Origin of the sequence: Corynebacterium sp. LK2590 (genome assembly GCF_040946105.1) — a bacterium.
Classification (GTDB): domain Bacteria; phylum Actinomycetota; class Actinomycetes; order Mycobacteriales; family Mycobacteriaceae; genus Corynebacterium.
On the sequence record NZ_JAYWMH010000005.1, the window covers coordinates 171,012 to 228,444 of the forward strand.

A 57,433-nucleotide genomic window follows, 5' to 3' on the forward strand; every position below is an offset into this window, starting at 1 on the left:
TTCGGACGCCAGCGGACCTCGTAGTCGTTGACCCAGTGGAACGCGCCCTCGACCGCCGGGGAGGTCTCCACCGTCAGGGCCTCCTCGGCCTTCTTGCGGTCCGGCACGGGCACGCCGAAGCGGAAGTTCACGGTCTGCCCGACACCGACCTCGGCGCCGTCCAGCGGGGCCATGGCCACGTCCACGGTGCCGTTGGCCTCCGGGGTGGTGAACTGGACGGTCTTTTCCTTGCCGTTCTCGTCCTTGGCGTAGATGGTGTAGGTCCGGTTGTAGCCCAGCGTCTCGTCGCTCGACCAGGTCTTGCCGTCCTCCGAGAGCTTCTCTGCCACGACGTAGCCCTGCTCGTTGGTCATGGTGACGGTTTCCAGCCCCTTGCCCAGGGACTTCACGGTCACGGGTGTGAAGGGATCGACGTCTTCGGCCCCGTCCTTGACCGAGAATTCCGGAGCCTTCTTCTCCTTCTTGGCCACGCTGGTGGCACCGGCTTCCGATGCCTCACTGACCTCCGGCGCCCCCGCGTCCTGGCCTTCGGGATCACCAATCGTGCACGCGGCCAGCGAGACCGCCGTAACCGACGCAATCACCGTCACTGCGCCACGGCGCAGCAGCGAAATCGTCCTAGTCAAAACTCAAAACCCTTATCTAGCCTGGTTCTTTCAACCTGCAAGTCAACCTGCGAGTCAGCCGCCGAGCCGCCTTCGTCGCGGACTCGTCACCCAATCTCACTAACCATATCGACAAAATGGCCCCAAGTTGTACACAAAATTGACGCTCCGAGCACTTTGATACCTAATCGTTGCATTCCGAATGAAGCGCGCAATAACGTTGCGTTAATAGCCCGTAAAAACCTGGGATGACCAGCCGATTTTACTATTTTCTTTGAAGGGGTTAAAGTTATTTTCCGTTGCAAGGACAGCGGCCGAGAGATTGGCTCAAGTTTTTGAAACAATGCGCCATTAGCTCAATTGGCAGAGCAACTGACTCTTAATCAGTGGGTTCGGGGTTCAAGTCCCTGATGGCGCACCACCTCCCCCGCGGGCCGTGATTTCACTGGCCAGCGGGGGCTTTTTGGTTTTGCACCACCCAGATTTCCTCGCCGGCCAGATTTCCTCGCCGGCTAGATTTCCTCGCCGGCGATCTCGTAATCCTCGGCGTCGTGGACGGGAACCTCGGTGCCGTCGGACATCTTCAGGTCGGTCATCCGGTTGTCCGGATCCACCACGCCGATGTCGTGGCCGGACTCGCGCAGGCGGCGCAGGCCCTCCTTCAGCATGCGCCGGCCCATGCGGTTCGACCCGGTCACGCCGGACATGTCCAGCACCACGGCCTCGTTGTCGAAGTCCTGGTCGGCCAGCTCGTAGAGGATGGTCTCCGCGGCGTTGAAGTTGATTTGCCCCTGCAGGCGGAAGACGTAGGTGTCTTCTTCCTCGTGGATATCGCGGATGGGCGCGATACCGTAGCGCTCCTCCGTCGACATCAGGTGCAGGCCCATGTCGCGGGAGACCAGTTTGAAGGCCTCTACGCCACGCACGCTGTTGCCTTCCTTATTCAGCCGCGGCGAGAACGTCGCGATGCCCAACTGGCCCGGCAGCGTACCGATGAGCCCGCCGGCCACGCCCGATTTGGCGGGGATGCCGACCTCGGCCATCCAGCGGCCGGCGCCGTCGTACATGCCGGCCGAGCTCATCACCGACAGCGTCAGGCGGCACACGTCCGCGTCCAGGATCTTCTCCCCGGTGACCGGCTGGCGGCCGCCGTTGGCCAGCGTGGCCGACATCACGGCGAGGTCGCGTACGTCGACCAAGAGGGAGCACTGGCGGATATAGGTGGTCACGGCATCGGGGGCCTCGTCCTCGATGATGCCGTAGTTGCGCAGCATGTGCGCCAGGGACAAGTTGCGGTCGGAGTGCTCCAGCTCGGAGCCGCACACGCGCTCGTCCATGCCGAGCTCCCGGCCGGCCAGGCGCGACATATAGGAGCGGATGCGCTCGACGCGCTCGTCGACGGTCGAATCCACGCCGTTAATCAACTGCGTGACGGCGATGGCGCCCGCGTTGATCATCGGGTTGACCGGCCGGTGGTCCTCGGCGTTCAGCGACAGCTCGTTGAAGGCCTCGCCGGAGGGCTCCATGCCGACGATTTCGCGCACCGCTTCCAGGCCCAGCTCCTGCAGCGCCAGCGCGTAGACGAAGGGCTTGGAGATGGACTGGATGGTAAAGCGCTCCTCCCTATCGCCGGCGCTGTAGACGTTGCCCGTGGTCGTGCACATGGCCGCGGCCAGGTAGGAGGGGTTGGCGTCGGCCAGCTCGGGGATATAGTCCGCGACGGCGCCGCCGTCGGAATAGCGCACTTTGTCGAGGATCTCTTCGAGGTAAAAAGGAATCGGAGTTTTCACCCTGACCAGCCTACCGACAGTTAAACTAGTCCTCATGACTACGCACGCCGATGCCCTCCTCGTCGTCGACGTCCAGCACGACTTCTGCCCCGGCGGCGCGCTCGGCACTGAGCGCGGCAACCTGGTGGCAGACGGCATCGCTGGCGTTATTGCCGACTATCCCGCGGTGGTGGCCACCCTGGACTGGCACATCGACCCGGCCGGGCACTTCTCCGACAACCCCGATTTCGTCGACACCTGGCCGGTGCACTGCCTGGCCGACAGCGAGGGCGCCCGCCTGCACCCGGCGCTGCCGCAGGACCAGATCGACGAATTCTTCTACAAGGGCGCCTACACCGCCGCCTATTCCGGCTTCGAGGGCGCCAGCCAAGCGGGCACGTCGCTGGCGGACTACCTGCGGGGCCGGGGGATCAAGCGCGTGGACATCGTGGGTATTGCCACCGATCACTGCGTGCGCGCCACGGCCCTCGATGCCCTCCGCGAAGGCTTCGCCGTCACCGTGCGCCAGGACCTGTGCTCGCCGGTGAGCGAGGAGGCCGCGCAGGCCACCTTCGCCGAGCTACGCGCCGCCGGGGCCGAGCTGGCCTAAGACCTGTGGATAACCCCGCGTTGTATTCCGTGTAATACAAATTCGGCGAGTTATCCACAGCTTCGACCGCCTGGCTGTTGAGTCAGGGCGGCGGGCTTTCTAGCGTGAGGGTCATGCACGCACTCGAAGCCTCCATCCGAAGCCGCGCCGACGGCATCACGTACTTGTCCCTTGCCCGCGACCTCGACTACGACACCCTCCTAAGCTGGGGCGAAGACCCCAGGCCGCCCGCACGCTGCTAGGCCTGCGCGACCTATTCTTCAGCACCGCCTCTTTTTCCGCCCAGCGCGCCGCGGCCCGCGATGCCGCCGCCGAGACCGGCCACAGCTACGCCGCGCTGCTGGCCATCTACAGCCAGGTCAAGCGCCTCAAGCGGCAGTCCGATGCCATCTCCCTGCTCCTCGAGCTCGCCCGCACCCCGGGCGATGCCAAGAAGCTGCGCTCGCTGGGGCGCAAGCGCGTCAACGACATCCAGCCGCGGCCGCCGCGCAGCCCCGGAGTCAACGTCACCCGGCGCAGCGACGGGACGGCGACGCTGTCCATCACGGCCTCCTCGCTGGACATCGCGGACCTGCACGCTCATATCAAGACCGTCGAGGACGCGCGCGCCGTCTTCGAGCGCGGGGCCGAGCGCCCGCAGATCACCACCAACGTCGTCATCCAGCTGGACGAGTTCGTGCAGCTGCTCGATGGCTCTGGCCAGGACGTCGAGCTGCAGCTAACCAACGGCGGCCGGCTGACCGGGGCGGAGCTGGTCGGGCGCATCCTGAGCGATTACGGATACGTCGGGCTCTTCCACCCGGTGCACGGCCCGCTGAACCTGTACCGCAGCAAGCGGCTAGCCACCTGGAAGCAGCGCCACCTGGCCATGCTGGAAAACCCCACCTGCGCCTGGCCCGACTGCCGCGCGCCCGCCGAGGATTGCCAGGTCCACCACCTGCAGGCCTGGGCCGCGGGCGGGAACACCAACGCCGACAACCTCGTCACGTTGTGCCGCTACCACAACTCCGTCAACGACGACTCCCCCGCCCGCTCCCGCCGCGGGCGGCTCGTCCGCCGCCACGGGCGCGTGGTCTGGACCCCGCCCCGCCGCGGATGAACCGCCCCGGATGAACCACCGAGCATGAAAAAGACCCCCGCCTGGCAAAGAGGCGAAGGTCGGATTCGGAAGGATTTGGACTAAGGGGGAAATTACTTGCGCTGCGCGAGCAGGCGCTGCAGTTCCTTGATGTCGCTGGAACGGCGACGGGAACGGAAGACCGCGAAGGCGATCCCGCCAACAACGACGGCGGCGACGCCGGCCAGGGCGATCTGAACGTTCTTGTCCTGGAGCTTGTCCTGGGCGGCAGACTTGGCATCGTTAGCCAGGTTCTGCGGGCGGCTGCGGTCGGCCAGCTCGTCCAAGGTGCCGGCCAGTTGGCGACGGGTGCGCTCGATGTCGCGCTGGATGTCCTCAATACTGCGTGCCACGTTCTACTCCTGGTATTTCGCTTAAAGATTATCGGGTACGCGGACATTCTATCGCGTTTGCCGCCAGCGTGACGTATTGACCCAAACTCAGCCACCTGCCGGGCCGGGTATGGTGGATAGCATGACTGACCAACAGCGTTTAGAAGTAGGCGACACCGCCCCCGCATTCTCCTTGAGCGACGATAAAGGTAACACCGTCAGCTTGAGTGATTTCGCCGGCCAGCAGGTCCTGGTTTATTTCTACCCGCGGGCCAATACCCCGGGCTGCACCAAGGAGGCCTGCGATTTCCGCGACTCCCTGGAAGAACTCAACGACCGGCGTATCGCCGTCGTGGGCATTTCCCCGGACACCCCGGAGAAGCTGGCGAAGTTCCGCGCCGATCACGATCTCAACTTCCCGCTGCTGTCCGATCCGGACAAGGAGGTCATGACGGCCTACGGTGCCTTCGGCGAGAAGAAGAACTACGGCAAGGTCGTCCAGGGCGTTATCCGCTCCACGTTCTTGGTGGACGCCGAGGGCAAGATCGCCCTGGCTAAGTACAACGTCAAGGCCACCGGTCACGTGGCCCGCATCAGCAAAGAACTAGACGCCTAAATTATCCCTCGATGAGCACACCCTCCACCGACAACCCCGGAACTGACGCGAGCGAACAGGCCGGCACGGCCGAGATCCTTCTCCCGCGCCGGCGGCCGGCGCAGGCCCGCAGCCGCGAGCGGTTCAACCGGATTCTGCAGGCCGCGCGCAGCGTGCTCGTGGACTTAGGCTTTGAGTCTTTTACCTTCGACGAGGTCGCGCGCCGCGCCGAGGTGCCGATTGGCACTTTGTACCAGTTCTTCGCGAACAAATACGTCCTCGTCTGCGAGCTCGACCGCCAGGACACCGCCGAGAACCTAGCGGAGATCCAGCGCTTTTCCGAGCACGTTCCGGCGCTGCAGTGGCCGGACATTTTGGACGAATTTATCGATCACCTGGCCTCGATGTGGCGCAAGGACCCGTCCCGGCGGGCCGTCTGGCACGCCGTCCAGTCCACGCCGGCCACCCGCGCGACCGCCGCGGCCACCGAGCGCGAGATCTTGGAGCCGCTCGCCGACATCCTCGCCCCGCTGGCTACCGGCATGGACTACGAGGAGCGCATCGAGCTGGCCGGATTCCTGGTCCACACGGTCGTCTCCCTGCTCAACTACGCCATCCGCACCGAGGACGCCGATAGCTTCGCCTCCGTCGTCGGCGAGGTCAAGCGCATGCTGGTGGCCTACCTCTTCTCGGTGGCCACGACCTAGTGGCCACGACCTAAGCGCCGCACGCGCTAGCAGGAAATAATCACCGTCGCGACCGCGTAGTCGCCGTCGTGGGAGATGCTGAGGCTGGCCTGCCAGCCGGGGAGGGAGGCATCGATAGCCGTGCGGACCTGGCCGCTCACCTGCAGTCCGACCCTCCCCCACGCGTCCGGCTGGACGCTGATTTCGGCCCAGTCGACCTCGTGTTCCGCCAGCCGCGGCGGGCGCCCGTAGAGCGCCTGGGACCACGCCTTGATGAAGGCCTCCTTGGCCGCCCAGCGCCCCGCCAGGTGCTCGTCCCGGCGCGGCTTGGTCGCGGCCACCCGCTGCTCGAGGGCGGAAAAGACCCGCTCGAAGGTGGTGCCTTCCCGCCCCAGCTGCTCGGCTAAGCCCGGGATGTGGACGATGTCGGTGCCAACGGCGAACATCTAGCGCAGCTCCCCTCCCCGCAGGCGGGCCTGCGGATCCAGCAGTACCTGTGCTTCCCGCGCGGTGCCGCGCCCGCCCAGGTTGCGCCCCTTCGGCCGGGTATAGAGCGCTCCCTGGCCGTGCATGGCTCCGTCGCGGCGCTCCCACCCCGCGCGCTCGCGGCGGGCGGCCTGGGTGCGCCACTCGTTGAGCGCGAACTCACCCTTGGCCTGGCGCAGCGCCTGGGCGAACGCGCCCGGGTGCACCACGGCGATAAGCGCCGAGACGTGCCCGAAGCCCAGGGAGGTCACCAGGCCCGCCTTGATTTCCGCCGGCAGCGGGCTGCGCGGCCAGACCAGGTCCGGATACCGGCGCAGCTTGGGGTCGACGCAGTCCAGGGCCCGGTTCGGCGGGATGATACCGCGCCGCATGACCTGCATCAGCCCGATGAGCTGGAAGGCCGCCGCCCCACCCTTGGCGTGCCCGGTCAGGTGCTTTTGCGAGATCACGTACAGCGGGTTGCCCGGGGTGCGCCCGCTGGCCCGCGCCAGGCGCTGGTGCAGGTCGGATTCGTTCGGGTCGTTGGCCTCCGTCGAGGTGTCGTGCTTGCTGATAACGCGCACGTCATCCGCGTCCAGCCCGTACGGGGCGAGCGCGGCGGCCAGCCGGTTGTCCCGGGCGGCCGACAGCGCCCCCAGCCCAGGCGCGGGGATGGAGGTGTGCGCCCCGTCGGCGAAAGACTCCGCAAACGCCACCACGCCGAGCACCGGCAGGCCGAGCTCGGCCGCCACGTCGCCGCGGGTCAGCAGCAGCGCGCCGCCGCCGGCGGATTCCACGAAGCCGGCGCGCCGCCGGTCGTTGGGCCGGCTGAAATAGCGCTCCGCGATGCCCGCCGCCGCCAACGCCGCAGAATCCGCCGTGGCGGCCATCGCGCCGAAGCCGGTCACGGATTCCACGCTCATATCGTCGACGCCGCCGGCCACCACGAAGTCGGCCTTGCCCAGCCGCAGCTTGTCGGCGGCTTCCTCGACGGAGACCGCCGCGGTCGCGCACGCGGCCACCGGGTGGACCATCTGCCCGTAGCCGCCCACGTAGTCCTGCATGACATGCGCGGCGATGACGTTCGGCAGCGCCTCCTGCAGCACGTCGTTGTTGCGCGGCTGGCCCAGCAGGCGGTCGACGTAGAGGCCGCGCAGGGAGGCCACCCCGCCCATCCCGGTGCCCTGGGTGTTGCTGACCCGCGCCGGGTGGACGTGGGCGAGCAGCTCGGCGGGACTAAACCCGGCGGAGGTAAACGCCTCGACGGTGCAGATGAGGTTCCACACGGCCAGGCGGTCCAGGTTCTCCAGCATGTCGGCGGGGATGCCGTAGGCGGCCGGGTCGAAGCCGTCGGGCAGCTGCCCGCCCACAAACCGGGTCATCACGGTGCGCCGCGGCACGCGGATTTCGCTGCCCTTGGGGCGGGTGACCTGCCAGGCGTCGCCGACGGGACGTACCCGGGCGCCGGCGGCGGCGAAGGCGCGCGCACTGTCGGCATCCGCGGTGCTAAAGGTCAGGTCGCGGTCCAGGTAGACCGTGGTCAGCTCGCCGGCGAGGTTGTTCTGGATGCCGGCATCGTCGCGCAGGCGGCGCACGCCGACGCTGGCCTTGACCTCGTCGTGGAAGCGGGCGTAGATGTCAGCCTCGGCCACGGGCTCGCCGGCGGCGTCGACCCAGCCGTCCTCCCAGCGGATAAGCCCCATCGACCAGGCCAGCTCCACCACGCCGGCGGCGCTGAGATCGCCGCCGAGCTCCGCCTCGAAGCGGGTGCGCGCGCTGCCCCAGGGGCCGAGCTCGCCGGCGCCGACGACGACCACCATCTCCTCCAGGCCGGCCGCGACCTCGCCGAAGTCCGGCTCTGGGGCCGCGCCCTCGGCCAGGTTGGGCAGCGCCGGCACGACGCGCGCGCCCGGCTCCGCCTCGGTTTCTGCCGCGGCTGCCGATGCCTCCTGCCGCAGCGCCGCCAAATCCAGTTCGGCGGCCGCCAGTCCCCCGGTCAGGTCCAGGGCGACCGGCTCCTCGCGCGCGGCCCGGCGCGCGGCCGGGTTGGCGCCTTCGGCCAGCAGCTCGGCGGCCAGTTCGCGGGTATCCCAGGTGCGCACGCCGCGGGCCTCAGCGGCGGCGACCAGCGGATCGTTGGCCCCCATCAGGCCGGTGCCGCGCACCCAACCGATCTGGGCGTGCACCAGGCCCACGCGGTTGGCCCAGGCGGGTTCGCGGCGCCAGCGGTTCTCGATGGCATCAAGCGCCGCCTTGGCCTCGCCATAGGCGCCGTCGCCACCGAAGCGCCCGCGGTTGGGGCTGCCCGGCAGGACGACGTGGACGTGCTCCGAGATTCCAGCGGTGGCGGCGATGAGCCGCTCGACCGACCACAGCAGCAGGCGCATCTGGCGCTCGCTGCCCGCGCCCGCCTCGGCCAGGGTGCCGGCCACGCGCGGCGCGGCGAACGGGAAGAGCAGGGTCGGCGTCAGCGCCGGCTTCACTAGGCGCACCTCGGCGCCGACGGTGCGGGTGCGCTCGGTGCCGACCCAGTCGGCTAAGGCGTCGACGTCGGCAAACGATGCCACGTTGCACGGCACGACCCACAGCGCCGCCTGGCCCCGGGCGTGGTCGCGGTAGAGGCGGGTGAAAAAGTCCAGGCGCGCCTGGTCCAGTCGGGAGCTGGTCGCCACGACGGTGGCCCCGCCCCGCAGCAGCTCGGCGGTGATAGCCGCGGCGATGGAGCCCGGCGCGGCGCCGGTGACCAGCGCGCAGTCGGCGGCGTAGTCGAGGCCCGCCGGGTCCTTCCGGGCCGCGGCGGCGAGATCCGGGTGGCCGGAATACTCGGCGATGCGGGCGACCTCCTCGCCCGTTGCGGTCACGTCGCCGCGTCCCCGGGCGGCGTCCTCGCGCGCCGAGGCCCAGCGGTCGTCGAGCAGGACCGCCCGCGCCGGTTCGAAGGCCGGCCGCACGAACTCGGCCCAGCCCGCACCCAGCTCACGGTCGACGGCGGCGGCGAGCTCGCGCGCGCTATCGCCGTCCTCGTCGGCACCATCATCCTGGCCATCCGTGCCGGCGGCCTCCGGATCCAGCCGCTCGACCAAGTCGCGGGCGTTGGCGGTTAAGGCATCGGTGAGCTCGCCCAGGGCGGCCGGGTCAGCGGTGGCGGTCGCGGCCGCGGCCGGCTCCGGCAGCGGGGTGGTGATTCCGGCGGCGGCGACGGCAGCATCGATAGCCGCGTCGAGGCCTTCGGGCAGGCTGGCTAGCTCGCCGCCGCGCAGGGAGGCCCCAGTACGGGTGCCGTCGACCAGGTGGGCGAGCACGCGGTCCAGCCAGCCGGGGCCCAAGCCCCAGCGGCCGCGCACGCGTTCGGAAACGTAGGAGGTCGGCTGCGCGGCCGGGCCGGTCAGATCGCGCAGGCAGGTCTCCACCTGGGGCTGGAGCACCGGCCCGAAGGCCTGGTAGCCGCGGGCCTGCCGGTCGACTAGCTCGCCCAGGCTGGTCAGGTCGAGGTCGGCGGCGCCATCGATGGCGGCGATCCCCAGCTCGGTCGAGATATCCAGCAGCAGCTGGTTGCGCCGGGAGGACTGGCCCTCCACCAGGGACTCGATGGTGTCTTCCGGGCGCAGCTGGTCAAGGCGCACCTTGGTCCAGGCTGCCACCAGCAGCCGGAGGGCATCGCTGGGCAGCAGCGGCCGGTCCGCGGGGGTGTCTCCGGGGGCCGGTTGCTCGGGTGCGGTTGCTGGCGCTGGCTGCGGCGCGGCTTCCGACTCCGGATCGGGCTCGGCTACTGGTTCGGGCGCGGGTGCGGGGTCGGCATCGGTGGCGAAGACGACGGCCTCGTCGCGCTCGGCGTTGAGGATCTCCACGCGCGCCGCCCCCGGGTGCTGGCGCAGCATGTTCGCCAGGGTGGGCGCGCTGGCCACGCCGATTTCGACGAAGCGCTGCACGCCCAGCTGCCCCAGGGCGAGATCCTGGGTCTCGATCCAGCGCACCGGCGAGGCGAACTGCCAGGCCAAAAGCTCCACCAGCAGGGTGCGGCCGCGCTGCTGGGCCGGCTGCGTGCGCGCGGCGTCCAGCCACGGCGAGTCCACGACCTCCTCCATGGCCTGGATGAATTCCTCCCCCAGGTCAAACGGGCGGGCCACCAGGTTGGGAATGTAGCGGCCAATCAGCCGGTCCAGGTCGATATCGGCCGTGATGAGCTGGTCGAGGTGCCGGCGGAAGTCGTCCACCCCGTCGCGCAGGCGGGAGGAATGGAAGGGCACGTCCACGCCGGGGATGAGGACGAAGGCGCGCTCGCCGCGGGAGGCGGCATCGGCTTCGAGGGCGCGCAGCCCGGCGCGCGTTCCGGCGACAGCGTACTGCTTGCCCTTGACGTTGTAGTTGACGATCTCCAGGAATTCGCCCGTAATCGCCGACAGCTGGCTGACGTAGTCGAAAACGTCCGCGTCCGACATTCCCATCTTGTGCGGGCGCAGCGCGGCCAGCCCGTAGTTGGAGTTGCCGTCGCCGTCCCGCGGGACCAGGCGGTGCATGGTCAGCCCACGCTGGTAGACGATCTCGATGACCGCCTCCACCGAGAGCACGTCCGCAAAGGCGGCCAGCGCGTTGTACTCGCCCACCGAGTGCCCCGCGAAGAAGGCGTGCTCTTCCAGCACCCCGGCCTCGCGCAGCTGGGCGACCTGCGCGCAGCCCAGCGTGGCCATGGCCACCTGGGTGAACTGGGTCAGGTACAGCACGCCGTCGGGGTGGGAAAAGCTTTCGCCGGCCACCTGCACCTCGGGCGGGTTGCGGCGCACGATGTCCAGGATGGAAAAGCCCAGCGCCTGCCGGGTGTGGGCGTCGGCGCGGTCCCAGACGGCGCGCGCGGCTGGGGAGGCGGCGTAGGCTGCCATCCCCATGCCGGGCGACTGGATGCCCTGACCGGGGAAGGCGTACCACGTCACCGGCGCGGCCAGCTGGGCGGTCGCCTCCAGCACGGGGACGCCGCCCACCGTGGCGGTCACGGTGCGCACTTCCCCGCCGGCGGCCTGCCCGGTCCGCGCGGTGGAAAACTCGACGGTCTGCCCCGGCAGGACCGGGGCCAGCAGGCGCGCGTGCCAGCCCACGATGTTCTCGCCGGCGGCCAGCTGCGCCAGCGCGGAGGTCCACATGCCGTGGACTATCGGGCCCTGGGCCAGGCCGGTCGCCCGCGCCAGGTCCTCGTCGGTGTGGATGGGGTTGAAGTCGCCGGTGACCTGGGCGAAAGGCCGCATGCTATCCGGCGCGACCACCTGGGCCTGGCCGCGGCTAAGCCGCGGGGTCGGGCGCGCGGCCGGGTCCGTGACGTCCAGTGCCGGCAGCGTTTCGGCTCCGGCCGCACCGGAGATCAGAAAGCGCTCGGTCAGCGTTGCCAGGTGCTGGTGCCCGCTCACGATGCCGACTTCCACCTCCAGCACCCGCCCCCGCGCGGTGGCAAAATCATGCGCAAGGTGGGCCTTCACGCTGACCGAGGCGCCGTGCTGCGGCAGCTCGGAGCGCAGGCGCACCGCGTGCTCCAGGTGGACCAGACGGAGCAGGCCCTCGACGGCGTCGGTGTCCGCGATGACCGCGAAGATGGCCGGCCAGGCCGGCCCCACCAGCGCGTCGGCGGCCAGGCCGGACGCGCCCGCCAGGTAGCCCGCGGTGACGGTCTGGTAGTCCGCGCAGTTCAGCGTCGTCGACCACGCCGCCGCCCCGCCAACGACCTCCGGCAGCTGCCCGCCGGCGGCCCGGCACGCCAGCTCCCGCATGGCCTGGTACGCCGAATCCGCGCCCACGACGGGCACGGTCGCCGCCTGAGGCAGCGCCACCGTCACGCCCAGGCCGGGCACGCGGTATGCCCCATCCGCGTCTTCTTCCAGGCCCAGCCGGCGCGCCGGGTTGGGAACCGGGTGGCCGGCCCATTCCCAGGCCGGCGCGGACAGGATCCGCTCGCGATCGCTCGCCGCGGGCCCGGTGGACTCCGCGCGGGCGGCCGCGGCGGCCACGAACCGGCCCAGCAGCTCGGCGACGGGCTCGTCGACGCGATCAATCCCGGCCACGGAGCGCGGCGAGGGGATGATGGAGACGGCGTCGGCCGGGTAGCGGGCATCGTGGGCCTGCCAGAGCGAGTCCGTGCGCCACCACCAGCGCACGTCCTCGTCGATGACCGGCACGAAGTTGGCGGGCTTGCCGGGGCCTTTGAGGAGATCGATGAACCAGGCGGCATCGGTGGCGCACAGGTGCTGGGTGCCGGCCTGCGGGTAGCTGGCCAGCAGGTCGGCCAGGTTTCCCGCGTCCAGCTCGCCGGCGGGCAGCTGGGAGGCGAACTCGCCGTGGTCAGCGGGGTGCAGGCGGGCCTCGGCGCGCAGGAGCATCTGCGCGAACCGGGCGCGCCAGGAGTCATCGACCCACCCGCCGCAGTGGGACAGCTCGAGGTAGCGCTCCAGCCAGCGCCGGTAGGTCAGGCTGGTCAGGTCGCCGAAATATGGCTTGCAGGTGGCATCCAGGGCGCTGATGATTTCGGCGCGGCGGGCGCGCACGGCATCGGCGTCGCCGGCCACGGCGTCCAGCAGCCGGCCGGCCTGGGCGAAGGAATTATCCACCTCGTGGATGTCGGCGCCCAGCTGCGAGCGGCCCGAGGACATGCCGGCGCGGGCGGTGCCGGCCGCGATGAAGCCGTCTGTGCCGGAGGCGGCGACGAGGGCGCGCTTGACGGCCGGGGAGGTGGTCGCCTCCCGCGTGGCCATGGCGGCGGTGCCGACCAGGATGGCATCGACGGGCATGTCCGGGCGGCCGTAGGCGCGCGCCCAGGCGCCGGTCAGGTACTCCGCGCCGCGCTCCGGCGTGCCGATGCCGCCGCCGACGGCCAGGTAGACGTTCTCCGCGGCGCGGATGCGCGCGTAGGTGGCCAGTAGCAGCTCGTCCAGGTCCTCCCAGGAGTGGTGCCCGCCGGCCAGGCCGCCCTCCAGCTGCATGATGACGGGGGCGGGTGCCACCTCGCGCGCGATCTCCAGCACCTTATCGACGTGGTGCACCGCGCCGGGCTTGAAAGCCACCCAGGGGATATTGCCCACCCGCAGGCTCCGGTAGATCTCCACCGCCTCGTCCAGCGGCGGGATGCCGGCCGAGCACACGATGCCGTTGATCGGCGCCCCGTTCGCCCGCGCGGCGGGTACCTGCCGCTGGCCGGCCACCTGGCGACGCCACTGGCGGGGGTTGAGGTAGAGCGCGTTGAACTGCGCGTTCACGCCCGGGGCGAGGTGCTCGCGCAGGTAGTCGAGGTTGTCTTCGAGCAGCTGGTCCGTGGCCTGCCCGCCGCCGGCGAGCTCGGCCCAGTACCCGGCGTTGGCCGCGGCCGCCACGATGGCCGGGTCCACCGTGGTGGGCGTCATGCCGGCCAGTAGCACGGCCTGGTAGCCGGTCAGGCTGGTAAAGCGGGTCACCAGCTCGCCGTCGGCCGTGGTGCGCGGGGCAAAATCGCTGTACGGGCGGGGCGGGGCCAGCTGGTGGCCGGGATCAATAAGCCGGGCCTGCCCGGTCGCGGTGCCGACCGCGAGCACCCCGATGCCGCGGCCCTCCACGATCTTCTCGGTCAGGGGTCGCACGCCTTCTTCCGGGCCGACCTCCAGGATCCACCGCGCGCCGGCGGCGGCGAGGCGGTCGACCTGCGCCGGCCAGTCGATGACGTCGGTGAGCACCGCGCGGGCGGCCCGCTCCGCGACGGCCGCGTCTAGGCCCACCTGCTGGGCCCAGTCCACGACCTGGTCGACGGCCTCGCCCATGCGCGGGTGGTGGAAGGCCGCGGCCACCTTGAGCGGCTGCGCCTCCACCCCCAGGGCGCGGGCGACGGCAAGGTTGTCGGCGGGCGGGCCGGACAGGACGGCATCCTGGGCGCTGTTGTGCAGGCCGATGACCGTGTCCGCGCCGGTGTCCCGGATGGCCGCGGCGATGTCCTGCGGGTCTGCGGCGACGGCGACCATGGGGGCGGCGTCGTTATCGCGGACCAGCCCGTAGCGCCGCGCCGTGTGCGTCATCGCCGCGCCGATGAGCTGGGCAATCGCCAGCATCTCCGCGCGGCCAGCCTCCCCGTCGAGCACGAATTCGGCCAGCCGGCCTTGGGAGTGGCCGGCGGCGGCGACGGCATCGCTAGCCACTAGCCCCTGGGCGGCCAGGGCGTCGAGCAGGTTCAGCTGGGCCAGGAAGATGCCGGGCACGGATACCTCGGGGGCGCTGAGATCCCAGGCCGGCGGCTGTTGCGCCCAGTCGAAGGGGCGGAAGCCGCGGGGGCGCCGGCCGGCCAGCTCGGCGGCAAGCGGCTCCAACAGCTGCGCGGCCTTGTCCACCGTGGCGTGCAGTTCACGGTCGGCGCCGCGCAGCGAGTCGGCCCAAGAAAAACCCTGTCCCGAAAAGGACAGGGCGAAAGGTTCACGAGGATTCACGGTGAGCTGCTCCTTGTCCAGGTTGGTGCTCACCTAAGGCTAGTGGAGATTCCGGCGCGCCGGAAAAACAAACTCACTAGTCGTTGTTGCACCACTCCCCGTGCTTGTCGCGCAGGGCCTGGAAGGCGTCGCGGGCGGAATGGATGCCGTTCTCGTTGGCCCAGTCGGCGGCCTGGCCGCGCACGTCGCTAGCGCTCGGCAGGCTGGGGTTGGCGGCCGGGCTGGCGGGGCTGGAGCTGGAGCTGCTGGAGCCGGTCTCCCGCTCCGGGTTGCTGCGGGTGCGCGGGCGCTGGCTGGACGAGGACTTAGAGGACTTGTCCAGGCTGTCCAGGGCGTGGTTGCTCATCAGCACGTCGCGCATGCCCTCGAAGAGATCCCCCATGCCGGACGGGTTGGACGGCATGTAGAGCACGGAGGCGTTGCCGTTGGAGGAAACGTCCACCATGGCGTCCAGGTACTGGGAGACCAGCATGAGGGCCTCGGGGGATTCCTCGACGCCGGCCTTGCGCAGCATCTCGTACTGGGCGGCGATGCCCTCCACGATCTCCTTGCGCTGGTCGGCGACGCCGCGGCCCTGCAGCTTGCGGGCCTCGGCCGCGCCCTCGGCCTCCTTGACCACTCGGATCTTTTCGGCCTCGGCCTGGGCCACGGCGGCCTCCCGCTCGCGCTGGGCGGCGTTGATGGAGTTCATGGATTCGCGCACGCGCTCGTCCGGGCGGATGTCGGTGACCAGGGTGTTGACGAAGTGCCAGCCGTAGGCCGCCATGTTGTCGCGCAGGGACTCGGCCACGTTCTGGGCGATGGTGTCCTTGGAGGAGAAGGAGTCATCCAGGTTCATGTTCGCCACGGAGGAACGAACGTTGTCCTGGACGTAGGCCACGATCTGCTGGTCGGGGCTGGACAGGGTGTAGTAGGCCTCGCGCTCGCGGCCCTGGACGACCTGGTACTGGACCGCCACGGGGATCTGGACGAAGACGTTGTCCTTGGTCTTGGTCTCCACCATCACGTCGAGCTGGCGGACCTGCAGGTTAATCTTTTCGCGCACCCGGTCGACGAAGGGGATCTTGAAGTGCAGCCCCGCGTGGGCCACTCCCTGGTACTTGCCCAGCCGCTCCATGATGGCGGCCTCCTTGGTGCGGACAATGAAGTATCCGTCGAACAACGTCAAAATGACGATGAGGACGATGATGCCAATGACGAGAAGCGTACTCACGCGCGGCCTTTCTGTTTTCGGGGAATTCTATTGCACCGGTCAGCTCTTAGTCTGACACATTCGCCGCCGATGCGCGAGGGTCCCACCCAGCCCGAACTGCGGGCACGGCCCCGGAACCCCGGATGTGGGATCGTGACCGGCCTTAGGCCCCGCCCTCCCCGTATGGGGGTACGCCCGCACAACTTTCCGGAGGATTTTTTCTCATTTTTGCCCCGCTCGTTTCTCACGCCCGCTATTGTCGACGTCACAGTTAGTAATCCACACCACATTCGGACGAACTTCGATACTGGATCACTCAACCCAAGTACGTTCCCACACCCAAGGAAACCGCGATGGTCAAATACATCATCAAAAAGACCGCCAGTTGGTTAATCGTGATCTTCCTGGCCACCAACATCGCCTACCTGTTGGCGTCAGTCTTTTTGGATCCGCGCTCCAACTACGCCGGGCGGCGCCCACCACTGAGCCAAGAACAAATCAGCCACATCCTGCAGCCGCTCAACCTGGACCCAGAGACCCCGCTGCTGGAGCGCTGGTGGACCTGGCTCACTGGCGTGGTGCTGCGCTGGGACTGGGGCGCTTCCCCGCTCGGGGTGGAAGTCACCGAGGAAGTCTCCCGGCGCGCGCTGGTCTCCGCCCAGCTGTTGCTGCTGGCCACCATCATCTCCATCGTCCTCGGCGTGGGCTTGGGTGTTTACACCGCCTCCCGCCAGTACAAGTTCGCCGACCGCTTCTGGCAGGGCATGTCGATTGTCACCATGAACGTCCACGTGGTCGTCGCCTCCCTGGTCGTCGTCTCCGTCGGCCTGTGGCTCAACCGGGTGACCGGGCAGCGCATCGTCTACGTCAGCGGCGCCGGCTCGCCCGGGGTGGAAGGGTTTTTCCCCAAGCTCATCGACACCGCCCAGCACTTGGTCCTACCTACCATTTCGCTGGTCATTATCAGCTACGCCGGCTATCACATGATGCAGCGCACGCTGCTGCTGGATAACCTGTCCGCCGACTACGTGCGCACCGCCCGGGCGAAGGGGCTGACCCGCACCCAGGCCATCCGCAAGCACGCGCTGCGGACCTCCATCATCCCCGTCGCTACGTCGGTGGCCTTCTCCGTGCCGGGCATTTTTACCGGCGCCATCATGACGGAGACCATCTTCGCCTGGAACGGCATGGGCCAGTACTTCATCCAGACCATCTCCCGCAACGACATCCACGGCACCACGGCGGTGGCCGCCTTCGGCGCCGTCATGATTGCGGTCTCGGCCATCCTGGCCGATCTCATCGTCGTCATCCTCGATCCCCGGGTAAGGGTGAGCTAAATGTCTAAGAGCAACAAATCCACCCAGCCGCGCGCGACCGCCCGGCGCGCCACGCCCCACCTCCGCAACGACCTGGCCATCGACTCGGCCGCGGACAACCTGGGCATCCGCCCGCACACCGCGACCGCCGACTTCAGCATGGCCACCGAGCCCAGCGCCCTGTCCGCCACCGCGGCCGGCGTCGACGCCGACGAGTCGCAGCGCAAGCTCTACACCGCCGACGAGACCACCATCCGCGGCACGAACAAGCTCAAGCTGTACACCCGCCGGTTCTTCCGCAACAAGATGGCCACCGTCGGCTTCATCATCTTCCTGGGGCTTATCGCCGTCTCCCTCTTCGGCAGCTATCTGACGCCGTGGGCCTTCGACGAGCCGGACTTTTTGGCCCTGTCCGCCCCGCCGTCGCCGGAGCACTGGTTCGGCACCACCAACTCCGGCAACGATCTTTTCGCGCAGGTCGTCCACGGCCTGGGCCGATCGCTGGTCATCGCGCTGACCGTCTCGATCGCCACCTCCATCCTGTCGGCGATCATCGGCGCCGGCGCGGCCATCTACGGCGGCTGGACCGAAAAGATCATCCTGGCGGTTATCCACTTCCTGCTGGCCATCCCGACCTTCCTGCTCATCGCCCTTGTCGTCTCCGACTCCGGCGGCGACTGGAAGATGCTCATCATCGTGCTCATCGCCTTCGGCTGGATGTACGCCGCGCGCGTCATCTGGGCCATGGCGCTGAGCGTGCGGGAAAACGACTACGTGCGCGCCGCCGGCTACATGGGGGTCTCGCGCCCGAAGATCATCGTCCGCCACATCGTGCCGAATATCGGCTCGCTGCTCATCATCCAGCTGGTGCTGGGCGTGGTCTCCACCGTCGTCTCCGAGACCGCGCTGTCCTTCCTGGGGCTGGGCGTGAAACTGCCGGACGTCTCCCTCGGCACGCTGCTGGCGGTGGGTACCAACGCCGTCGAGGCCGCGCCCTGGCAGTTCTACTTCCCCGCCGCCACCCTGACCCTGCTCACCGTCTCCATGGCCTTTATCGCCGACGGCCTGCGAGACGCCATCGACCCCAACTCGAATTCCGGAGGACGCGCATGACCGCCCTGTTAGAGGTCGAAGACCTCAACGTCAGTTTCCCTTCCGAGGCCGGCACCGTCCACGCCGTGCGCGGGACCAGCTTTAGCCTCGAGGCCGGGCGCACCCTGGCCATCGTCGGCGAGTCCGGCTCCGGCAAGTCCGTGACCTCCATGGCCGTGATGGGACTGCTGCCCGACTACGCCAAGGTCACCGGCTCCGTCCGCTTCCAGGGCGAGGAGCTGCTGGGCAAGACCGACAAGCAGATGTCGGCCATCCGCGGCAAGGGCATCGGGATGATCTTCCAGGATCCGCTGTCGGCCCTCACCCCGGTCTTTAGCATCGGCGACCAGCTGGTCGAAGCAATCACCGCCCACCGCTCCATCGGGCGCGCGGCCGCGCAGAAGGAGGCCGCCGAGCTGCTCGACCTGGTGGGGATCCCGGAACCGGTCAAGCGCCTGCGCTCGTTCCCGCACGAGTTTTCCGGCGGCATGCGCCAGCGCGTGGTCATCGCCATCGCCATTGCCAACAACCCGCAGCTCATCATCGCCGACGAGCCCACCACCGCCCTGGACGTAACCATCCAGGCGCAGATCCTGGACGTGCTCAAGGTCGCGCAGCGGGAAACCGGCGCGGCGACCATCATGATCACCCACGACATGGGCGTGGTGGCCGGCACCGCCGACGACGTCGCCGTGATGTACGCCGGCCGCCCGGTCGAATACGCCGACGTCGACACGCTCTTTAACAGCCCGAAGATGCCGTACACCATCGGCCTGCTGGGTTCTACCCCGCGCGCGGATACCGCCCAGTCGGAGCCGCTGACCCCGGTGGCCGGCACCCCGCCGCAGCTCATTGAGCTCAAGAACGAGTGCCCCTTCGCGGACCGCTGCCCCGTGGCTATCGATGCCTGCCGCGCCAGCGAGCCGGAGCTCCTCGGCATGACCTCCAGTCTGGACCCGGCGGTCAGCCACCACCGCGCCGCCTGCCACCGCGCGGACGAGATCATCGACTCGCGGATTGGTGGCCAGCGCCTGTTCCCCCTGCCGACCTTTGCCGAGGACGTGCTGGGCGATACCCCCTTCGAGCAGCGCCGCACGACCCTCGAGGTCGAGAACCTCAGCAAGGAATTCCCGCTGATCAAGGGCTCCATTCTCAAGCACCGCGTGGGCACGGTGCACGCGGTCAACCAGGTCAGCTTCACCGTCCACGAGGGCGAGTGCCTGGCCATCGTAGGCGAGTCCGGCTCCGGCAAGACCACCACCCTGCTGGAGGTCATGGAGCTCAAGCCCGCCGACGGGGCGCGCGTGGTGGTCGGCGGCGTCGACGCCTCCCAGCTGGGTGACCGCCAACGCCGCGAGCTGCGCAAGGACATCCAGATGGTCTTCCAGGACCCGATGAGCTCGCTGAACCCGCGCATGACCATCCGGGAGGTCATCGCCGAGCCGCTGCAGTCACTGGGCTACGACGGCGACGTCGACGCCCGCATCTCCGAGCTGCTCGAGCTGGTGGGCCTGTCCTCACACCACATCGACCGCTTCCCCGGGCATTTCTCGGGTGGGCAGCGCCAGCGCATCGGCCTGGCCCGGGCGCTGGCCACCAACCCGTCGGTGGTGATCCTGGACGAGCCGGTCTCCGCGCTGGACGTGTCCATCCAGGCCGGCATCATCAACCTCTTGCACGACCTGAAGCGGCGGCTGGGTATCTCGTTTGTCTTCGTCGCCCACGACCTCTCCGTGGTCCGGCACTTATCGGACAAGGTGGCCGTGATGTACAAGGGCGATTTCGTAGAAACCGGCCCCATCGACGAGGTCTTCGACCACCCGCAGCACCCCTATACCCAGGCGCTCATCTCGGCCATCCCCGTGCCTGACCCGGCGGTCGAGCGCACCCGGAAAAGGACGGTCTACGAGCCGATAGAGCCCTAAGAATTTCCCCAGGTTTGCTGCCCGGCGCAGCAGAAATAACTCCATAGCACTCCCCTAAGCTTTTCCACCCCCTGCCAGAAAGGTATCTCTGACCATGTCTTCTAAAAACCGCTACACCACGCTGTTAGCACTCGCGGCCTCGGCGGTGCTTCTTTCTTCCTGCGCGGGCGGCTCGGACGGCTCCTCGAGCGCCATCGACGTCGACCTGCAGCTGGAAGGCTCCTACAACCTGCAGGACCGCGAGAACCTGCAGGAAGGCGACGACCTGACCCTGGGCATCAGTGAGTTCTCGGAGCAGCAAAACGCCTTCAATGCAGACATGACCGCCTACACTCGGACCTTCTGGGAGTACTACAACCCGCAGCTGTCCACCTACACCGGCGAGGGCGAATTCGTCCCGAACGCCGACTACCTGACCGACGTGAAAGAAGAGGTCGTCGACGGCAAGACGCAGGTGACCTACACCATCAACCCGGACGCCAAGTACAACGACGGCACGGAGATTGACTGGAAGGTCTTCGAGCACACCTGGAAGTTCAACAACGGCGAGATGGACGAGCTCAACATCCACTCCACGGAGGGCTACGACAAGATCGAGTCCGTCACCCCGGGCGAGAACGACAAGCAGGTCGTCGTGAAGTTCAAGCAGGCCTACCCGTGGTGGCAGGACACGTTCTCCTCCCTGCTGCCTCCGCAGGTCGATACCGCTGAGAAGTTCAACGAGGCCTACGTCAACCAGCTCCACCCGGAGTGGGGCGCGGGACCGTACACCGTCGACAGCGTCGACTTCGGCGCCGGCACCGTCACCTTCACCGAAAACGACAAGTGGTGGGGCGACAAGCCCTTCATCAAGAAGATCACCTACCGCCAGATGGAATCGCAGGCCTCCATCAACGCTTTCAAGGCCGGCGAGATCGACGCGACCAGCGTGGCCTCCAAGGAGCGCCTGGCCACCATCCAGGACATGGATGACATCGAGATCCGCGCCGCCATGCGCCCGGCCAACGTACTCTTAGTGCTGAACTCCGACGCCCCGGGCCTGGACGACATCAAGGTGCGCGAGGCCTTCATGACCGCCATCGACCGCGACCAGCTGGCCTCCATCCGCTTCAACGGCCTGGACTACGAGGAGGACCTGCCGGGCTCGTTCACCCTGTACCAGACCCAGGAGGGCTACCAGGATTCCTTCGGCGAGCTCATCTCCTTCGATCCGGAAAAGGCCAAGCAGCTGCTCGACGATGCCGGCTGGGCCCCGGGTGCCGACGGCACCCGCGAGAAGGACGGCCAGCCGCTGGCCCTGCGCTACGTGCTCACCGGCGACGATCCGGGAATTAAGGCGGAGGCTTCCGCCACCCAGAAGATGCTGGCGGACGTCGGCATCAAGCTGGACATCGAGGAGCGCCCGTCGGCGGACTTCTCCAAGATCGTCACCAAGCACGACTTCGACATCTTCCCGATGGCTTTCGCGTCCTCCTCCCCGCTGGGCGTGGCCAGCTTCAACCAGATCTACGCCTCGGATTCGGAGCTGAACAAGTCCGGCACCGGCACCCCGGAGATGGACAAGAAGATCGAGGAGCTGGGCCAGATCGCGGACGCGAATGAGCAGACCCAGAAGGCCAACGAGCTGGAGAAGGAGGCGCTGTCGAGCTTCGGCATCATGCCGCTGATGAACGGCCCGGAGATGGTGGCCACCAACCCGAAGCTGGCCAACTTCGGCGCCAAGTCCCTGGGCAGCGTCGAGGTCGAAAACGTCGGCTACGTCAAGGAATAGCCGCCTAGGGCCCGGAAAACGCCGAACACCCGCCCGCTGCCTCCTAGGAACTAGGAGAGCTAGCGAGCGGGTGTTTGTGGGTTATAAGGGAATTAGTAGACCGTGAAGCCTTTGGCTCGGAAGACGTCGCGGATAGCTTCGACGTCCTCTGCAGCCGGGGGCTTAGTGTCTTCCAGTGTGTAGGGATAACCCAGCTCACGCCACTTGTCGGCGCCCATGTTATGGAACGGAAGGACCTCAACGCGTTCCACGTTGTTGGGCCACCGTGCCACGATATTGGCGACGTTTTGGACGTTTTCCGGGCTATCCGTCAGGTCGGGGACGACCACAAAGCGGATCCACACCGGCTTGTTTGCCGCCGCGAGCCGGTCACCGAAGTCGATGGTCGGCTGCAGCTCACGCCGCGTGACTTCTTTGTAAGTCTTCTCATCGCCTGCCTTGACATCCAGCAGAACCAGGTCGATGTTGTCCAGGTCCTCGTCACGCACGCGCGCCCCGAGGAAACCGGAGGTATCGATGGTGGTGTGGATGCCGGCATCGTGCACTTCCTTGAGCACCCGGCGGGTGAACGCCGTCTGGAACAGCGCCTCCCCGCCCGAGATGGTCAACCCGCCATTGGAAGCGTCGAAGATGGGCTTGTAGCGCTTGACGCGCTTGACCACGTCTTCGACCTTCTCCAGGGAGCCGGTCTTCATCTCGAAGGTGTCAGGATTGTGGCAGTACTGGCAGCGGAGCGGGCAACCGGACATGAACATCGTCATGCGGGTACCCGGCCCGTCGACCGAGGTCACCAGTTCCCACGAGTGCACCAAGCCGACGTCGCCAGTGCGGCGGGCTTCCATGAGCTCGGGGCGGGTGATTTGGTCGAGTTCGTTGTCCCCACCCAGGCCCGCGGCGACGCCGCGTACCTTTTCGCCTTCTTCTGGTTGGAGGGTAACAACACCAGTAACGCCATCAGCCATGGTTTTTACGAACCCTGGTGGAAGGTACGGGAGATGACGTCCAGCTGCTGTTCCTTGGTCAGCTTGACGAAGTTGACGGCGTAGCCGGAGACGCGAACGGTCAGGTTCGGGTACTTCTCCGGGTGCTCAACTGCGTCCTCCAGAGTGGACTTGTCCAGGACGTTGATGTTGGCGTGGTACAGGCCGGAGTCCATGTTGTGCTCTGCACGACGGGACTTCATTGCCTCGAGACGCTGGTCGAAAGTCGGGGTTGCCATGATGATTTCTCCTTCTACGAGATTGGGTTTTGGGTGGTCTTACTTGTCCATGATGAAGCCGGCGTCCAGGACGCCCACCAGGTTGGTGATGCGCTCATCCGGGGTACGGCCCAGGCCAGACGGCGTGATGGTGTTGGTCAGCGAGATGCCGTCCAACGCATCCTTGTAGTCCAGCTTACCGACGGACAGCATGGAAGCGACCATGCCGTGGCTGTCGGCGCCGTTCTCCGGGTTTGCGCCCGGCGCGAACGGGGTGCCGGCCTCGTGGCCTGACGGGAAGGCGCCAGTGGCCTTGCCGTAGACCACGTTCGAGGTGATGGTCAGCACCGACTGGGTCGGGATGGCGTTGCGGTACATCGGGATGGCCTTAATCTTTTCCATCACGGTGTGGACGATGGTTGCGGCGATGTCGTCGGCGCGGTCGTCGTCGTTGCCGTAGACCGGGAAATCGCCCTCGGTCTTGTAGTCCACAATCAGGCCGGTCTCATCCCGAACCGGGGTGACCTTGGCGTACTTGATGGCGGACAGGGAGTCGGCCACAATCGACAGGCCGGCGATACCGCAGCCCATCGAGCGCACGATATCGGAGTCGTGCAGAGCCATCTCAATGGACTCGTAGGCGTACTTGTCGTGGCTGTAGTGGATGATGTTCAGGGCCTCGACGTAGGTGCCGACGACCCAGTCGAGCATCTCCTCGTACTTCTGCCAGACCTCATCGAAGTCCAGCGGCTCGTCGCCCTGGATGGCGTCGTAGCCTTCCACGACCTGCTTGCCGCTGACCTCGTCGCGGCCGCCGTTGATGGCGTACAGCAGAGCCTTGGCAGCGTTGACGCGGGCGCCGAAGAACTGCATCTGCTTGCCGACGCGCATCGGGGACACGCAGCACGCGATGGCGGCGTCGTCGCCCCACTGCTCACGAATCTGGCGGTCGGACTCGTACTGGATGGACGAGGTCTCAATCGAGATGTGGGCGCAGAACTTCTTGTAGCCTTCCGGCAGCTTCGGGTCCCAGAAGATGGTGATGTTCGGCTCCGGGGACGGCCCCAGGTTAATCAGGGTCTGGAGCAGGCGGAAGGAGGTCTTGGTGACCAGCGGGCGACCGTCGTCGCCGAAGCCGGCGTCGGACCAGGTGGCCCAGTACGGGTCGCCGGAGAAGATCTGGTCGTAGTCCTCGGTGCGCAGGAAGCGGACGATGCGCAGCTTCATGACCAGCGCGTCGATGATTTCCTGGGCGTCTTCCTCGGTGATGGTGCCGTTGGCCAGGTCGCGCTCGAAGTAGCAGTCGAAGAACGCGGACAGGCGGCCGATGGACATGGCGGCGCCGTCCTGGGACTTGATGGAGCCCAGGTAGCCGAAGTAGGTCCACTGGACAGCTTCCTGCGCGGTGGTAGCCGGGCCGGAGATGTCGAAGCCGTACTGCTCGGCCATGACCTTCAGCTTCTTCAGAGCCTTGATCTGCTCGGAGTGCTCCTCACGGAAGCGAGCCCAGTGCTCGGAGAAGCCGGCGTCGGCGACGGAGTCTCGGGAAGCCTGCTTTTCCTCGATGAGGTAGTCGACACCGTAGAGGGCCACGCGGCGGTAGTCGCCGATGATGCGGCCGCGGCCGTAGGCGTCCGGCAGGCCCGTAATGATGTGGGAGGAACGGGCAGCGCGGATGCGCGGGGTGTAGATGTCGAAGACGCCGTCGTTGTGGGTCTTGCGGTAGCGGGTGAAGATCTTCTCGACCTCCGGGTCCACTTCCTTGCCCGCTTCCTTGATGGCCTGCTTGACCATGCGCCAGCCGCCGAACGGCATCATGGCGCGCTTCAGCGGGGTATCGGTCTGCAGACCGACGATGACGTTGTCATCCTCGGAGATGTAGCCGGCCGGGAAGGCGTCGATGTCGGACGGGGTGTGGGTGTCGACGTCGAAGACGCGCTGCTTGCGCTCGACGGACAGGTAGTTGTCTTCCAGGTGCTGGAAGGTGCGCTTGGTCTTTTCGGTCGGGCCGACCAGGAAGGACGAATCCCCTTCGTAGGGGGTGTAGTTGCGCTGGATGAAGTCGCGCACGTCGATGCCCTCAGTCCATGGGCCGGTCTCAAAACCCTTCCAGGCATCAAACTTGAGGTCTTGGGTTGCGGTGGTCACTATCGGTGACTCCCTTCTGTATCTATAAGTTCCCTTATACCGTGGGGCGCGCTCGCCATTCGCAATTCCCAATCCACCTTGTAACCTGTATTTTTCTCGGGTTTCGATGGTCTTGAGCTTCTCTAGCGGCAAGCCCCGTTGAGTCCCAGTGTAGGGGCTTGTTAGGTGGTTACTCCAACCCAGAAAGTGTGCAATAGACCACACGTCTGATGTCTGACTCTAGTGCGCTGCTCAGGCATTTTAAGTAAAACGTCCGTCCGGTTTAAGCTCCGGGCGGGAGCCAGCTTTCTGGTCATAACCGGAACGTTTTGCTGCGGTTTTCCCGAAATCTGCGCCGCCCTTCTACGCTTAGAGAGTACGAATTCAACCGTTTTTTGCTTCGCCCCACCCTGGAGGACTTCGTGGCTGCCCAAACTAGCACCCAGCCCAAGCGCACACACCCCGTCGACCAAGTTCCAGCCCCCGGCAAACTCGCCGCCCTAGGCCTGCAACACGTACTCGCCTTCTACGCCGGGGCGGTCATCGTCCCGCTGCTGATCGCGGGTTCCCTCAACCTGGATACCGCCACCACCATCCACCTCATCAACGCGGATCTACTCACCTGCGGTATCGCTACCATCATCCAGTCGGTGGGCATCGGCAAGCACGTGGGCGTGCGGCTGCCCATCGTCCAGGGCGTGACCACCACGGCCGTCGCGCCGATCATCGCCATCGGGCTGGGCGCCACCGACGGGCAGGGCGGGGTGGCCTCCCTGCCGGTCATCTACGGCTCCATCATCGTCGCGGGCCTGTTCACCTTCTTCATGGCGCCGCTGTTCGGCCGCTTCCTCCGCTACTTCCCGCCGGTGGTCACCGGCACCGTCCTGCTCGTGATGGGCACCTCCCTGCTGGCTGTGTCCGCCAACGACTTCACCAACTACGCCGAGGGGCAGCCCGCAGCCCGCGACCTCTGGTACGGCTTCGGCACCCTGGCCGTCATCGTCCTAGTCCAGCGTTTCTTCCGCGGCTTCCTGGGCACCCTGTCGGTGCTGCTGGGCCTGGTGCTGGGCACGGGCGTGGCTCTGCTGGCCGGCGACGCGAGCTTCTCGGAAGTAGGCGAGGCCGACGCCTTCGGCATCACGACGCCGTTTTATTTCGGCCTGCCGCAGTTCGACCTGGTCGCCATCTTCTCCTTGCTGATCGTCATGGTCATCACCATGGTGGAGACCACCGGCGACGTCTTCGCCACGGGCGAGATCGTTAAAAAGCGCATCCGCCGCGCCGACGTCCAGGCCGCGCTGCGCGCCGACGGCGTGTCCACCGTCATCGGCGGCGTGATGAACTCCTTCCCCTACACCTGCTTCGCCCAGAACGTCGGCCTGGTCCGCCTGACCGGCGTGAAATCCCGCTGGGTGGCCGTGGCCGCCGCGGGCTTCATGATCGTGCTGGGCCTGCTGCCCAAGGCCGGGGCCGTGGTCGCGGCGATCCCGGCGCCGGTGCTGGGTGGGGCATCGTTAGCGCTGTTCGCCAACGTCGCCTGGGTGGGCCTGCAGACCATCGCCAAGGCCGATATCAACGACGGGCGCAACGCCGTCATCGTGACCACCGCGCTGGGGCTGGCCATGCTCGTGACCTTCAAGCCGGACATCGCGGCGGTCTTCCCGGAATGGTCGCAGACCTTCGTCTCCTCGGGCATGTCCATCGGCGCCATCACCGCCATCGGGCTGAACCTGTTGTTCTTCCACACCGGCCGCTCCCGCGGCGGGGACGTCGCCCGCACCGGCGGCACGGGCGTTTCCCTGGACGAGCTCAACGCCATGGACCGCGACAACTTCGTGGCGACCCTGCGCCCGCTGTTCAACAACGAGACCTGGCCGCTGGAAACCACCTGGGAGTCCCGCCCCTTCGACAACGTCGGGCAGCTGCGCGAGGCCATCCAGGTCGCCGTCCTCACCGCCGACGTCGAGCGCCGCGAACAGCTCATCCACGACTACCCCGCCATGGACGAGCTCCTGCTGGCCGACGACGAGGGCGCCGCGGAGATCTCCGCCGACCGCGGCTCGCTGGGGCTCGGCGAGCTGGACGACGTCCAGACCGAGCAGATCACCCAGCTGGCCGCCGCCTACCGCGAGCGCTTCGGCATGCCGTTTGTGGCCTACCTGGACACCAACGACACCTTCGAGCGCGTGCTGGACGCCGGCGTGCGCCGCCTGGCCAACTCCGAGCCCCAAGAACACCGCGTGGCGCTGAGCGAAATCGTCGAAATCGCCGGCGATCGCTTCGATATCCTGCTGGCCGACGCCAACCCCATCCGCTCGGCGTGGGACCGGAAATTCACCGAAGTCGAGTAATAAGACGCAAAAATACCGAGGCCATCTGGTGCGATGGCCTCGGTATTTTTCTGTGCAGTGGTGCGCCCGGTGAGACTTGAACTCACACGTCCTTCGGACACTAGAACCTAAATCTAGCGCGTCTGCCAATTCCGCCACGGGCGCGCAATGCGAATGATACTACCGGATTGATTCCGGCGAGTTCTAATCGGGGCGGCGGGCGTTTTCGCTCACTAATGACTTTGGCGCGCCGCGGCCAGTGGGTAGGCTAGGACTCGTGAGCACGCAAGAGACCGGCAAGCGCCAGAGGATCCGAGTGCGGTGGTGGCATATTGTCCTCATCGCCGTGCTCGTGGTCGCCTTCTTCGCGCTCGCCTACTGGCAGTGGACCCGCTTCCAGTCCGGTTCCGGCACCTTCCAGAACCTGGGCTACGCCCTCCAGTGGCCGCTGTTCGCGGCGTTCGTCATCTACGCCTACCGGACCGCGCTGCGCAGCGAGAACGAGCGCATCGCCGCCGAAAACGAGGCGGAGGACCTCGACGGGTTCGCCTACGAGGCCCCAGAGGTCACCAAATCCAAGCCGACCACCATCGACGAGGACTTCCTCCCCCACCGGCCGCAGCTCGACGTCGAGGAATTCAACGCGCTCAACCGCCCGCGCCGCGGGCACCACGAGGTCAACCCTGACCTCGACCGCTAAGGCCTGTCCGGCACGACAATTGAAAGCTAAGCTAGATTACCGCTATGACTTCTGAGAACACTTCTGCTTCCACCGCGCCGAAGCGCATCCACCCGGCCCGCCAGGCCCGCGTGCGCACCGCGCTGACCCTGTTCACCGTCGCCGCGACGGTGACCGGTATCTTCCTGCTGGTGCTGACCACGCGCATGGTGCTGGAATACATCGTCGGCATGGACATGCCCGAGTGGGCCACCCACATCGCCCAGATCCACGGCGCCTTCTACGTGCTGTACCTGCTGTCCATCCTGAACCTGGCGCCGAAGGCCCTGTGGCCGCCGATGAAGTGGTTCACCACGGCCCTGGCCGGCACCATCCCGTTCTTCTCTTTCTACATGGAGGTCAAGCGCCGCCGCGAGGTGCAGCGCGACTTCCAGCTCTAGCTTTTCGCGCTAGTTTTTCTGCAACGCCGCCACTACCGGAACCAGCTGCCGCAGCGCCTGGCCCCGGTGGGAGACGGCGTTTTTCTCTTCCGGGGACATCTCCGCGGCGGAGCGCTCCTCGCCGTCCGGCTGGAAGAGCGGGTCGTAGCCGAAGCCGCCCTCCCCGCGCGGGGCAGTCAGCACGCGCCCGGGCCAGCGGCCTTCCACCACGTGTTCCTGGCCGGCCGGAGTGACCAGCGCGCACACGGAGACAAAAGCCGCGGTGCGGCGCTCTTCCGGCACGTGGACCAGCTGGCCCAGCAGGAGCTCGTTGTTGGCGGCGTCGTCGCCGTGGCGGCCGGACCAGCGCGCCGAAAGCACGCCGGGCATGCCGTTGAGCTCGTCGACGGCCAGGCCGGAGTCGTCCGCCACGCACGGCAGGCCGGTGGCCTGCGCGCCCGCGCGGGCCTTGATCAGCGCGTTGTCGGCGCAGGTGCGCCCGTCCTCGACCGGCTCCGGGTAGGACTCTGCCTCACTGAGCGGGACCAGCTCTACGCCCTCGATGCCAGCCTCGGCCAGGATGGTGTGCAGTTCCTTCAACTTCTTGGGGTTATTCGAGGCGACTAGCAGCTGCATTAGTCCCACCCCAGGGCGGCGCCCTGCGCGGCGATGAGCTCGGTGCAGCCCTTCTGGGCCACGTCGAGCATCTGGTTCAGCTCGTCGCGGCCGAACAGCCCGTGCTCACCGGTGCCCTGAATTTCCACGAAGTCGCCGCTTTCCTGCATGACCACGTTGAGGTCGACCTCGGCGCGGGAGTCTTCCTCATACGGCAGGTCCAGGCACACCCGGCCGTCGATGATGCCGACGGAGACCGCCGCGATAGGGTCCAGCAGCGGCTCGCCCGGCACGGCGCCGCGCTCCTTGAGGGCGGCCACGGCATCGGCCAGCGCAACGTAGGCGCCGGTGATCGAGGCGGTGCGGGTGCCGCCGTCGGCCTGCAGGACGTCGCAGTCGAGCTGGATGGTGTTCTCCCCCAGCTCGCTCAGATCCACCGCGGCGCGCAGCGAGCGCCCCACCAGGCGGGAGATCTCATGCGTGCGGCCCTTGACCTTGCCCTTCATGGACTCACGCGGCATGCGCTCGTGGGTGGCGGACGGCAGCATGGCGTACTCGGCCGTCAGCCAGCCCTCGCCGGAATCCCGCTTGAAGCGGGGCACGCCCGTTTCCACCGAGGCGGTGCACATCACGCGGGTATTGCCGAATTCGACCAACACCGAGCCCGCCGGGTTGGTGGTGAAATTGCGGGTAATTCGCACGGTGCGCAGCTCGTCGAGGCCGCGGCCGTCTGCTCGTTGAAAATCAGTCATGCTCCCAGGCTACCCGCCGGGGCCAGGCTAGAGTTCGAAGACCATCCCGGGCTCGCCGAGGACCAGTTCGCCGTCGAATTCGGCTCGGGCGGCCGCCACGGTCGCGGCGGCGTCTCCCCAGGGCTGCAGGTGCACCAGCACGAGGGTGCGCACGCCCGCCAGCTGCGCCAGGCGGCCGGCCTCCGCGCCGGACATGTGCATCTTTTCCGCCTTGCCCTCGGAGCTAGCGCCCCAGGCGGCCTCCGCCAGCAGGATATCGGCGTCCTGCGCCAACGGCAGCAGCTTGGTATCGAAGGAGGTGTCTGCGGTATACGCGATGATCTTGCCGGTCTCGGTGTGGCGCAGGCGCAGGCCATAGGTCTCGACCGGGTGGATAGTCCGGTACGGGGTGATGGCGACGTCGTCGACGTGCTGTTCCACCCCGTCCTCCCAGGGGGTGAAGGCGAAGGTATCCGACATGTCGTCCACGCCGTCTGGCTGGGCGTCGGAGGACAGCCGCCCCAGGTGCTGCGGCGCGTAGCTGGGGCCCAGGCAAAAGTTGCGGCCCTTGGCCGGCGCGTAGGGGTGGAAACGGCGCCAGACCAGCAGGGAGGGGAAATCCATGCAGTGATCGGCGTGCAGGTGGCTTAAGGCCACGTGGGCGTCGCACGGATCCTGGACGTCCTGCAGCGCGGCGAGGGTACCGGGGCCCAAGTCCATGAGGATGGACGGCGCATCCGGGAAAGACACGAGGTAACCGGAGGCCGGGTTCCCGGAAGTGGGCACGCTTCCGGAGCATCCCAAGATGGTCAACTTCATGCCCCTCATGGTGTCACGAATACGGCGACAGTGGGGCGATTTGCGGCCATTTCGGGGAGAAAATCAACCGGAGTGAGAAATGTGGTTGAATTCACCGACCCCCGGTCCCAGGAAGCGGGAGGCCAGGTTCTCGAAGATCTCCATGTCGCCGGTGGACTCGAAAACGCGCGTGGCCGGGTTGTCTACGGGCGCGAGCAGGTCGCGCTCGGTGAGCACCTTGAGCACGTCCTTGGCGGTTTCCTCCGCGGAGCTGACCAGCGTGACCTCGTCACCGACGGCCAGCTGGATGACGCCCGAAAGGTGTGGGTAGTGGGTGCAGCCGAGCACCAGGGTGTCGATGCCGGCGGCCTGCATGGGGGCCAGGTAGCCCTCGGCAATGCCCAGGATCTGGCGGCCGGAGGTGATCCCGCGCTCCACGAAGGGCACGAAGTCGGGGCAGGCCACGGCGGTGGCCTGCACGTCCGGGTGTACGGCAAAAAGGTCCTGGTAGACGCCGGATTTGATGGTGCCCTCGGTGCCGATCACGCCGATCTTGTGGTTGCGCGTCGTCGCGATAGCGCGGCGCACGGCCGGGCGGATGACCTCCACGACCGGCACGTCGTAGCGCTCGCGGGCGTCGTGGAGGAAGGCGGCGGTGGCGGTGTTGCAGGCCACCACGATCATCTTGCAGCCGCGCTCGACCAGCTCGTCGGCGATGTCAATCGACAGCGCGCGGACTTCTGCGATGGGCCGCGGCCCGTAGGGTCCGTGCAGGGTGTCGCCGATGTAGAGCAGCGACTCGTGCGGCAGCTGATCGATGATCGTGCGCGCCACCGTCAGGCCGCCCACCCCGGAATCAAAGATCCCGATGGGGGCGGTCGGTCCGGGCTGCGGTTTATCGGCTAGTTCAGTCACGCCGTACTATTTTACGCTGCGGCGCATAATCTGCTTCGACGTGTCGTCGGAGGTAATCGTCATGCCGGCCACGATGCCGCCGATGGCCCCAAACAGGTGGCCCTGCCAGGACACCCCCTCGTAAATCGGCAACACGCCCCAGACCAGGCCGGAGTAGGCAACCCCCAGGACCACGCCGAGGACGATCTGGATGAGCGAGCGGTTGAAGATGCCGCGGACCAGCAGGTAGGCCAGCCAACCGTAGACCAGGCTGGAGGCGCCGATGTGGTTGGTGCCGGGCCCGCCCAGCAGCCACGTTCCCAGCCCGCCGATGAGCACCACCAGCAGAGTGACCTCCCACCAGACCTTCCGGCCGGAGAGCCCGATGAGGAAGCAGAACACGGCCCCGGGCAGCGAGTTGCCGATGAGGTGCTCCCAGTCGGCGTGCAGCAGCGGGGCGGTGACAATCCCCCAGATGCCGTTGAAGTCCAGCGGGTGGATGCCGTAGTAGCTTAAGCTCCCGCCGAAGATGACGTAGTTGACGATGTGGATGCCCCAGAGCACCACCAGGTAGCCGATGGCGAAGACCAGGCCGGTGCGCAGGCGCCCGGCGCGCGTGTAATTCACTGAGTCGCCCCGGTTGGTCTGGGGCTTGCGCATACCAGCGCCGCCGGCCGGCTGGAGGGGCCCGCCCGAGGGCCCGAAATTCGCCGGGCCGGTCTGTCCCCGGCTACGGTCCGGCCGGGACGAATACGGTCCAGTGGAATATGTCATAGTGCACTTCAGCTTAGCGCAGCAGGGAAGAATACGCGGGGTAGCCAAAGCCGTCGCTGGCCGCGCAGACGGCGGAGACAATGGCGGCCTCGACGGCATCGGCGGCCAGCGCGGTCAGCCGCGCCAGCGTCGCGTCCCCCACCGGCGCGGATGCGCCCGCCGCCTGCGCCGGGGTCGCGGTGGAAACGCCGAACAAAGTGTCGCCGTCCAGCGGCGAGTGGGCCGGGCGCACCGCGCGGGCGATCCCGTCGTGGCCGGCCAGGGCCAGCCGCTGGGCCTGCGCCTTGTTAAGCGGCGCGTCAGTGTAAACCACCCCGATGGTGGTGTTCAGGCTCGCGGCCGGGTCGGGCAGCTCGGCAAAGGCCGCGCGGTCGATGCCGGGCCGGCCCGGCGCCCCGAACAGCCGGCCGGTGGCCGCGTCGACGACCTGGCCGACCGGGTTGGCCACCACGATGGCGCCGACTCTAAAGCCGGTATCGGCCGCCGCCAGCTGGGCCCGTCCGACCCCGCCGCGCAGCTTGCCGGCGGTGGCCCCGCAGCCGGCCCCGACGCTGCCCTGGGAGGGGTCGTCGCCGGCCAAGGCGGCGCGGATGGCCGCGGCGCCGTCGTCGGCGGTGGGCATCGTCGGCCCGACGGCGAGATCGAAGATGACGGCCGCCGGCACGATGGGCACGCGCGGGCCGGGTTTGTCCTCGCCGAAGACGGCGAAGCCGAGCCCCTCCTGCGCCAGCTGCCGCATGGCCCCGTCCGCGGCCGCCAGCCCGAAGGCGGAACCGCCCGCCAGGACGATGGCGTGGACCCGCTGGACGGTGTTGTGTGGGGCCAAAAGGTCGGTTTCCCGCGTGCCCGGGCCGCCGCCGCGCACGTCGACGCCGGCCACTGCCCCGGCGGGCCCGAAATAGACCGCGGTGACCCCGGTATCCCCGCGGCTGACGTGGCCGACGCTGAGCATTAGGACATCAGCGCCCGCAGCAGCGAGTCCTGGTTGAAGGCCAGCCATTCCACGAGCGCGTCGCGATCGGTAACGGCGGCGTCCGGGCCGCTGAAATCCCCCGCGGCGACGAACAGGCGGAGATCGTTGAGGCCGGCGACGAACTGGTGGGCCTCTTCCTCCGAAAGGTTAAGCTCCACCGAGCCGGTCGGCCCCAGCGCGGAGTTGATGGCCTGCAGGTTGGCGAGCTTGGCGCGGGCGATGTCGTTTTCGTGCAGGCTGCGCATCAGCGAGGCGTCGCCGTCGAATTCCTCGTCGCCGTCGGCCATGAAGTCCGGAAACAGGCGCGCCAGGGAGGGATCCTCCGGGGCGTCCTTGTGGCCGGAGGGCATGTCCATCATCTCGGCCAGCTCGTCCTTCGGTGCGGACTGCGCGCGCTGGATGATGGCCTCGGCCACCGTCGAGGTCAGGTTGCCTAAAACCTCGCGCTCCATGGGGTCCAGGACGGCGTGAAAGCGCACCGGGCGCATTAGCGATTTCTTTTTCTTCCACTCTTGCATGGGGTTTTTCTTCTCCGCCTCCTAGCCGGCCTGCTGCATGGTGGCCCATAGGCCCGCGATCTGCAGCTTCTTGACGTCGGCTTCGATCTTGTCGCGTTCACCGGAGGACACGGCCGCCTTGCCCTCGGTGTGTACCTGCATCATCAACTCGTTGGCCCGCTTCTTGTCGTAGCCCAGCACCGTCTGGAAGACGTAGGAGACGTAGCTCATCAGGTTGACCGGGTCGTCCCAGACGATGCACATCCAGGGCAGGTTTTCGCTGGTGGCTACGTCCACCTTGAGGTCCTCGTCCAGTTCCGGGGTAGCCATGGGCGAGCCCATGTAAATGGGGGAAATTCTGGCAGTCATACCTAATAGCCTAACCAATTTCACTAGTGCACAAGGTGCCTGGCAGGTAACCTGTGCCTCAACGAGCCTTGTAACGTACTTCATCCCCACTGAATCACAGTGCTAGCGGCCGAGCGCGGCAGCGCGGACCGAGCCGGACAGAAAGGACAGCATGTCACAGCCTCCCCTGCTCACGCGGTTGATTAACGACGTTCGCGCCGGCCGCTTCCCGGCCGATCTGCCCGGCGTGGCCCGCGCGGTCATCACCTTCGTCACCCTCGCCGCGACCGTCGGCGTGGCCATCGCCTCCCTGGTATCCAGCCCCGGGGGATCGGGCTCCTCTGAATCCGCCGACAACGGATCCTCCACCGCCCAGCCCGAGCCGGCGTCCCCGGAGGAACAAATCCGGCTGACCGAGTTGGAACAAGAGGTGGGCACCGCCCTGAACCAGTGGCGCCTCGACAACGGGCTGCCGCCGGGGCTGCCGTGGCCGGATCGCCAGGGCGCGGCCCGGGAGCAGGCCCGCCAGAACGCGGCCGCCGGGAAGGAATCCCGCTCGCCCGAGAACATCTCGCAGCTGCAGGTCAACCTGCCAGTCGAGGGGGCTACCGGCTACGCGGTCGTGGAGAAGCTGCGCGCCTCCCGCCCGCACCTCGAGGTGGTCTTGAACCCGGCCAATACCTTCCAGGCGGTGGCGGCGGAGATCGGCCACGGCCGGGTCTGGGTCGTCATCCAATTTGAACAATAAACACCCCCGTCACGCGCCTGTGACGTACACTTCACGATGTGAACGATAGCTCGAATATCACCGCCTCCACTGCCTTACTCACCGACATGTACGAGCTGACCATGCTCGAGGCAGCCCTGCGAGACGGCAGCGCCCACCGCCAAGTCACCTGCGAAGTTTTCTCCCGGCGCCTGCCCAACGAGCGCCGCTACGGCGTCGTCGCCGGCACGCCGCGGGTCATCGCGGCCATCCAGAACTTCCGCTTCACCGAGCAGCAGCTGGCCCACCTCGACTTCCTCGACGAGGAGACCAAGGACTACCTGCGCAACTACCGCTTCAGCGGGCAGGTGGACGGCTACCGCGAGGGCGAGCTTTATTTCCCGAATTCGCCGCTGCTGACCGTGCGCGGCACCTTCGCCGAGTGCATCGTGCTGGAGACCGTCATCCTGTCCATCATGAACGCTGACTCGGCGGTCGCCTCCGCGGCCGCCCGCATGGTCACCGCCGCGGACGGGCGCCCCATCCTGGAGATGGGCGCGCGCCGCACGCACGAATACGCCGCGGTCACCGCCGCCCGCGCGGCCTACCTGGCCGGCTTCGTCGCCACCTCCAACCTGGAGGCCGGCTTCCGCTACGACATCCCGGTCTCCGGCACGGCCGCGCACGCGTGGACGCTGGCACACGTCAACGAGGACGGCAGCGCCAACGAGAAGGCGGCCTTCGCCACCCAGATCGACGTCCTAGGCGCGGGCACCACCCTGCTGGTCGACACCTACGACATCACCCAGGGCGTTATCAACGCCGTGGAGGTCGCGGGTAAGGAACTCGGCGGCGTGCGTATTGACTCCGGCGACTTGGGCGCGGTCACCCGCCGGGTCCGCAAGCAGCTGGACGATCTGGGCAATACCGAGACCAAGATCGTGGTCTCTTCCGACCTGGACGAGTTCGCCATCGCCGGCCTGCGCGGCGACCCGGTGGACGTCTACGGCGTGGGCACCTCCGTGGTCACCGGCTCGGGCGCCCCGACGGCCGGCCTGGTCTACAAGGTCGTGGAGGTCGACGGGCACCCGGTGGCCAAGCGTTCCTCCTCCAAGGAATCCATCGGCGGCGCCAAGCAGGCGCTGCGCACCTACCGCTCCACCGGCGTGGCGGTCGAGGAGGTCGTCTTCCCCTACACGGACACCACCGCCCCGGACGTCGGCGGGCTGGAGACCCAGCAGCTGACCATCCCGCTGATGCGCGACGGTCAGGCCGTCGACGATATCCCAGACCTGGACACCTCCCGCGCCCACCTGGCCGCGGCCATCGGCACGCTGCCCTGGGAGGGGCTGGCCCTGTCCCGCGGCGAGCCGGCCGTACCCACCCGGGCGGTCGGGTTGCTGCCGCCGCACCAGTCCTAGGCCGGTAGACTAACCGGGGTGACAAACGCCCCGCACGACCCAGCAGAACCCGCCGACCCCGACAGCGAGTCTTTTCGCGAGCCGCTCAACCACTCCACCGAGGAGCTGCTGTCCTCGGCCGTTGAGGCCCTCGGCGGCGCGCGGCGCGACGGGCAGATCCGCATGGCCAGCGCGGTGACTAAGGCCCTGGATACCCAGCGGCATCTGGCCGTGCAGGCCGGCACCGGCACGGGCAAGTCCTGGGCCTACCTGGTGCCCGCCATCCGGCACGCGCACAACACCGGATCCACCGTGGTGGTCTCCACCGCAACGCTGGCCCTGCAGCGCCAGCTGGTCCAGCGCGACCTGCCGCGCCTGGTCGAAGCCCTCGAGCCCATCATGCAGCGCAAGCCCACCTTCGCCATCATGAAGGGCCGCTCAAACTACCTGTGCCTGAACAAGGTGGCGCGGGCCGAATCCCTGGCGGAGGCGGAATCCGGGCTCTTCGAGGAAGCCGAGACCACGGGGCTAGGCGCCCAGGCCGCCCGCCTCTACGACTGGGCGGATGAGACCGACACCGGCGACCGCGAGGACCTAGACCGCGGGGTCAGCGACCTCGCCTGGCGGCAGGTCTCGGTCACCTCGAACGAGTGCCTGGGGGCTGCGCGCTGCCCGCACGGGGCCGACTGTTTTGCGGAGGCCGCCCGGCAGGCGGCCGCCCAGGTCGACGTCGTGGTCACGAACCACGCGCTGCTGGCTATCGATGCCGTCTCCCAGGCCACCATCCTGCCCGAGCACTCGGCGGTCATCATCGACGAGGCCCACGAGCTGGACGGCCGGATCACCTCCGTGTCCACGGCGGAGCTGACCGCGCGCGGCCTCAAGATGGCGGCCAACCGCGTCAAGGCGCTGGGCGCCAACGGCAAGGAAGCCCGCCTGAGCGAGCAGGCGGACGAATTCAATCTGCTCCTGGATGAGTATTCCCCGGGCCGCTGGGTGGACCTGCCGGATAACGCCAAGTCCCAGCTTTCTTCCCTGGCGGATACGGTCGAAGACATCAAGTCCACCATCGGCCGCGCCCCTGATAACGAGCAGGCCCAGGACCCGGAGAAATACGCCGAGCGCCAGAACCTGACCAACCACCTGGGCTCAATCGTGGAGACCGTCGCGCGGCTGCTCGACGTCTTCGCAACCGGGGATCCGGCCGCGCACGAGGACGTCGTCTGGCTAGACCGGGACAGTCGCAACGGGGCGAATACCCTGGCGGTGGCGCCGCTGTCCATCTCACAGATGCTCCAGGACAACCTCTTCGCCGAACAAACCGTCGTGTTGACCTCGGCGACGCTGGCCTTGGGCGGGCGCTTCGACGCGATGGCCGCCCAGTGGGGCCTGCCGCAGGGCACCTGGGACTCGCTGGACGTCGGCACGCCCTTCGACCCGGCCAAGTCCGGGATCTTGTACACCGCCGCGGGCCTGCCCCAGCCCGGCCGCGACGGCCTTTCCCCGGCCACGCTCGACGAGCTGCAGCAGCTTATCACCGCCGCCGGCGGGCGCACCCTGGGCCTGTTTTCTTCCCGCCGGGCCGCCGAGCAGGCCGCCGAGGAGCTGCGCCCGAAGCTGCCCTTCGAGATTTTCCTCCAGGGCGAGGATTCCATCGGCGCGCTGGTGGACAAGTTCAGCAAACAGGAAAACTCCTGCCTGTTTGGCACGCTGACGCTCTGGCAGGGCGTGGACGTGCCCGGCCCGGCGTGCTCGCTGGTGGCCATCGACCGCATCCCGTTCCCGCGGCCCGACAACCCCCTGATGCAGGCGCGCACGGAGGCCGCCAAGGCCGCCGGCCGCAACGGCTTCATGGAGGTCTCGGCCACACACGCCGCCCTCCTCGTGGCGCAGGGCGCCGGCCGCCTGCTGCGCGCAACCAGCGACCGGGGAGTCGTCGCGGTGCTGGACCCGCGCCTGGAGACCAAGCGCTACGGCGGCTTCCTGCGCGCCTCGATGCCGCCGTTTTGGTCCACCACGCGCCTGGAAACGGTGCTAGGCGCGCTTCGGCGCCTCGTTGAGAGCCGCTAAAGGCGGGCCCGGCCTTCCCATAGCCGACCCGGACTGTTAGGTGCTGAGCGGGCGCGGCAGGGCGCACACCGTCGCCGAATCCGGGGCGATCTCGGTGAACCCGGCGTCGACGACCACTACCGCCCCGGCTTCGGCTTGCGCCCGCTCGAAGGTGGCGTGGTCGACCTCGCGCACGCTTAGGGCGAAGTCGGCCTGCTTCCACTCCCACGCCGCCTGAACGTTCAGGCTGGCGGCCAGCAGCATGGAGCCGTGCCCGACCTGGGCCGCGGCCTTGCCCGCGCTCATGCCGAGGGAGGCGTCCACGTAGATGACCGGGGCGTCGGCCGCCGGGTCGCCCGGCTGGTCGGCGGGCAGGTCCGTGTGGCCGATCTGCAGCTTGCTAATGAGCGGATCCACCTCGTTGACCGCCGAGGGAACGGAAGCGCGCGCCACGTCGACTGTCACCCCGGGCAGCGCCTGGACGTCGTTCCAGGCCTTGTTGCGGCTGCGGCGGGCCACCTTGCGGATGCGGTGTCCGTACCAGCGGCCCAGGGCAGCGGCGAAGGCCGTATCGCCGCCGGCGCGCTCGTCCAGGCACACCGCGACCACGGCCCGGGCAGCCGCTTCCAGCACGCGGTGGCGGGCCGGGGTGTCCTGCTTGGGCAGGTTCAGCGCGATCTGCATGGCCTGGACTGTCTCCGGCTGATTGGGGTCTTCCCTATCGCGGTGCCAGTCGCGCGAACTGCAGGATTCCTGGAGCCGCTGGTGGGCGGCGCGGAAAGAGGCATCGATAGCCTGCTCGGTGCCCATGGACTAATCCTTCTCGATCTCGGCGGAGGGGATGCCCAGCAGCTGCAGGACCTCGTCCAGGTACGGGTGGTTGACCTGCGCGTCGGCCACCTCCTTGAGGGCCGGCTTGGCGTTAAAGGCAATCCCCAGGCCCGCCGCGCTCAACATATCGATATCGTTGGCGCCGTCACCCACCGCCACCGTCTGCGACATGGGCACGCCGCAGTCCGCGGCGAATTCGCGCAGGTATTCCGCCTTCGCCGCGCGGTCGACGATCTTCCCGGTGACCTCGCCGGTCAGCTTCCCGTCGCTAATGGCCAGGGTGTTGGCCCGCACGTAGTCCAGGTTAAGCTCGCGGGCCAGCGGCTGGAGGACCTCCAAGAAGCCGCCGGAGACCACCGCGACCTTGAAGCCCAGGCGCTTGAGCGTGGCCACCGTGGTGCGCGCGCCCGGGGTGAGCTCGATATCAGCCGCGACCTCCGCCAGCACCGACTCGTCCAGCCCGCCCAGGGCCTTGACGCGCTCGCGCAGGGACTCCGCGAAGTCGAGCTCGCCGCGCATGGCGCGCTCGGTGACCGCGGCTACCTCCGCCTCGCGGCCGGCGCGGGCGGCGAGCATCTCGATGACCTCGCCGGTAATCAGGGTCGAATCGCAGTCGAAACAGACCAGGCGCTTGGCGCGGCGGTGCAGGCCGGCCTCCTCGATGGCCAGGTCCACGCCTAAGCGCCCGGCCAGCTCGGCCAGCCGGGCCCGCAAACCGGCGGCATCGCCCGCCACGGTCACGGACAGCTCCAGACCGGTCAGCGGCTGCCGGGACAGGCCCCGGATGCGGTCGATGTTGGCGTCGAAGTTGGCCAGCTCCTGCGCCAGCGCCGCCATCTGCTCCGCGGTCACCGTCGCCCCCATGATGACCACCACGTGGCTAGAGCGCGGCCGCGGGGAGCGATCCGTGCCCACCTCAACGGTGACGGTGTGCTGGTAGATGCTCAGCGTGTTTCGCAGCCCGGCCTCCGCCTTCTCGACGAGCGCGGGGTCGAGGCGCCCGTAGGCCGCCAGGGTGATGCGTCCGGAGAAGATAGCCTGCTCCACGTCCACCAGTTCCACCCCGACGGCCGCCAGCACGCGGAAGAAGGCAGCCGATACCCCGGGCTTGTCCGGCCCCGAGGTCGTAATCACTACGTCCTTTAAAGCTTGATTATCCACAGCCTTTATCCTGCCACAGCCGGATGCGGCCACGGTCACAGCCCCTTGGGCCCCCACCGTGACGCGGCTTTCGGATCGCCAAAAGCCACCTTCTGTGGCCCGTTTAAGAACCGGGCCTAGAAGGTGGCTTAGTTGGCAGGAGGGTTCAGCGCCTCGTTGACACTAATTAGTGTCCAGCGCCGATGTGCGCCTCGGAGCGCATGCGCTCAACCATGTGCGGGTAGTGCAGCTCGAACGCCGGGCGCTCGGAGCGGATACGCGGCAGCGAGTTGAAGTTGTGGCGCGGCGGCGGGCAGGTGGTGGCCCACTCGAGGGAGTTGCCGTAGCCCCACGGATCGTCGACGGTGACGATCTCGCCGTAGCGCCAGGACTTGAACACGTTCCAAATCAGCGGGATGACGGAAGCACCCAGCACGAAGGAGAAGATGGTCGAAATCTGGTTGTAGATGGTGAAGCCATCGGACTCCAGGTAGTCGGCGTAACGACGCGGCATACCCATGTTGCCGACCCAGTGCTGAACCAGGAAGGTGCCGTGGAAGCCGATGAAGGTCAGCCAGAAGTGAATCTTGCCCAGACGCTCATCCAGCATACGGCCCGTCATCTTCGGGAACCAGAAGTACAGACCCGCGAAGGCGGAGAAGACCACGGTACCGAACAGGGTGTAGTGGAAGTGAGCAATCAGGAAGTAGGACTCAGCCAGGTGGAAGTCCAGTGCCGGGGAGGCCAGCATAACGCCGGTCATACCGCCGAAGAGGAAGGTGGCCATGAAGCCCATGGCGAAGATCATCGGGGTATCCCAGGTGATGTGGCCCTTCCACAGGGTGCCGACCCAGTTGAAGAACTTCATACCGGTCGGGACCGCAATCAGGAAGGTCATGAAGGAGAAGAACGGCAGCAGGACCGCGCCGGTCACGAACATGTGGTGAGCCCAGACGGCCATCGACAGCGCACCGATGGACAGGGTGGCGAAGATGAGGCCGACGTAGCCGAAGACCGGCTTACGGGCGAAGACCGGAACGACCTCGGAGACGATGCCGAAGAACGGCAGGGCCAGAACGTAGACCTCCGGGTGGCCGAAGAACCAGAACAGGTGCTGCCACAGGATGCCGCCACCGTTAGCGGAATCGAAGATGTGGCCGCCCAGCTTGCGGTCGTAGAGAACGCCCAGTGCAGCAGCCAGCAGCAGCGGGAAGATCATCAGGGCCAGCACCGAAGCGGTGAAGATGGTCCAGGTGAAGATCGGCATACGGAACATGGTCATGCCCGGTGCGCGCAGGGTCAGCACGGTGGTGACCATGTTGATTGCGGAAGCAACGGTACCGACACCGGTAGCGCCAACGCCGACGATCCACATGTCAGCGCCGATACCCGGGGTGTGAACGGAGTCTGCCAGCGGCAGGTACATGGTCCAGCCGAAGTCGGCAGCGCCGCCCGGGGTCAGGAAGCCAGCCAGCATCACGACACCACCGATGGTGGTGATCCAGAAGCCGAAGGCGTTCAGACGCGGGAAGGCCACATCCGGTGCACCAATCTGCAAGGGCAGGATGTAGTTAGCGAAGCCCCAGACGACCGGGGTTGCGAACAGCAGCAGCATCACAGTGCCGTGCATGGTGAACAGCTGGTTGAACTGCTCGTTGGACAGGAACTGCAGACCCGGCGTGAACAGCTCAGCGCGGATCAGCAGTGCCATCAGGCCACCAAGGAAGAAGAAGCTGAACGACATGATCAGGTACATGATGCCCAGCTGCTTGTGGTCAGTGGTGGTCAACATCGTCCAAGCCTTGGAGCCGGTCTTACCGTGCCCCGTCGGCTCAGGACGTGAAGGCTGGACGTAGTCGTCCAACCGTGGCGCCACAGCGGTCATTTATATCCTCCTGACTAGCAAGCGCTTGCCAGCTTTATGCCATACAAGCGCTTAAAAGTTTTACACCGCCTAATCCTAGGCCAACTCCACCCCACTTTGCCAGCCGTTTCTAAGACTCGAATTCGCAGCTAAGTGGCCTGCTGTGACTCGTGTGGCGGCATTGTCGCAGCAAATTGGGCCTAGATTTTCGCCAGCCCGACACCCACCCGGGGGCGAACGTGGTGTAGCCCACAATATTTCCCGCGCCATGCCCGCTTTGGCGCCGGTCCAGAGACGAAAATACACCCCCGTGATACGTCATCCTTTCGGTTGACGTATCCGCCGGGGGTGTCGGGGTTTGCGGGGCCTTGCTAGAAGTCCCAGTCGTCGTCGGTGGTCTCCTCCGCCTTGCCGATGACGTAGGAGGAACCGGAACCAGAGAAGAAGTCGTGGTTCTCGTCCGCGTTCGGCGACAGCGAGGACAGGATGGACGGCGACACGCGGGTCTCGTCCGCCGGGAAGAGGCCCTCGTAGCCCAGGTTGTTGAGGGCCTTGTTGGCGTTGTAGCGCAGGAAGCGCTTCACGTCCTCGGTCCAGCCCAGCTCGTCGTAGAGATCCTCGGTGTAGTCGATCTCGTTGTCGTAGAGATCGTAGAGCAGGTCGAAGGTGTATTCCTTCAGCTCCTGCTGCTTAGCCTCGTCCAGCTTGCGCACGCCCTGCTGGTACTTGTAGCCGATGTAGTAGCCGTGGACGGCCTCGTCGCGGATGATCAGCCGGATGATATCGGCGGTGTTCGTCAGCTTGGCGCGGGACGAGAAGTACATCGGCAGGTAGAAGCCGGAGTAGAACAGGAAGGACTCCAGCAGCGTGGAGGCGACCTTCTTCTTCAGCGGATCGTCGCCCTCGTAGTAGGACATGACGATCTTGGCCTTCTTCTGGAGGTTTTCGTTTTCCTCGGACCAGCGGAAGGCGTCGTTAATCATCGGGGTAGACGCCAGCGTCATAAAGATATTGGAGTAGGACTTAGCGTGCACCGACTCCATGAAGGCGATGTTGGTGTAGACCGCCTCCTCGTGCAGGGTGACCGCGTCGTCCAGCAGGCTGACCGCGCCGACGGTGCCCTGGATGGTGTCCAGCAGCGTCAGGCCGGTGAAGACCCGCATGGTGGTCTCCTGCTCCTTTTCCGTGAGCGTCTTCCAGCTCGGGATGTCGTTGGAGACCGGGATCTTTTCCGGCAACCAGAAATTACCCGTCAGTCGGTCCCAGACCTCGAGGTCCTTTTCGTCCGGAATGGTATTCCAGTTGATTGCCTTAACCGGCTGGTCATGGCCGGAAACATACGCATCGTACTCGTGAGACAACGCAGGTGACCTACCTTCATCGATCGGGGGGTATTACAACCCACCACGATACCCGAGGAAGCGCCGGCGAGTCCCCGATGGTCGCCCTAACCTCGGCCGCGCCCGGTTACCCCTGCTCAATAACGATCCGGTGTAGTCCTCCAACAAGTGTTAACAAATCCTTATAGCCAGCGATAATATCCACGTAAGCGCCTACTGCCGGGCCCATTACCGCCAGGGACCTACCAGGTCATCGCACCCAGTCCCACTTCCGACCACTCCCCCAGTTCACGCGCGAGGATTTTAGATTTTGCTTGCCCCCACCTCCCAGCACCCCACTCCCCTGCTGAGCTCCGTCCTCGATCAGCTCGGATCCGAAATCGTTCACGGGACCATCGCCACCGGCCAGACCTTTACCCTGCTGGATATCTGCGCCCGCTTCGATATCTCGCGGACCGTCGCCCGGGAGGCAATGCGCGCTCTGGAACAACTCGGGCTAGTAGCCTCCTCCCGGCGCGTCGGGATTACGGTCCTGCCCATGACCGAGTGGGCCGTCTACGACCAGGCGGTGATCAACTGGCGGCTCCAGTCCGAGCGCACCCGCAGTGATCAGCTGGGTTCGCTGAACCAGCTGCGGCTGGCCATCGAGCCCATCGCCGCGCGCCTGGCCGCCCAGCGCGCCTCCGCCGAGGAATGCGCCGAACTCCTCGCGCTAGCCAGCCGGCTATCCGAGCTGGAGACCTCCCCGTCCTCGCGCGTCGGCGAGGAGCTGTCCACCGACCTGCGCTTCCACACCATGATTCTCCATGCCTCCGGCAACGAAATGTTCGCCGCGCTGGCTCCGTCCCTGCTGTCTATCTTCAAGGGCAAATCCGTCTTCGGCTCCCCCAAGCGCGATCCGGTCGCCGGCACCACGCGGCTCCACCACGAGCTCGCCACCGCCATCCGGGACCGCGATCCGGACCGCGCCGAGCACCTCTCGCGCATCATCCTGGACGAAAACCGCGCCAGCTCCCACCGCGACTGGTAAGTGCTGCATAAGCAGGTAAGTTAAGAAAACGAAAGGCCCGAGGAAATCACTTCGATTCCCTCGGGCCTTTTAGCTCCCGGCGGTCAGGGGTAGCTGCCTAGAGCATGCAGGACACGCAGCCTTCAACCTCGGTGCCTTCCAGCGCCATCTGGCGCAGGCGGATGTAGTACAGGGTCTTAATGCCCTTGCGCCAGGCGTAGATCTGGGCCTTATTGATGTCACGGGTGGTGACCGTGTCCTTGAAGAACAGGGTCAGCGACAGGCCCTGGTCTACGTACTTCGTGGCGACGGCGTAGGTGTCGATGATCTTCTCGTAGCCGATCTCGTAGGAGTCCTTGAAGTACTCCAGGTTGTCGTTATCCATGTGCGGGGCCGGGTAGTACACGCGGCCGATCTTGCCTTCCTTGCGGATTTCAATCTTGGAGGCAATCGGGTGGATGGACGACGTCGAGTTGTTGATGTAGGAGATGGAACCCGTCGGCGGCACGGCCTGGAGGTTGCGGTTGTACAGGCCGTCGCGGGCGACGTCCTGCTTGAGCTGCTCCCACTCCTCGGCGGACGGGGTGTGGATGGTCGAGTTGGCGAAGAGCTCCTTGACGCGCTCGGTCTGCGGCTGGAATTCCGCCGGGTCGTAGCGGTCGAAGAACTCGCCGGTCGCGTACTCGGACTGCGGGAACTCCGCGAAGGCCTCACCGCGCTCCTGCGCGATCTTCAGGGAGGCGCGCAGGGAGGCGTACAGCACCGCCGCGAAGTAGGCGTTGGTGAAGTCCAGGGCCTCCTCGGAACCGTATTCGATGTGCTCGCGGCCCAGGAAGCCGTGCAGGTTCATCTGGCCCAGGCCGATGGCGTGGGACTGGTCGTTGCCCTGGCGCACGGAGGGGACGGAATCGATAGCCGTCATGTCCGCGACCGCGGTCAGGCCGCGGATGGCGGTCTCGACGGTCTGGGCGAAGTTGTCGGAGTCCATCGTCATGGCGATGTTCAGCGAACCCAGGTTGCAGGAGATGTCGTTGCCCAGAGTGCGGTAGCTCAGGTCGGTGTTGAACTCCGACGGGGAGTTAACCTGCAGGATCTCCGAGCACAGGTTGGACATGTTGATCCGGCCGGTCTTGACCGGGTTAGCCCGGTTCACGGTGTCCTCGAACATGATGTACGGGTAGCCGGACTCGAACTGGATCTCCGCGATGGTCTGGAAGAAGTGGCGGGCGTTGATCTTCTTCTTCCGGATGCGCGGATCCTCGACCATCTCCTCGTAGTGCTCGGTCACGGAGATATCCCCGAAGGCCTTGCCGTAGACGCGCTCCACGTCGTACGGCGAGAAGAGGTACATATCGTCGTTGCGCTTGGCCAGCTCGAAGGTGATATCCGGGATGACCACGCCGAGCGAGAGGGTCTTGATGCGGATCTTCTCGTCCGCGTTTTCGCGCTTGGTGTCCAGGAAGTTCAGGATGTCCGGGTGGTGGGCGTTCAGGTAGACCGCGCCCGCGCCCTGGCGGGCACCCAGCTGGTTGGCGTAGGAGAACGAGTCCTCCAGCAGCTTCATGACCGGGATGACGCCGGAAGACTGGTTCTCGATGTGCTTAATCGGCGCGCCGGACTCGCGGATATTCGACAGCAGCAGCGCCACGCCGCCGCCGCGCTTGGACAGCTGCAGGGCCGAGTTGATGGAGCGCCCGATGGACTCCATGTTGTCTTCGATACGCAGCAGGAAGCAGGAGACCAGCTCGCCGCGCTGGGCCTTGCCGGCGTTCAGGAAGGTCGGGGTGGCCGGCTGGAAGCGACCGGTCATGATCTCGTCGACGATCTTGCCGGCGAAGTCGAGGTCCCCGTCGGCCAAAAACAGGGCGGTCATGGCCACGCGGTCCTCGAAACGCTCGAGGTAGCGGCGGCCGTCGAAGGTCTTCAGCGTGTAGCTGGTGTAGTACTTGTACGCACCCAGGAAGGACTTGAAACGGAACTTGAAAGCGTAAGCCCGCTTGAAAAGGTCCTTGATGTCGGAAAACTCGTACTTCGCGATGACCGCCGGGTCGTAGTACTGGTTGTCGACCAGGTAACCGATCTTTTCTTCCAGATCGTGGAAGTAGACCGTGTTCTGGTTGACGTGCTGCAAGAAGAACTGGTTAGCAGCCTCACGGTCCTGGTGGAACTGAATCTTGCCGTCTTCGTCGTACAGGTTCAACAGCGCGTTCAACGCGTGATAGTCGAGCTTTTCCTCCGGCTTAACCGGCTCTGCCACAGTCTTTCCCAACTGGTTATCCACGGCTGCACTCAGGCCTTTCATCTACTACGGAAGCGCCGGCTCACGAAGACGGTTGGCCAGCCGTGTCCCGCAAGATGAGACGCGACTGCCAACCGCCCAAGTTAGCCAACGCGATATTTCATGTTTTTAAGTCTATCTGTCCGGCCGCTTCCCCGCGGCCGGCGTTTCAAAGTTGCACTACGCGCTCAGCGGGGGCTCGAGGCCTAGCTGCTGCGCGTTCGCTAGCAAACCGCCTCGGCAAATCTCCACGTCGTCGGAGTTGCCGAGCAGTTCGAAGCGGTAGACGTACGGCACCTTGCACTTGGCGGAGATGACGTCCCCCGCCTTCCCGAAGTCGGTGCCGAAGTTACTATTGCCTCCCGCAATAACCGCACGGATGAGGCTCCGGTTGTGTTCATCGTTGAGGAAACGGATGACCTGCCGGGGAACTGGGCGGGAGTTTTGGTGATTGATGGACGCTCCCCCGCCGTACGTCGGGCAGACCAGAACGTAGGGTTCGTTGACAGTCAGCGGCTCATCGTTGAGACGCAGGGGAATCCGCGCATTGGGGAAGCCCAGCTTCTCCACGAAGCGGCGCGTATTTTCCGTCGCGGAAGAAAAATACACGACCAACATGGATATCTTCGACTCCTAGTTACGCAGACGCTGCCAGGGTGGCCAGCTCCTTGATGCGGTCCGGGCGGAAGCCGGACCAGTGCTCACCGTTAGCCTCCACGACAGGAGCGGAGACGTAGCCCAGGGCCATGACGTAGTCGCGGGCCTCGTCGTCCAGGGAGATATCGACGGCCTCGTAGTCCAGGCCGGCACGGTCCAGTGCCTTCTTGGTGGCGTTGCACTGCATGCAGGCGGGCTTGGTGTAGAGCTTGATAGACATGGTGGCAGGTTCCTTAATCCGTTTCGGGGAGGCAGATTACTTCTTCTCCGGCCGGTCGTAGAGCACCTCCTGCACTCTTCGACGCCCGCGCTTGAGGCTGCGCCTAGGCCCGCCGGAGCAACACCGACAACACTATACTTTGGGGCAAAAGCCCGCAACAGGCACTATATCTTGTGCTCTGGCACGGGATATCCGCAGGACACCCGAAGCTCAAGCCCCACATCTAGGCCGGCGCTCACCATCGACGTAACTACACCGTTGGCATTTCCGCAGGACGAGCCGAGCTATTGTGAGATAATTCACTTACATCCGTGTAATTACCCCGTAACGCAGAAAGCCGCTCCCCGTATTGCACTGGTGGTGCGACGGGGAGCGGCTTTCGCGCGTCCGGTTCAGACTAGCCCTGGCGAGCCTTGAAACGCGGATCCTTCTTGTTGATCACGAAGACCTTGCCGTGGCGGCGGATAACCTGGGCGCCCGGCTTCTTCTTCAGCGACCGAAGCGACTTGCGGACCTTCATCGGGCGCTCCTTTCTGAATGCGCAATAAAAATGCGGTTGAATCTATAACAAAGAACGTGCTGAGCAACCTCAGCACTGACACGGGGAAACACTTTACCGTACGTTGCCCCAGACCCCAAAATTCACTCCTGGGGTTGGTAGCGCTGCCGTAGGTCTTGCGAGACCTCTTCGAGGCTGCGTCCCATGGTCTCCGGCACCAGCACCCGGGTATAGCCGATGGCCACGATCCCCAGCCCGCCGAAGAGCGCGAAGGCCCACGGCCCGGTCAGCCACTCCACCAGCGGCAGGAAGTACTGGGCGACGGCCCAGTTGGTCGCCCACAGGCTCAAGCCCGCGATGCCCATGCCGATGCCGCGGATGCCCACCGGCACCAGCTCCGAAATCAGCAGCCACGTCGTCGGCGAGACCGCCGCCTGCTGGAAGGCGATGAAGCTGGCCATCAGCAGTAGAGACAGGCTGGCGAAGGCCACCGACCCCTCCGCCCGCGAATACACGACGGCCAAGGCGAACAGGGAGACCACGTTGCCGGTCAGGCCGATAAGCAACAGGCGCTTGCGGCCTACCCGGTCGACCACCTTGAGGCCGACCCAGCACGCGATAACGGAGACCACGCCAATGACCATGGAGGTATACACGGAGTGCTGGGTGGAGATCCCCACCTGGTTCATCATGGTCGGGGCGAAATAGACAATGGCATTGACGCCGGTTATCTGCTGGGTCAGGCCCATCAGCATGGCCAGCAGCACGGTCACCTGCAGCCAGCGCGCGGACTTCAGGCGGGAGAACTCGCTACTGTCCACCTGCTCGTGCTGACTGTCGGCGACCTCTTCCAGCTCCAGCCCGACCCGGCTGGCCACCCGGCGGGCCTGCTCCGTGCGCCCGCGGGCCACCAGCCAGACGGGCGTGTCCGGCAGGAACCACATGCCGACCGCCAGCGCCGCGCCCGGGATGGCCGCGGCCGCCAGCATCAGGTGCCAGCTGCCCAGCCCCGCCAGCGCGGAGTTGACCAGGTAGGCCAGCAGCTGCCCCACCACGATCATCAAGGTATTCAGCGAGACCAGCTTGCCGCGCACGGCCGTGGGCACCATCTCCGAGATGTACATGGGCGAGACAATGGAGACCGCGCCAACCGCTAGGCCTAGGAAGGCCCGCGCGGCCGCGAGCATCCCCACGGAACCGGACAGCGCGCACCAGATAGACCCCACCACGAAGACGACGCCGCCCAGGATCAGCGTGCGGCGCCGGCCCAGCGACTCCGCGACGCGCCCGGCGCTCAGAGCCCCGATGGCGGCGCCGATGAGCAGCGCCGAGGTCACCCAGCCCTCCTCGTGGGCGCTCATGCCGAACTCAGGGGAGATAAACAGCAACGCACCGCTCATCACGCCGGTGTCGTAGCCGAAGAGCAATCCACCCAGCGCGGCCACCGTCGCCACCGTTTTAATATAAGAACTTTGTTTCACGTCCTACATTGTCGCACTCCACTACGATGAAGCACATGTCACCAGATCCGAACTCCACCCAGTCCGAAATCATAAAAGCCCTGCACACCCGCCCCTTAATCGATCCAGCAAAAGAGGTCGAGCAGCGCGTCGACTTCCTGGTTAATTACCTGGATACGACCGGCGCGGCAGGTTTTGTCTTAGGCATTTCGGGCGGCCAGGACTCCACCCTGGCCGGCCGGCTCGCCCAGCTGGCCTGCGAGCAGGTCGACGGCGCCGCCTTCTGGGCCGTCCGCCTGCCCTACGGCCAGCAGGCCGACGAAGACGACGCCCAGGTCGCCCTGGACTTCATCCAGCCCGATCACCGCCTGACCCTGGACATCGCCCCGGCTACCGATGCCCTGTCCGCCGCCACCGCCGAGTCCTTGGGCCAGGACGCGCTCGGCGACTTCAACCGCGGCAACGCCAAGGCCCGCCTGCGCATGGTCGCCCAGTACGCCCTGGCCGGCGAGAAAAACCTTTTGGTAGTCGGCACCGACCACGCCGCGGAAAACGTCACCGGATTCTTTACCAAATGGGGCGACGGCGCCGCGGACCTCCTTCCGCTCGCCGGCCTTAACAAGCGGCAGGGCGCGCAGCTGCTGGTGCACCTCGGCGCGCCGCGCTCGACCTGGGCCAAGGTGCCCACCGCCGATCTGGAAGACAACAAGCCGGGCCTGCCCGACGAGGAGGCACTCGGGGTCGCCTACTCCGACATCGACGACTACCTGGAGGGCAAGCCGGTCTCGGACGAGGCCGCCGCTACCATCGAACGCCTTTGGCGCGCCGGCGCCCATAAGCGCCAGATGCCGCAGGGCCCGCGGCCGCTCTAGCCTCCCCCGCTGCCCAGCTAGTAGCGTTCGAGCACGCCGCGTGCGGCCGCCACCAGCGGGCGCTGGTAGGCGCGCCCGTGGGTCATCGCGTGCACGGCCAGCGGGTGGAGCTGGTGCAGGTCGAAGTCGACCTTCGGATCGCCGTAGCCGGCCAGGATCTCGTCCAGGTAGGGGGCGCCGAAAAGCTCCAGCATCGCCAGGTCCGTGTGGGGGTGCCCGCCGTGGGCCGCCGGGTCGATGACCACGGCGCCACCCTCGCTAAACAGCAGGTTGCCGGCCCACAGGTCGCCGTGGATGCGGGCGGGTTCGACGTCGAAGTCGGTCGCGGCGATAGCCTGGCAGGCCCGCTCGACCGTCTCCAGGTCCCCGGAGGAAAGGCCCGCCCCGCGGGCGAAGGGCAGAACGCGCTGCTCGACGTAGAAACTGCCCCAGGAATCGCTCGGGATGCAGTCCTGTTCGACGCGGCCGATGAAATTCTTGCCCTCCCAGCCCGCGGGCGGGCAGCCAAAGGCCTCGGCCCCGGCGGCGTGGATCCGGCGCAGGCGCCGGCCGAATTCCCGCGCCGCCTCCGCCGTGGGGGCGGCCGGCTCGACCCGCTCGGTACGCAGGTAGCTCTGGCCTACCTCGACGACCTCCACGACGGCCTCGGGCACCGCCGCGTGCAGCCAGCGCAGGCCCGCGGCCTCGGCCCCGGCTTGATCGGGTTGGGCAACATCCTTGGTAAAAGTAGCCATCCCACCATCGTAACCAAATCGGGCCCAGCGAACCGGGCCCGCGGGAGGGATAGCAAAACCCGGGCCAGCTGAGCTGAACCCGGGTCTTGGAAAATTGGTGGAGCTAACGGGATTCGAACCCGTGACCCCCACACTGCCAGTGTGGTGCGCTACCAGCTGCGCCATAGCCCCAAAGAAAATAGGTATGAAGTTGTGGAGTGGAGCTAACGGGATTCGAACCCGTGACCCCCACACTGCCAGTGTGGTGCGCTACCAGCTGCGCCATAGCCCCTTGTGCCGTATAGCCAGATACCGTGCGGCATCTAGTGCGGCAACTCGTATTAATCTACACGCTGGCGAAGGCGCGAACCAAATCGCCAGCGTGAGCTAATTTTTCTCCGGCTGGCCTTACTTAGCGACCTGGTCGACCCAGGCGCCCAGATCGGAGGTCAGCTCCAGCTCTTCACCGTCGACGAAGATGCGCGGCGAGGAGACGGAACCGGTGTCCTTTTCCAGCTTGTGGTAGTTGGCGGCGGCGAATTCCTGGCCGGCGCTCAGATCCATGTTCTTGATCTTGTCCACAGCGTCACCGGAGGCATCGAAAGCCTTGGCGGCCTCGGCCATTTCCTCGGCGCCCCACTGGCGGGCAACGTCCTGCTGATCCTCGAGCAGCACCTTGCGCAGGTTCCAGTAGGCGTGGACGTCGCCGTCTTCCGCCAGGGCGCGGGCCGCGGTGGCCGCCTGGGTGGAGTAGCCGTCGAGCTTCTCCGGATCATCCTGGCCATCCATGAAGTTCAGGGTGCGGATGTGGACCACCATCTTGCCGTCCTCGATGGCCTGGGCCATCTTCTCATCGGAGGCGACTGCCAGCTCCGCGCAGTGCGGGCAGGAGAAGTCCTCGTACAGGTCGACGACCGGGGCGTCGTCCTTGGCGTTGGCGGACTTGAGCACGACGGAGTTGTCCTCGTACTGCATGTCCATGTTGACGTCGACGGCACGGTCAGCCAGCTCGTCGGTCTTCGCGCTCTGGCCGTTCCAGATGATGTAGCCGATGACGACGGCGACGATCACCAGCAGGGCCACCAGGCCCCACAGGAACCCGGACTTGCCGCTGGCATTCGGGTCCGTGACTTTCCGAGAATTACTCACTTGCTCCACTCATCCTTTACAGGGTTGTTTGCGGTCTTTGCACCTGGAAATAGCCTACCCAAGCAGGCCTTAGGGGTAAACTGCGAACTTCTTGAACGGACGCACCCAGATCCAGACCATGAGCACGAGGAAGAAAAGATCGCGCCCCAGGGTCTTGACGTAGTCCATTACTTGGTCGGTGTTGGCCGGATCGACTTCAAAGCAGCCGCAGTCGATGTCCAGTCCGCGGGCCCAGGCTTGGCCGATGCCGATCATGAACAGCACCAGCACGATGATGCCCACCTTGGCTGCCGGGCGCATGAACAGGCCCAGAAGCAGCAGGACGCCGCCGGCGATTTCCAGCGGACCGATGAGATAGGCCAGGTAGTGCGACCATTCCGGCGTGAAGATCTGATAGGCCTCGATGGTCTGGGTCATCGTAAAGTGCTTGTTGAGCTTCTCCACCCCTGCGGCGATCCAGATATAGGCCATGAAGAAGCGCGCGAAGGCGCTTATCAGGTCGAGAATCAGGCTTTTATCGAGTTTCTTCACGCTTGAACAGTTTACACACTACGTGGCGCTGTTCAATGCGTCTTTGACCACATTGACAGCCTCCTGCAGGACTTGTTCCAGGTGTTTTTCACCCAGGAAGGACTCCGCGTAGATCTTGTACTTGTCCTCAGTGCCCGACGGGCGCGCCGCGAACCAGGCATTATCCGTGACCACCTTGAGCCCGCCCAGGGCCGCGCCGTTGCCCGGGGCCTCGGTGAGCTTGGCACGGATCTCCTCCCCGGCCAGCTGCGTGGCCACCACCGCGTCCGGGGCCAGCCCCTTGAGGACGGCCTTGGCCGCGCGGTCGGCGGGCTCGTCGATGCGCGCGTAGGCGGAGCTGCCCAGCTCCTTGGTCAGCTGCTGGTAGCGCTGGGACGGCGACTGCCCGGTGACCGCCTGAATCTCGGCGGCGAGCAGGTTCATGATGATGCCGTCCTTGTCGGTGGTCCAGGTACTGCCGTCGAAGCAGAGGAAGGAGGCACCGGCGGATTCCTCGCCACCGAAGGCCAGGGAGGCGTCCTGCAGCCCCGACACGAACCACTTGAAGCCGACGGGGACCTCCACCAGCTTCCGCTCCAGGCGAGTCGCGACCCGGTCGATGAGCGAGGAGGACACCGCGGTCTTGCCGATCCCGGCGCCTGCCCAGTCCGGGCGGTGGGAGAACAGGTAATCGACGGCGACTGCCAGGTAGTGGTTGGGGTTCATCAGCCCGGCGTCCGGGGTGACGATGCCGTGCCGGTCCGCGTCCGCGTCGTTGCCGGTGGCGATGTCGTAGGTCTCGCGGTTGGCAATCAGGGAGGCCATCGCCGCCGGGGAGGAGCAGTCCATGCGGATTTGGCCGTCCTTGTCCAGGGTCATGAAGCCGAAGGTGGCGTCCACGTGCGGGTTCACCACGGTCAGCTGCAGCCCGTAGCGGCGGGCGATTTCCGGCCAGTAGTCCACCGCCGCCCCGCCCATCGGGTCCGCGCCGATGCGCACGCCCGCATTGGCGATGGCCCGCAGGTCCACTACCCGGTCGAGGTCGCCGACGTAAGCATCCAGGAAGTCGTAGGTCGCCAGGTTCGGATCCGTCACCCCGGCGACGTCGGCGCGCTCGACCCCCTCGAGGCCGGCGCGCAGGTAGCCGTTGGCACGCTCGGCGATCCAGTCGGTCGCCGCGGAGTCGGCCGGCCCACCGCTCGGCGGGTTGTACTTGAAGCCGCCGTCGCGCGGCGGGTTGTGGGACGGGGTCACCACGATGCCGTCGCTGCCCGGGTGGGTAACGATGGCCCGCGAGACCGCCGGGGTCGGGGTGTAGCCGCCGCGGGCATCGACCCGCACGTCCACCCCGCGGGCGACGAGGACCTGCAGGGCCGAGACCATCGCCGGCTCGGACAACGCGTGGGTGTCGCGTCCGATGAACAACGGGCCGGCGATGCCGTGGTCGGTGCGGTAGTCCACGATGGCCTGGGTGATGGCCCAGATATGCCATTCGTTAAACGCCGCGTCCAGGCTGCTACCGCGGTGGCCGGAGGTTCCGAAGACCACCTCTTGCCCCGGGGTGTCAACGTCGGGGCGGAGCACATAATAGGAGGTCACCACGTGTGCGATGTCGTCGCGGTCTTCCGGGCGGGCCGGCTGTCCGGCGCGGGGGTGGGCCATGGCAGGTTCCTCTCGTCGCGTGTTGGGGCCAGTTCTGGCAGGGGCCTTCCGCTTTCATTGTCGCCCGCGCGGGCAGGCTGCGCAGCGTGAGCACACCTGCCATTTACCCCCGCCGGAAATATCTTTTGTCATTTAGGTCACAAATCGCTGTGGCGGCGGGTACATTCCAAGAATGGACTCGTTACAGAATTTGCTCGACTCGGTGGGCTCCGTCGTCTGGGGCCCGTTCTTCCTCGTTCCCCTCCTGCTTTTGACCGGCCTCTTTTTGACCATCCGCATGGGTGGCCTGCAGTTCCGCACCCTCGGGCGCTCCCTGCGCGCGGTGTTCAGCCGCGACGACTCGGATGATTCCACCGACGGTGATATTACGAACTACCAGGCGCTGACCACCGCGCTGGCCGCCACCGTGGGTGTCGGCAACATCGTGGGTGTCGCCACGGCCCTTTCCATCGGTGGACCGGGCGCCCTGTTCTGGATCTGGGTCACCGGCCTGGTCGGTATGGTCACCAAGTACACGGAGGCCTACCTTGGCGTCCGCTTCCGCGTCACCGATTCCCGCGGGGAGCAAATCGGCGGCCCGCAAATCTACCTGAAGCGCGGCATCCGCGGCCCCCTCGGCAAGATCCTGGGCGTGGCCTTCGCCATCTTCGCGGTCTTCGCCTCCTTCGGCATCGGCAACCTGACGCAGGGCAACGCGATCGCGTCCAATATGGAATCCACCTTTGGCATCGACCCGATTGCCTCGGGCGCCATCATGTTCGTCGCCATCGGCGCGGTCCTGCTCGGCGGCATTCAGGCCATCGGCCGCATCACCTCCGCGTTCGTGCCGCTGATGATCATCATCTACGTGGTCGGCGGCATCATCGTGCTGATCACCAACGCCGGGGCCCTCCCGGAGGCCCTGGCCACGGTCTTTACCGACGCCTTCACCGGTACGTCCGCGGCCGGCGGCTTCACCGGCGCCGGCATCATCATGGTCATCCAGTTCGGTGTCGCCCGCGGTATCTTCTCCAACGAGTCCGGTATGGGTTCCGCCGCCATCGCCGCCGCGGCCGCCAAGACCCCGCACCCAGCCCGCCAGGCTTTCGTCTCCATGACCCAGACCTTCATCGACACCCTGGTGGTCGTGTCCATCACCGGCCTGGTCATCGTGGTGACCGGCACCTGGGAGGAAGGCCGGGAGAACGCCGCCACCATGACCGCCGACGCCTTCTCCGTCGGCCTGCCGGGCCACTGGGGCGGCACGATCGTCTCGCTGTCCATCATCTTCTTCGCGTTCTCGACCATCGTGGCGTGGTCCTACTACGGCGAGCGGGCCCTGGCCTCCCTGGTGGGCACCATCGCCACCCTGCCCTACCGCATGTTCTTCACCGTCATCGTCTTCGTCGGTGCCGTCACCGAGCTGGACCTGGTCTGGTCCTTCTCCGACCTGGCCAACGGCCTGATGGCAGTGCCCAACCTCGTCGGCCTGCTCATCCTCTCCGGGCTGGTCGCCCGCGAGACCAAAGCCTACCTCAAGTTCGATCCGGGCCTGAACCGCCCGTTCACCGAGGTCCGCGAGTTCACGGAATCCCAGGGGATGAACTGGAAGTAGCGGCCGCGCCGCGGCTAGCATAGGAGACTATGCGCGAAGCTCTGATTGTCGGCGCCGGGGCTGCCCTCGGCGCCGTTGCCCGGGTCGGACTCATGGCGCTGTTTGCCCAGGCGTGGTGGCCCCTTCTAACCATCAACGTCGTCGGCTCAGCGCTCATGGGGTATTTCCGGCCCGGGCCTTTCTGGTCGACCGGCGTGCTCGGGGGGTTTACCAGCTTCGCGACCTTTGCGTTGCTGAGCTCCGAGCTCAGCCCCGGCGCCGCGGCCGCCTACGTGGCAGCCACGCTGCTGGGCTGCGTCGGCGCGTACCTGGCCGGCGCGCACTTCGGGGGTGAGAGGCGATGACGGCACTGAGCCTTAACACCTTGCTGATCCTCGCCGCGGTGGGGCTGGGCGCCTTCCTAGGGGGCATGCTGCGCTACGGCCTTTCGCGCCTTCTGCCCAGCCCCACCGGCACCTTCGCGGCGAATATGCTGGGCTCGCTCGCCCTGGGCCTCACGGTAGGGTTCTTCCGCCTGGGCGGCTGGGAGGCCGGCCCCTGGGGCTCCGTGGCCTATATGGGCCTGACCGGTGGCTTCGCCGGCGGGCTGTCCACCTGGTCTACGTTTGCGCGGGAGCTGGGAGACATGCTCAAGGCCCGCCACTGGGGGCGGGCCTTGCGGTATGCGGCAGCCACGCTGGCGATTGGCATCATCGCCGCGTGGCGCGGGGTCATCTGGGCCGAGCGAATCTGGTTCGGCTAGCCCCGCGCGGGGCGTTTTAGGAGGAGATGGCCTCCAGCGGCGGGGTCTTGGCCGCCCGCCCGGCCGGCCAGAGGGCGGCGATAACGCCGACCACGCCGGAACCGACCAGCATGATGGCTAGCTGGCCCCACGGGACGGTGGCCTCGTCGAGGCCCTGGTCGGACATGACCTGGATGAAGGACCAACCCAGGCCCAGGCCGATGAGGATGCCCATGACCGCGCCGAAGATGGCGATCTGGACGGCCTCCAGGGTGATCATGGTCCGGATCTGGCCGCGCTGGGTACCGACCGCACGCAGCATGCCGATCTCCTGGCGGCGCTCGATGACGCCCAGGGTCAGGGTGTTGACGATGCCCAGCACGGCGATGACCACGGCCAACGCCAGCAGGGCGTAGAGGATGGAGAGCATCTGGTCGATGGCGCCCGCGGATTCGCTGGCGTATTCCTCGCCGGTGGC

The 57,433-nt window shown here is 66.7% G+C and carries 49 protein-coding genes, 4 tRNA genes and 1 pseudogene (2 of these 54 only partly in view); 20 read left to right on the top strand and 34 right to left on the bottom strand.

Going from position 1 to position 57,433, the window contains the following annotated elements; genetic code table 11:
• Positions 1-626, bottom strand: partial view of an Ig-like domain-containing protein gene (locus VVR85_RS07885; RefSeq protein WP_368520380.1) — the 5' portion only. Its footprint begins 583 nt before the window's first position; the window shows 626 of its 1,209 coding nt (coding positions 1-626); it begins with the start codon at positions 624-626; its stop codon lies off the left edge, out of view.
• A 324-nt stretch (positions 627-950) separates the two neighbouring features.
• On the opposite strand from VVR85_RS07885, the gene VVR85_RS07890 reads away from it, so the two are divergent.
• Positions 951-1,026, top strand: a tRNA-Lys gene (locus tag VVR85_RS07890).
• 91 nt (positions 1,027-1,117) lie between these two features.
• On the opposite strand, the gene VVR85_RS07895 is transcribed toward VVR85_RS07890, so the two are convergent.
• Positions 1,118-2,395, bottom strand: coding sequence for a glutaminase (locus VVR85_RS07895; protein WP_368520381.1), 1,278 nt, complete (start codon positions 2,393-2,395; stop codon positions 1,118-1,120).
• A 34-nt stretch (positions 2,396-2,429) separates the two neighbouring features.
• On the opposite strand from VVR85_RS07895, the gene VVR85_RS07900 reads away from it, so the two are divergent.
• The gene (locus tag VVR85_RS07900) at positions 2,430-2,984 is read left to right on the top strand and encodes an isochorismatase family protein (protein WP_368520382.1); all 555 of its coding nucleotides are present in this window, start codon (positions 2,430-2,432) and stop codon (positions 2,982-2,984) included.
• Positions 2,985-3,237: 253 nt separating this feature from the next.
• Here the strand turns inward: VVR85_RS07900 and VVR85_RS07905 are convergent, their stop codons facing one another.
• Entirely contained in the window at positions 3,238-3,567 is a 330-nt protein-coding gene (locus tag VVR85_RS07905) for a hypothetical protein (RefSeq protein ID WP_368520383.1), read from the bottom strand.
• A 93-nt stretch (positions 3,568-3,660) separates the two neighbouring features.
• Here VVR85_RS07905 and VVR85_RS07910 point away from each other — a divergent pair, with 93 nt between their 5' ends.
• Entirely contained in the window at positions 3,661-4,083 is a 423-nt protein-coding gene (locus VVR85_RS07910) for an HNH endonuclease signature motif containing protein (protein ID WP_368520384.1), read from the top strand.
• Between the two features lie 92 nt (positions 4,084-4,175).
• On the opposite strand, the gene VVR85_RS07915 is transcribed toward VVR85_RS07910, so the two are convergent.
• The gene (locus VVR85_RS07915; RefSeq protein ID WP_070769608.1) at positions 4,176-4,454 is read right to left on the bottom strand and encodes a DUF3618 domain-containing protein; all 279 of its coding nucleotides are present in this window, start codon (positions 4,452-4,454) and stop codon (positions 4,176-4,178) included.
• Positions 4,455-4,575: 121 nt separating this feature from the next.
• Here VVR85_RS07915 and bcp point away from each other — a divergent pair, with 121 nt between their 5' ends.
• Together bcp and VVR85_RS07925 are read left to right on the top strand one after the other, a co-directional pair.
• Positions 4,576-5,049, top strand: a complete 474-nt coding sequence (gene bcp, locus VVR85_RS07920) for a thioredoxin-dependent thiol peroxidase (RefSeq protein ID WP_368520385.1) — start codon at positions 4,576-4,578, stop codon at positions 5,047-5,049.
• An 11-nt stretch (positions 5,050-5,060) separates the two neighbouring features.
• A complete protein-coding gene (locus VVR85_RS07925; RefSeq protein WP_368520386.1) occupies positions 5,061-5,735 on the top strand; it encodes a TetR/AcrR family transcriptional regulator in 675 nt (224 codons plus the stop codon).
• Between the two features lie 26 nt (positions 5,736-5,761).
• Here VVR85_RS07925 and VVR85_RS07930 read toward each other — a convergent pair whose 3' ends face one another.
• From VVR85_RS07930 to VVR85_RS07940, 3 genes are read right to left on the bottom strand one after another with little or no spacing between them, the layout of a single operon-like run.
• On the bottom strand, positions 5,762-6,160 hold the full coding sequence (locus VVR85_RS07930; RefSeq protein ID WP_368520387.1) for a holo-ACP synthase: 399 nt from the start codon (positions 6,158-6,160) through the stop codon (positions 5,762-5,764).
• On the bottom strand, positions 6,161-14,635 hold the full coding sequence (locus VVR85_RS07935) for a fatty acid synthase subunit beta domain-containing protein (RefSeq protein ID WP_368520388.1): 8,475 nt from the start codon (positions 14,633-14,635) through the stop codon (positions 6,161-6,163).
• A gap of 43 nt (positions 14,636-14,678) precedes the next feature.
• Positions 14,679-15,815, bottom strand: a complete 1,137-nt coding sequence (locus VVR85_RS07940) for an SPFH domain-containing protein (RefSeq protein ID WP_368520389.1) — start codon at positions 15,813-15,815, stop codon at positions 14,679-14,681.
• A gap of 332 nt (positions 15,816-16,147) precedes the next feature.
• Here VVR85_RS07940 and VVR85_RS07945 point away from each other — a divergent pair, with 332 nt between their 5' ends.
• The 4 genes from VVR85_RS07945 to VVR85_RS07960 all read left to right on the top strand — a co-directional run bounded on the left by VVR85_RS07945 (position 16,148) and on the right by VVR85_RS07960 (position 21,898).
• Positions 16,148-17,131, top strand: coding sequence for an ABC transporter permease (locus tag VVR85_RS07945; RefSeq protein ID WP_368520390.1), 984 nt, complete (start codon positions 16,148-16,150; stop codon positions 17,129-17,131).
• Positions 17,132-18,223 carry an ABC transporter permease gene (locus tag VVR85_RS07950; protein ID WP_368520391.1) on the top strand — a complete coding sequence of 364 codons (1,092 nt, stop codon included), beginning with the start codon at positions 17,132-17,134 and terminating at the stop codon, positions 18,221-18,223. It begins immediately after the preceding gene.
• Positions 18,220-20,127 carry a dipeptide ABC transporter ATP-binding protein gene (locus tag VVR85_RS07955; RefSeq protein ID WP_368520392.1) on the top strand — a complete coding sequence of 636 codons (1,908 nt, stop codon included), beginning with the start codon at positions 18,220-18,222 and terminating at the stop codon, positions 20,125-20,127. Before VVR85_RS07950 ends, VVR85_RS07955 begins: the two co-directional genes overlap by 4 nt.
• A 94-nt stretch (positions 20,128-20,221) precedes the next feature.
• A complete protein-coding gene (locus VVR85_RS07960; RefSeq protein WP_368520393.1) occupies positions 20,222-21,898 on the top strand; it encodes an ABC transporter family substrate-binding protein in 1,677 nt (558 codons plus the stop codon).
• A gap of 92 nt (positions 21,899-21,990) precedes the next feature.
• Here the strand turns inward: VVR85_RS07960 and pflA are convergent, their stop codons facing one another.
• Both pflA and pflB read right to left on the bottom strand, forming a co-directional pair.
• Entirely contained in the window at positions 21,991-22,860 is an 870-nt protein-coding gene (pflA, locus tag VVR85_RS07965) for a pyruvate formate-lyase-activating protein (RefSeq protein WP_290223023.1), read from the bottom strand.
• A 5-nt stretch (positions 22,861-22,865) separates the two neighbouring features.
• Positions 22,866-25,448: pseudogene (pflB, locus tag VVR85_RS07970) on the bottom strand (formate C-acetyltransferase).
• Positions 25,449-25,645: 197 nt separating this feature from the next.
• Between pflB and VVR85_RS07975 the strand changes: the two are divergent.
• On the top strand, positions 25,646-27,574 hold the full coding sequence (locus VVR85_RS07975) for a solute carrier family 23 protein (protein WP_368520427.1): 1,929 nt from the start codon (positions 25,646-25,648) through the stop codon (positions 27,572-27,574).
• Between the two features lie 58 nt (positions 27,575-27,632).
• Here the strand turns inward: VVR85_RS07975 and VVR85_RS07980 are convergent.
• Positions 27,633-27,718, bottom strand: a tRNA-Leu gene (locus tag VVR85_RS07980).
• Positions 27,719-27,830: 112 nt separating this feature from the next.
• Here VVR85_RS07980 and VVR85_RS07985 point away from each other — a divergent pair.
• Positions 27,831-28,253 carry a hypothetical protein gene (locus VVR85_RS07985; protein ID WP_368520394.1) on the top strand — a complete coding sequence of 141 codons (423 nt, stop codon included), beginning with the start codon at positions 27,831-27,833 and terminating at the stop codon, positions 28,251-28,253.
• A 44-nt stretch (positions 28,254-28,297) separates the two neighbouring features.
• The gene (locus VVR85_RS07990) at positions 28,298-28,672 is read left to right on the top strand and encodes a DUF3817 domain-containing protein (RefSeq protein WP_070769676.1); all 375 of its coding nucleotides are present in this window, start codon (positions 28,298-28,300) and stop codon (positions 28,670-28,672) included.
• A 9-nt stretch (positions 28,673-28,681) separates the two neighbouring features.
• Here VVR85_RS07990 and rdgB read toward each other — a convergent pair whose 3' ends face one another.
• The 8 genes from rdgB to clpS form a co-directional block, all read right to left on the bottom strand.
• Positions 28,682-29,287: an RdgB/HAM1 family non-canonical purine NTP pyrophosphatase gene (gene rdgB, locus VVR85_RS07995; RefSeq protein ID WP_368520395.1), complete on the bottom strand. Its 606-nt coding sequence runs from the start codon at positions 29,285-29,287 to the stop codon at positions 28,682-28,684.
• Positions 29,287-30,018: a ribonuclease PH gene (rph, locus tag VVR85_RS08000; RefSeq protein ID WP_368520396.1), complete on the bottom strand. Its 732-nt coding sequence runs from the start codon at positions 30,016-30,018 to the stop codon at positions 29,287-29,289. The genes rdgB and rph overlap by 1 nt, the downstream gene beginning before the upstream one ends.
• 27 nt (positions 30,019-30,045) lie before the next feature.
• Complete coding sequence (locus tag VVR85_RS08005) at positions 30,046-30,816, bottom strand: MBL fold metallo-hydrolase (RefSeq protein WP_368520397.1); 771 nt, start codon at positions 30,814-30,816, stop codon at positions 30,046-30,048.
• 63 nt (positions 30,817-30,879) lie between these two features.
• Positions 30,880-31,710 (bottom strand): glutamate racemase, encoded by an 831-nt coding sequence (murI, locus tag VVR85_RS08010; protein WP_368520398.1) that lies wholly within the window; start codon positions 31,708-31,710, stop codon positions 30,880-30,882.
• Between the two features lie 6 nt (positions 31,711-31,716).
• A complete protein-coding gene (locus VVR85_RS08015; RefSeq protein ID WP_368520428.1) occupies positions 31,717-32,349 on the bottom strand; it encodes a rhomboid family intramembrane serine protease in 633 nt (210 codons plus the stop codon).
• A 127-nt stretch (positions 32,350-32,476) separates the two neighbouring features.
• Entirely contained in the window at positions 32,477-33,415 is a 939-nt protein-coding gene (locus VVR85_RS08020; RefSeq protein ID WP_368520399.1) for a P1 family peptidase, read from the bottom strand.
• Positions 33,415-33,954: a DUF2017 domain-containing protein gene (locus VVR85_RS08025; RefSeq protein ID WP_368520400.1), complete on the bottom strand. Its 540-nt coding sequence runs from the start codon at positions 33,952-33,954 to the stop codon at positions 33,415-33,417. The genes VVR85_RS08020 and VVR85_RS08025 overlap by 1 nt, the downstream gene beginning before the upstream one ends.
• 21 nt (positions 33,955-33,975) lie before the next feature.
• Positions 33,976-34,275, bottom strand: coding sequence for an ATP-dependent Clp protease adapter ClpS (clpS, locus tag VVR85_RS08030; protein WP_290226377.1), 300 nt, complete (start codon positions 34,273-34,275; stop codon positions 33,976-33,978).
• A 178-nt stretch (positions 34,276-34,453) separates the two neighbouring features.
• Here clpS and VVR85_RS08035 point away from each other — a divergent pair, with 178 nt between their 5' ends.
• From VVR85_RS08035 to VVR85_RS08045, 3 genes are read left to right on the top strand one after another with little or no spacing between them, the layout of a single operon-like run.
• The gene (locus tag VVR85_RS08035) at positions 34,454-35,029 is read left to right on the top strand and encodes a CAP domain-containing protein (RefSeq protein WP_368520401.1); all 576 of its coding nucleotides are present in this window, start codon (positions 34,454-34,456) and stop codon (positions 35,027-35,029) included.
• A 38-nt stretch (positions 35,030-35,067) separates the two neighbouring features.
• Complete coding sequence (locus VVR85_RS08040; protein WP_368520402.1) at positions 35,068-36,408, top strand: nicotinate phosphoribosyltransferase; 1,341 nt, start codon at positions 35,068-35,070, stop codon at positions 36,406-36,408.
• Positions 36,409-36,426: 18 nt separating this feature from the next.
• On the top strand, positions 36,427-38,457 hold the full coding sequence (locus tag VVR85_RS08045; protein ID WP_409338193.1) for an ATP-dependent DNA helicase: 2,031 nt from the start codon (positions 36,427-36,429) through the stop codon (positions 38,455-38,457).
• Between the two features lie 36 nt (positions 38,458-38,493).
• Here the strand turns inward: VVR85_RS08045 and VVR85_RS08050 are convergent, their stop codons facing one another.
• The 4 genes from VVR85_RS08050 to nrdF all read right to left on the bottom strand — a co-directional run bounded on the left by VVR85_RS08050 (position 38,494) and on the right by nrdF (position 43,632).
• Complete coding sequence (locus VVR85_RS08050) at positions 38,494-39,246, bottom strand: peptidyl-tRNA hydrolase (protein ID WP_368520403.1); 753 nt, start codon at positions 39,244-39,246, stop codon at positions 38,494-38,496.
• 3 nt (positions 39,247-39,249) lie between these two features.
• On the bottom strand, positions 39,250-40,437 hold the full coding sequence (gene serB / locus VVR85_RS08055) for a phosphoserine phosphatase SerB (protein WP_409338197.1): 1,188 nt from the start codon (positions 40,435-40,437) through the stop codon (positions 39,250-39,252).
• Positions 40,438-40,594: 157 nt separating this feature from the next.
• Complete coding sequence (gene ctaD / locus VVR85_RS08060; protein WP_368520405.1) at positions 40,595-42,292, bottom strand: cytochrome c oxidase subunit I; 1,698 nt, start codon at positions 42,290-42,292, stop codon at positions 40,595-40,597.
• 350 nt (positions 42,293-42,642) lie between these two features.
• A complete protein-coding gene (gene nrdF, locus VVR85_RS08065; RefSeq protein WP_368520406.1) occupies positions 42,643-43,632 on the bottom strand; it encodes a class 1b ribonucleoside-diphosphate reductase subunit beta in 990 nt (329 codons plus the stop codon).
• A 289-nt stretch (positions 43,633-43,921) separates the two neighbouring features.
• On the opposite strand from nrdF, the gene VVR85_RS08070 reads away from it, so the two are divergent.
• Complete coding sequence (locus VVR85_RS08070; protein WP_368520407.1) at positions 43,922-44,641, top strand: FadR/GntR family transcriptional regulator; 720 nt, start codon at positions 43,922-43,924, stop codon at positions 44,639-44,641.
• Positions 44,642-44,738: 97 nt separating this feature from the next.
• On the opposite strand, the gene nrdE is transcribed toward VVR85_RS08070, so the two are convergent.
• From nrdE to VVR85_RS08095, 5 genes are all read right to left on the bottom strand, one after another.
• On the bottom strand, positions 44,739-46,901 hold the full coding sequence (gene nrdE, locus VVR85_RS08075; RefSeq protein ID WP_368520408.1) for a class 1b ribonucleoside-diphosphate reductase subunit alpha: 2,163 nt from the start codon (positions 46,899-46,901) through the stop codon (positions 44,739-44,741).
• A 177-nt stretch (positions 46,902-47,078) separates the two neighbouring features.
• Positions 47,079-47,516, bottom strand: coding sequence for a class Ib ribonucleoside-diphosphate reductase assembly flavoprotein NrdI (nrdI, locus tag VVR85_RS08080; protein ID WP_368520409.1), 438 nt, complete (start codon positions 47,514-47,516; stop codon positions 47,079-47,081).
• A 19-nt stretch (positions 47,517-47,535) separates the two neighbouring features.
• Positions 47,536-47,775 (bottom strand): glutaredoxin-like protein NrdH, encoded by a 240-nt coding sequence (gene nrdH, locus VVR85_RS08085; protein ID WP_368520410.1) that lies wholly within the window; start codon positions 47,773-47,775, stop codon positions 47,536-47,538.
• Between the two features lie 397 nt (positions 47,776-48,172).
• Entirely contained in the window at positions 48,173-48,295 is a 123-nt protein-coding gene (ykgO, locus tag VVR85_RS08090; RefSeq protein WP_003847162.1) for a type B 50S ribosomal protein L36, read from the bottom strand.
• A 122-nt stretch (positions 48,296-48,417) separates the two neighbouring features.
• Entirely contained in the window at positions 48,418-49,755 is a 1,338-nt protein-coding gene (locus VVR85_RS08095; protein WP_368520411.1) for a sugar porter family MFS transporter, read from the bottom strand.
• A 26-nt stretch (positions 49,756-49,781) separates the two neighbouring features.
• On the opposite strand from VVR85_RS08095, the gene nadE reads away from it, so the two are divergent.
• Positions 49,782-50,606, top strand: coding sequence for an ammonia-dependent NAD(+) synthetase (nadE, locus tag VVR85_RS08100; RefSeq protein ID WP_368520412.1), 825 nt, complete (start codon positions 49,782-49,784; stop codon positions 50,604-50,606).
• Positions 50,607-50,623: 17 nt separating this feature from the next.
• On the opposite strand, the gene VVR85_RS08105 is transcribed toward nadE, so the two are convergent.
• From VVR85_RS08105 to pgm, 6 genes are all read right to left on the bottom strand, one after another.
• Positions 50,624-51,340: a fructosamine kinase family protein gene (locus tag VVR85_RS08105; RefSeq protein ID WP_368520413.1), complete on the bottom strand. Its 717-nt coding sequence runs from the start codon at positions 51,338-51,340 to the stop codon at positions 50,624-50,626.
• 95 nt (positions 51,341-51,435) lie between these two features.
• A tRNA-Ala gene (locus tag VVR85_RS08110) sits at positions 51,436-51,511 on the bottom strand.
• A gap of 27 nt (positions 51,512-51,538) precedes the next feature.
• A tRNA-Ala gene (locus VVR85_RS08115) sits at positions 51,539-51,611 on the bottom strand.
• 116 nt (positions 51,612-51,727) lie between these two features.
• Positions 51,728-52,468 carry a thioredoxin domain-containing protein gene (locus tag VVR85_RS08120; RefSeq protein WP_368520414.1) on the bottom strand — a complete coding sequence of 247 codons (741 nt, stop codon included), beginning with the start codon at positions 52,466-52,468 and terminating at the stop codon, positions 51,728-51,730.
• A gap of 69 nt (positions 52,469-52,537) precedes the next feature.
• On the bottom strand, positions 52,538-52,999 hold the full coding sequence (locus VVR85_RS08125) for a MauE/DoxX family redox-associated membrane protein (RefSeq protein WP_368520415.1): 462 nt from the start codon (positions 52,997-52,999) through the stop codon (positions 52,538-52,540).
• An 18-nt stretch (positions 53,000-53,017) separates the two neighbouring features.
• Positions 53,018-54,640: a phosphoglucomutase (alpha-D-glucose-1,6-bisphosphate-dependent) gene (gene pgm / locus VVR85_RS08130; RefSeq protein ID WP_368520416.1), complete on the bottom strand. Its 1,623-nt coding sequence runs from the start codon at positions 54,638-54,640 to the stop codon at positions 53,018-53,020.
• A 172-nt stretch (positions 54,641-54,812) separates the two neighbouring features.
• On the opposite strand from pgm, the gene VVR85_RS08135 reads away from it, so the two are divergent.
• The 3 genes from VVR85_RS08135 to VVR85_RS08145 are packed head-to-tail and all read left to right on the top strand — an operon-like array spanning position 54,813 to position 56,976.
• On the top strand, positions 54,813-56,234 hold the full coding sequence (locus VVR85_RS08135; protein WP_368520417.1) for an alanine/glycine:cation symporter family protein: 1,422 nt from the start codon (positions 54,813-54,815) through the stop codon (positions 56,232-56,234).
• Positions 56,235-56,263: 29 nt separating this feature from the next.
• The gene (locus tag VVR85_RS08140) at positions 56,264-56,578 is read left to right on the top strand and encodes a fluoride efflux transporter family protein (RefSeq protein WP_368520418.1); all 315 of its coding nucleotides are present in this window, start codon (positions 56,264-56,266) and stop codon (positions 56,576-56,578) included.
• Positions 56,575-56,976, top strand: coding sequence for a CrcB family protein (locus tag VVR85_RS08145; protein WP_368520419.1), 402 nt, complete (start codon positions 56,575-56,577; stop codon positions 56,974-56,976). The genes VVR85_RS08140 and VVR85_RS08145 overlap by 4 nt, the downstream gene beginning before the upstream one ends.
• A 16-nt stretch (positions 56,977-56,992) precedes the next feature.
• On the opposite strand, the gene VVR85_RS08150 is transcribed toward VVR85_RS08145, so the two are convergent.
• Positions 56,993-57,433, bottom strand: partial view of an ABC transporter permease gene (locus tag VVR85_RS08150; protein ID WP_368520420.1) — the 3' portion only. The gene runs 2,109 nt beyond the window's last position; the window shows 441 of its 2,550 coding nt (coding positions 2,110-2,550); its start codon lies beyond the right edge, outside the window — the gene reads right to left on this strand; its stop codon occupies positions 56,993-56,995.

Bases quoted from the DNA above. Each gene is read 5' to 3' on its own strand.
- VVR85_RS07900 (WP_368520382.1), top strand. From the start codon at position 2,430: ATGACTACGCACGCCGATGCCCTCCTCGTCGTCGACGTCCAGCACGAC.
- VVR85_RS07905 (WP_368520383.1), bottom strand. From the start codon at position 3,567: ATGAGCGTGCAGGTCCGCGATGTCCAGCGAGGAGGCCGTGATGGACAG.
- bcp (WP_368520385.1), top strand. From the start codon at position 4,576: ATGACTGACCAACAGCGTTTAGAAGTAGGCGACACCGCCCCCGCATTC.
- VVR85_RS07925 (WP_368520386.1), top strand. From the start codon at position 5,061: ATGAGCACACCCTCCACCGACAACCCCGGAACTGACGCGAGCGAACAG.
- VVR85_RS07930 (WP_368520387.1), bottom strand. From the start codon at position 6,160: ATGTTCGCCGTTGGCACCGACATCGTCCACATCCCGGGCTTAGCCGAG.
- VVR85_RS07945 (WP_368520390.1), top strand. From the start codon at position 16,148: ATGGTCAAATACATCATCAAAAAGACCGCCAGTTGGTTAATCGTGATC.
- VVR85_RS07950 (WP_368520391.1), top strand. From the start codon at position 17,132: ATGTCTAAGAGCAACAAATCCACCCAGCCGCGCGCGACCGCCCGGCGC.
- VVR85_RS07955 (WP_368520392.1), top strand. From the start codon at position 18,220: ATGACCGCCCTGTTAGAGGTCGAAGACCTCAACGTCAGTTTCCCTTCC.
- VVR85_RS07960 (WP_368520393.1), top strand. From the start codon at position 20,222: ATGTCTTCTAAAAACCGCTACACCACGCTGTTAGCACTCGCGGCCTCG.
- pflA (WP_290223023.1), bottom strand. From the start codon at position 22,860: ATGGCTGATGGCGTTACTGGTGTTGTTACCCTCCAACCAGAAGAAGGC.
- VVR85_RS07990 (WP_070769676.1), top strand. From the start codon at position 28,298: ATGACTTCTGAGAACACTTCTGCTTCCACCGCGCCGAAGCGCATCCAC.
- rdgB (WP_368520395.1), bottom strand. From the start codon at position 29,287: ATGCAGCTGCTAGTCGCCTCGAATAACCCCAAGAAGTTGAAGGAACTG.
- rph (WP_368520396.1), bottom strand. From the start codon at position 30,018: ATGACTGATTTTCAACGAGCAGACGGCCGCGGCCTCGACGAGCTGCGC.
- VVR85_RS08005 (WP_368520397.1), bottom strand. From the start codon at position 30,816: ATGAAGTTGACCATCTTGGGATGCTCCGGAAGCGTGCCCACTTCCGGG.
- VVR85_RS08015 (WP_368520428.1), bottom strand. From the start codon at position 32,349: ATGCGCAAGCCCCAGACCAACCGGGGCGACTCAGTGAATTACACGCGC.
- VVR85_RS08020 (WP_368520399.1), bottom strand. From the start codon at position 33,415: ATGCTCAGCGTCGGCCACGTCAGCCGCGGGGATACCGGGGTCACCGCG.
- VVR85_RS08025 (WP_368520400.1), bottom strand. From the start codon at position 33,954: ATGCAAGAGTGGAAGAAAAAGAAATCGCTAATGCGCCCGGTGCGCTTT.
- clpS (WP_290226377.1), bottom strand. From the start codon at position 34,275: ATGGGCTCGCCCATGGCTACCCCGGAACTGGACGAGGACCTCAAGGTG.
- VVR85_RS08035 (WP_368520401.1), top strand. From the start codon at position 34,454: ATGTCACAGCCTCCCCTGCTCACGCGGTTGATTAACGACGTTCGCGCC.
- VVR85_RS08050 (WP_368520403.1), bottom strand. From the start codon at position 39,246: ATGGGCACCGAGCAGGCTATCGATGCCTCTTTCCGCGCCGCCCACCAG.
- ctaD (WP_368520405.1), bottom strand. From the start codon at position 42,292: ATGACCGCTGTGGCGCCACGGTTGGACGACTACGTCCAGCCTTCACGT.
- nrdI (WP_368520409.1), bottom strand. From the start codon at position 47,516: ATGTTGGTCGTGTATTTTTCTTCCGCGACGGAAAATACGCGCCGCTTC.
- nrdH (WP_368520410.1), bottom strand. From the start codon at position 47,775: ATGTCTATCAAGCTCTACACCAAGCCCGCCTGCATGCAGTGCAACGCC.
- ykgO (WP_003847162.1), bottom strand. From the start codon at position 48,295: ATGAAGGTCCGCAAGTCGCTTCGGTCGCTGAAGAAGAAGCCGGGCGCC.
- nadE (WP_368520412.1), top strand. From the start codon at position 49,782: ATGAAGCACATGTCACCAGATCCGAACTCCACCCAGTCCGAAATCATA.
- VVR85_RS08105 (WP_368520413.1), bottom strand. From the start codon at position 51,340: ATGGCTACTTTTACCAAGGATGTTGCCCAACCCGATCAAGCCGGGGCC.
- pgm (WP_368520416.1), bottom strand. From the start codon at position 54,640: ATGGCCCACCCCCGCGCCGGACAGCCGGCCCGCCCGGAAGACCGCGAC.
- VVR85_RS08135 (WP_368520417.1), top strand. From the start codon at position 54,813: ATGGACTCGTTACAGAATTTGCTCGACTCGGTGGGCTCCGTCGTCTGG.
- VVR85_RS08140 (WP_368520418.1), top strand. From the start codon at position 56,264: ATGCGCGAAGCTCTGATTGTCGGCGCCGGGGCTGCCCTCGGCGCCGTT.
- VVR85_RS08145 (WP_368520419.1), top strand. From the start codon at position 56,575: ATGACGGCACTGAGCCTTAACACCTTGCTGATCCTCGCCGCGGTGGGG.